This window comes from Aestuariimicrobium sp. p3-SID1156 (genome assembly GCF_025144225.1).
Taxonomy (GTDB): domain Bacteria; phylum Actinomycetota; class Actinomycetes; order Propionibacteriales; family Propionibacteriaceae; genus Aestuariimicrobium.
The window spans coordinates 170,035-226,526 of the sequence record NZ_JALXXB010000004.1 but is presented as its reverse complement, the minus strand read 5'-3'; the positions used below and the strand labels follow the sequence as shown (position 1 = coordinate 226,526).

Genomic DNA, 56,492 nt, shown 5'->3' with positions numbered 1-56,492 from the left:
GATCGTGCGCGCCCTGGACCCGGGCATGGTCACCCTCGCCCTGGAAGGCGCGGCGTCCTACCGCGACAAGCACGAGCTGGTGCTGCGCCGGCAGGCGGAGTGGCCCAACGCGATGTGGCAGTCCGATCACACGTTGCTCGACATCCTGGTAGTCGGCACCGATGGCAAGCCTGCACGGCCATGGCTGACGACCATCCTCGATGACTGCTCCCGAGCGATCTGCGGCTATACCGTCTTCCTGGGCGCACCGTCGGCGATGAACACCGCCCTGGCGCTGCGCCAAGCGATCTGGCACAAGACCGACCCGGCCTGGCCGATGTGCGGCCTACCGGACGTGCTCTACGTCGACCACGGCAGCGACTTCACCAGCCACCAGCTCGCCGGCACCGCCGTCGACCTCCACATCCGACTGATCCACTCCACCGTCGCCCGACCCCAGGGCCGGGGCAAGATCGAGCGGTTCTTCGGCACCGTCAACACCGAGCTGCTGGCCGACCTGCCCGGATACATCGGCGAAGGCCAGCCCTGGCCAACACCGACACTGTCCCTGGCCGAGCTCGACACCGCCGTCGAAAGGTTCGTGGCCACCTACAACGACCGCACGCACAGTGAGATCGGCACCTCCCCGCGCAGCGCGTGGATCGCCGAGGGCTGGCTGCCCCGCATGCCCGAGAGCCTGGAAGCTCTCGACGGACTGTTGCTGACCGTGGCCAAGACCCGCGTCGTGCGCCGCGATGGCATCCGATTCCAGGGCCTGCGCTACGTCTCCCCGACCCTGGCCGGCTACGTCGGACAGTCGGTCGTGATCCGTTACGACCCTCGCGACATCACCGAGATCCGCGTCTTCGACCACGACGAGTTCCTCTGCAAGGCCGTCAACCAGGAGCACCACGACCAGAAGGTCAGCCTCAAAGAGATCCAGGCCGCTCGCAACGCGAGACGCCGGGCACTACGGGCCGGCATCAACGAACGCATCGCTGTCGTGGCCGCACACACCACCGAGACACCACCTCCCGCGGAGGAACCAGCGGCGGCGCAGACGCCGAAACGGAAGTTGAAGGTCTACAAGGAGGACCTGAGGTGAGCCAGCGCTTCATCGTCACCAAAGAACACCGCCGCTTCACCGAGTTCGCCGACGCCGTGCGCCGCGGCCACACCATCGGCCTGTGTTTCGGGCCGGCCGGAGTGGGCAAGACGCTCTCGGCGCGCCGCTACGCGCACTGGGACAAGGCCCACGATCTGCTGACCTACTGGGGGCCGCGCTCCGACGATGACGCCAAGATCTACGCCGCCCTGAACCGGAGCCGCACCGTGCTCTACACCCCCAGCGTGCTGACCACCCCGCGGACCCTGAAGGATGAGCTCAATCAGGCCATCACCCGCACCAACATCTGCATCGAACAGCACCTCGCGCCGCACGGCGACGTCACGCCCGAGACCTGGGGATGGCGCCGCAGCAGGAACTACGTCGAGCTGATCATCGTCGACGAGGCCGAACGGCTTCGCCCCGCCGCCCTGGAACTGCTGCGCGACCGCTACGACCGAGACGACATCGCACTGATCCTGATCGGCATGCCCGGACTGGAGAAGCAGTTCAGCCACTACCCCCAGTTCTACAGCCGGGTCGGGTTCGCCCATCAATACCGACCCCTGGGTCAGGACGAACTGTTGTTCGTCCTGCAACGACACTGGCGCTCCCTCGGCAAGACCCTCGACCCCGAAGACTTCACCGACGCCCAAGCCATCGCCGCCATCGCGCGGGTCACCCGCGGCAACTTCCGGCTGCTCGAACGCCTCATCCCCCAGATCCAGCGCGTGCTGAAGATCAACGAACTCGACACCATCACCAACGACGTCATCGAAGCCGCCCAAAGCACCCTGGTCATCGGCGTCACCTGACCCCGGCCCGCCACGGAACGTCTGAAGAACCCCGCCATTTAAACTCAAAAGTCACAGGAATGCCGGGGGGTCGGCCCCCGGTGAGACTGTCTCAGCAGACGATCGTCACCGAGACGGTCCAAACGCCTCCCAAGAAAGGAACCGAGGAAGGCGAGGTTCTCCGGGCACCGCGACGTCCGACCTCGCGAGGTTCTCAGGCGGGCCGCATTGGTCATGCTACTCATCGTCCTGGAGGAAGCGCGTGGAAAGACCGCATCTCAGTGGTGGAGCATGCAGACCTTTTGAAGAGCGGTTCTTCGATCAGCAGGGATGTTCGAGCCCGCGGCACACGCGAACTCAAGGCTCGAGGACTTCTTCACGTCGCGTCCATGGCGGTTGCCCGCGCCCCAGGGGCATCCATCCTTGACGGCCCGGGCAAAGACCTTCTAGCTGGCCGGTCTTCGCGTCCGGCCTTCTCAGTCCGCCTGGATCTGGCAATAATTAGGTAAACGGTTGCCCGCGAGATGCCGTAGACCTCGGGCCAGATCCAACCCCGCCCGCGTGCGGGCCGGATCAGGTTGCAGGACAGTCAGCACGCGGCGGTCCCAACCTCACGGGGTGCAGGCACCGGGCCTTGGAAGGTGCATCGGGATGCGTAAAGACGCAGATGGCCCGCAACCACGACCGTGTAGCCTGAAGGGCAGCAGCGCAACCATCAGGCAGAGAGGCTCTTCCATGGTCCGAAGTATTGCCCAAGCCCTAGTTGCCCTTGCAGGCGGCCTGGCACTTGTCTGGCTTATCGCCGTCGCCCTTTTCACTCCCAACTCAGACGCCCAGCTGCATCGCTGCCTTCGCACGTGCCCATTGGGGTCGAACGTCGCCATCGAACAGCACCCCTTCCGTGGAGAGCTTGTCTGCCACTGTGGCAGGGGCGCTGATTCCACCAAGATCATACTCCCCATCGAGAGATAGGCAGGCACGCAGAATGAAGTTAGGTCGGCACGAGAGCAGCTTCGCTGCTGCAGCGATGGGGAAGTAGCATTCCCGCCAGTGCGACTACCACAACCCAGCCACAACCTGCAGGCGTGAGGAGTAGCCAGATGAAAGCCGCTGGATACTCTTATTCCGACCCCAACTCATACGGGGTTCGAGGAGCGAAGGCAGGGGATGGCTCCTACTGGACTGGAATGAAGCTAGTTGTCAGCGGCGTGTTCTGTTCGAAGGAATGCGTGGAGACCGATCGGATCGAGACTCTTGTCACCGTGAACCCTGGCACCGAGACCTCCAAAATCGTCTTCACGCGCGAAACCTACCTACCAAACGCAGGCAACTTCAAGAATATCCAGTACGGGACCATTGCGCTTTGTCGCGGACAGGTGTGCGGTTCCCAGAAAACCATGGTCTCTTCCGGCAGTACGAGATACATGACTTTGAAGACGTCATCATCCCGCTCAGGAAATGTCCTCACTGTCGCAGTGAATATGCGGGTCAGTGCCCCCAACCGAACAGTAGATGACGGGGCTAAGACCGCCGACTGCACCGGTCGCACCGGATCCGACAAGCGATGTTTCTACTGAACGGATTCCCAAGATGAAGTCAAGTGGAGCACCCCGTTTTCTGGAAGCATTTTACGCTGATGCGGCGGTTCACGAACACGGCCTTCTCCACGTGGATGTCGATGAGAAGCCGGGAATTCCAATCCTTCGCATCTATATGGTGCAGCTCGACAAGGAGTTCATGGGGCATTGGGAACATCGTGCGCTGACTGAGTTTGAAATCCGGATTCGCTGGTCCTGGGCCCCCATTTCGCTGCACGATCTTACTGATTTAGCAGACCGTATTCTGGCCGAGATCCAGTCTCAGAATAAGCAGCTTGAGTCGCTGAGAGCGTATATAACTTTGGGGCCCACCCCGTATCAGGATGTCACGTTCGAGTTCACAGGTGGCGACGGGGAGCTCCATCTAGAACCCATAGAATCGGAGATATCGATAAGTGTGTGCTGGTCTCTGTACCCCGGCGAACCCGATGAGGATCACTTAACCTTTCACGTTTATGGCGAAAACAGCAACCCTCTAGCAATTCCACTATCGGGGTACCAGCAACGGATCGCCCCTAGATAGCGGACGATGGCGCTGCCCATAGGCGAGCTAGGCCAACCGACGCGAAGATCGCGCTCGTTCTCGGCGCAAGCAGCTTGGCAGCTGATCGGTAGGATCCTGACAACGTTCATAGCTTGGGGCCTGAAGGGGAGACATGTCGTGGGAAATCGCTGAATGGTACGGGCAGGATCTGCGCTCCATGACCCCCCAGGAACGCCACGACGCCGCGCTACTGGCACTCGCCACCAAAGAGAAGGGCATGAGCGAGGTCGAGCAGCCAATCTGTCCGTTCCTGGCGACTGTGCGCCCTGACGCCCGCTGCAACAAGGTGGGTGGGGTCTGCTCCATCCGTGACTACGGGCCAAACAAGAAGTCGAGGATCCCTGACCTCCAGCCCGCAGCGGTGTGTCCGAACCGTTTCCTGGAGGTGTATGGAGATGAGTCGATCTTCGCCTACATCGCCCGCGAGTTCTTCGGGGTCAACTCGGGCGCGAAGGTCATCAAGGAGGTCCCATTCCTCAACACCACTGATGCCCAGGGCGTGCAGCGCTCGGCCAAGCTGGACGCATTGACTGGCTGGTGGTACCCAGGCCGCCAGCAGCCGGCGACAACAGCCGGATGGATTGGATTGCGGTGGAAACCCAAGCCGTCTACTTCAGCGGCACCAACATCTGGGATGACATCCGCCCCTACCTCGACACACCCGACAAACTTCACTACCCCGCCGGCAACCGCCGGCCCGACTACCGGTCCTCGGGGGCAAAGCGCTTGGCACCTCAGCTCAGCGCCAAGTCCCCGGTCATGCGCACCTGGGGCCGCAAAGTCGTAGTGGTGGTCGACGAGTCCTTCTTCGATTCGCTCACCAAGCTCGACAAGACAGCCGATGACTTCGACAACGCAGAAGTCATCTGGCTCATCATGCGGTTCAACGACCAGATGAACCTGGTCGTTGATCGCGTCGTGCTGGCCGAACTGGGCCCCTCCATCGACGTCCTGCAATCAACCGAGCGGATGAACCGCGCCGACTTCGAGGCAGGCCTACGACAGAGCCTGTGGGACAAGAAGTCGACCAAGGTCCATGACGCCTAGTCCTTGAAGATGGTCAGTTCCCGCATCACCGCGTGATGTGTGGACTTCATCGCCACGTTGCCGACCAAGAAGCCATGCTTGTCGGCCAGTTCCCTGACCTCGGGGGCATCGTCGTAGGTCAGCAGCGCGGCGCCGGCATACTCAGCGACCAACTCGAAGAGGTGGGCGTGGTCGATCTCGTTGTGCAGGTAGAGCCGAGACCCCGCTCGTTTCCCTCCGGCTGTATAGGGGGGGTCCACGAACATTGCGGCCCCCTCATACTTCTTGATGGCCTCGAATCCATCTCCTTGGACGAAGCTCACCCGATCCTTGAACCCACGGGTCGCCTCAATCCGCTTGGCCAGCGTGGCCGGGTACCACCGGCTCGCCAAGCCACGCCCGTTCTCACCAGTTTTGACCAATCCCGCACCCGGGGCGAGAATCCCCCCTCGTTGGCAACGGTTCTTGACGATCGTTCGAAAGGCCTTCGCCACGGAGTTCGGTGGCGAAGCGTCGATGACCGCTCGCACGTTGTCCAAGGTCACCTCGAAGTCGGTGATCAGGTCGCACAGCTCCGCCGCGTCACGATCGCTTCCCTCCAGGACGACATGCCACACGGCGGCCACGTCCTCATCCAGCTCAACCATCACCACATGATCAGCCAAGCCCTCGGCGGCAGCAGTGAGCCCGATCACTCCCCCGCCAGCGAAGGGCTCAAGCAGAATGCTGGGCCGGCCGGCTAGTGTGAGCCACTCGCGCGCAACCGGCACCAACCACGTCTTGCCCCCTGGGTAGCGGAAGGGCGAAATCTGGCGGACCTGCGCCACATTGATCGCCTCGACTTCTCCAACGAAGCCGCCAACTGCTCCAAGACGGGGGCGGCTGACCCATCAGCTAGGTGCGGACGCAACCGGTCCAGGGCAGGGCGGTTGTCCTCATGCACGAGGACGTTCGCCTGATGAATGCCCTGCTCAACCAGCCTTTCAAGGCGGCGCTGCTGCCGATTCTGTGTAGCGCTCATAGCTCCCTCAGCCGGAGGCGGATTCAAACTCGTAAATATTTACGGGATTTAGGATGGCCTAGCGGGGCGTCGGGTTGTCATGTTCACCCCCAACTTGCGCTGACGCGTTCGGGCGGGACTGTTCATGCGCCGCCTGCAAACGAGCCGCAGTGACCCACGTCATGGCAGGGCCGAACTCTCCAATACCCATCACGAGGTCTTCCCAAGCGCCATGATCTCCGCGTCGCCAGTGGGCAACCAGCACGGGTGTGTGCCCATCCAGCCAAGCGTGGCGCACCGTTGTCGCAGCAGGACTCCGGTGAGCCGACTCAACTCGATCAGCCAATGACCCGAACTGCCACACTTTGCCGCTCATCCCCAGCCCCCTTTACTCTCGCGAGACCGCAAAGTCCGCGACGTCTCCGACAACTACGGTTCGGCGCGCCCTGCGGATGGACAGACGCCCTCGCCGCCGCCGCGCCGGTCCCGTCTAGGGGGCCGGCGCGGCCCGCTACCTTCAGGCCGCCGTGACGGCTCCTTCCTCGCCGGCATCGGGCTGGGTGACCTCGAGGATTTGGTGAGCTGCCTTGATAACCCGGCTTCCGGTCTCAGCCACCACCTCGGCCCAGGTCTTTCCGGTCCGGCTGACCTCCGAGCGCCCCCACCCGGCAACGTAGCTGAACGTGTACTGCCCGCTGTCCAGTCCGTGAGCATGGGTGACCAGATAGGCCACCGATTCAGCCTCCACCTCGAACCGGCCCCGACAGAACATTCGGGCTTCGTCCTGGGCGCCGGGTTCGTGCAGCAGGACATGACCAAGCTCATGTGCGAGTGTCTTGACTGCCTGGGCGTCGTCCACGTCCGCGCGAACTCGCACAGTGCGGGTGTCGTAGATGGTCACGCCGTTAGCGCCGCCGCAATCGCCGCGCTCCAGGGTGTAGCCGCGAGCAGTCACCAGCTCGGCCAGCCTGTCCCACAGACCTTCAGGAGCTTCCCCCTCGAGCAGCACGGGGCTCGGCGGCTCCGCAATGGGTTCACCGCTGGTCTGGCTGACATCGAACACTGAAACAAGCTTGGTGGCCACAATCTGCGCCTGCTTCACGGGCTCCCCCGCCTTGTCCAAGATGGGGGTCCCGGCCTTGTCCAGAACTGGAACGCGCTTGGTCACGGGGGCGAGGATCCTGATCCCCTTCTCACCCCTGTTCAACTGATGCTTGAACTTGTCCTGCCCACGAAGGTTGCGCGAATGCGCAGCCTGGTCGACCCACCAGAGTGAGGCTCACTCGACGCGCAGCAGCTCCCCCACGCTGCAGTCGAGTGCTTCACAGATCGCGGTGAGGGTGGAGAACCTGATCGCCTTGGCGCGATTGTTCTTCAGGACGCTCAGGTTCACCACCGAGACGCCGACCTGCTCGGCCAGTGCCGCCAGGGTCATTCCTCGGGATGCCAGCAGGTCGTCCAGGTGGCAGGTCACTCGATGGGGTTCTTCGACGGGCATCAGACGAGTCCTTCCACGTCCTCGCGGAGCTCGATGCCCCTCGAGAAGACCTGGGACAGCGCCAGAAGGAGCAGTGCCCCGATACCGGTGCGCCGATGACCGTGGGCGGACCGACGAGCAGCATCTGGCCAAAGCTGGGGTGCTCGATCGTCCAGGGGAATCAGCGTGAAGACAGCCAGCACCAAGGCACCAGCTGACGTGAGCACGAGGGTGGCCTTCAGGATGAGTTCATCCGTGCGGCTGAGTGGCGCATGGAAAGCACGAGAAGCGAGGTTGGACACCGGAATGTTCCTCTCGGACGATGGGTCAGGACGTGGGCCCCACCATCATATCGTTTCTCGATATTAGCGTCGATCGTTACGTTCGAGGAGGACTCGCTCCGCGCCGGCGTAGATGTTCATCCGATCCCCGCGGACGAAACCAGCCAGGGTCATGCCGGTCTCCTCGGCGACCTCGACCGCCAACGACGAGGGCGCCGAAACACCGACCAACATCGGGATGCCGGCCATCACGGCCTTCTGCGCCAGCTCGAAGCTGGTGCGCCCCGAGACGACCAGGACGCAGCCGCGCGCGGGGCGCAGACCGTTCAGCATGGCCCAGCCGATGACCTTGTCGGTGGCGTTGTGCCGGCCGACATCCTCCCGTGCGACGAGTAGTTCGCCCCTCGCGTCGAAGAGTCCAACGCCGTGGAGGCCGCCGGTGGAGTCGAAGACCTTCTGCGCGTCGCGCAGCCGGTCCGGCAACTCGAGGACGAGTTCGGCCGGCATCCGGAGGTCGTCGGCGCCGAGGTCGAACTGGGCGTCCTGCCGCAACAGGTGAATGGACGCCGTGCCGCAGACCCCGCAGGAGGAGTTCGTCACGGCCCGTCGCAGCCGCGCCTCAGGGACCTTGATGCCGGGGGCGAGCTGGATGTCGAGGACGTTGTAGGTGTTCTGCGGCTGGCCGAATTCATCGTCCATCACCGACCCGGCGCAGTAGCGGCCGGTGACGACGTCCTCGGGGCCGGCGATGATGCCCTCGGCCGACAGCAGCCCGTGGGCGAGCTCGATGTCATGCCCGGGGGTGCGCATGGTGACGGTGTAGGGCTCGCCGTTGAGGCGGATCTCCAGTGGTTCCTCGACAGCGAGCACGTCGGCCTGCTTGCGGGAGCTGGTACCGGTACTGCGGGCGGTGACCTTGATGACCGGACGGCGCCGCGTAACCCTGCTCATCGGCTCTTCCCTCCTTGGACCACTTCGCGGGTGGAGTCGGGCAGACGGCGGGTCCAGCCCTTGCGATCAAGGAACTCCAGCAACGGGATCGCGACCCTTCGAGTGCTACCCAACGCCTGGCGGGCCTGGCTGGTGGTGAACGGCTGCTCCAGCTGGGACAGGATACGCATGGCCTGCGCGGGCCCTAGCGGTGCCAGCAGGACGCGGTCGCCCAGGTCGATCAGCCGCCCCATCCGCACGGCGGCAGCAACCTGCTTGGAGCCGAGACCGAGGGCGTCCAGTTCGTGGCGCTCGGGAGCCGCGAAGGGGTCGACGGCCAGACGTCTCTCGAGAACAGCCAGGCCTGCCTCCGCTTCCCCCAGATGGGCCCCCGTCCCGGGGCGTTCCAGGTGGCCGTCCTTGATCACCAACCCCGCCTCGTCAGCCAGCAGGGGAAGAAGGGCGCGGTCAGGGAGCCGCAGGGCATCGAACGCCTGGGCGAGCGGGAGTCGCGCCTGCAGCGGATTCGCGGCAATCGCCCGATCCACTGCGGCCCCCAGCTCGTCGCCCCACGCCTTCCACTGCCCCGGCGCCACCAGGAGGTCGCCGACCACCCTCACCGCCTTCCCCTCCTTGCCTGCGCAAGTAGCGGTTGCCCGTTCCAGGTCCGCTGCAGATGCTCCCAACGCGTGCAAGGAGGAGGCGCGCATCCAGCCCCGCCGGATCACCTCAGCCATGACGTCCAACTCAGTGCCTGCCTCGGCCAGCGAGGCCGCCCGGCGCCGCGCGTCCCCGCGGCGGGTGAGGTCCGGCGGATCGGCGTCGAGCACCTGCGCCCCGCACAGCACCAGCTGACGCCCCGGGTCGCGGAGCACCAACCGGTCCCCCACCTGCAGTGCCACCGGACGCGGCCAGGTCAGCCGAGCGACTCCCTCCCCCAGCGGGCGCAGCCGTACCTGCACCGCCAGCGTCCCCACGTGGACCATGATCAACTCTGGCACGGTCTCGGGCGGAGCAAGGAGCCGCACATCGGTCGTCCTGGTGAGATGCCACGCACCCGGCGTCACCACGGCATCCCCGCGAGAGAGGTCATCGACCTCAACCCCGCGCAGGTTGACCGCCACGCGCGCCACTGCCGCGACCTTGCGGTGTGACTCCTCCAGGCTCTGCAGGCCACGCACGGTGGCCGACCTCCGACCGTGATCAGTGAGCAACTCCACCTCGTCGCCGACGCGGAGCGTCCCTGCCTCGAGGGTTCCGGTGACCACGGTCCCGGCGCCACGAACAGTGAAAACCCGATCGATCCACAGCCGGACGCGTCCCTCGAGCCGGGGCTCGGCGATCTGCGCACACAGCCTGGACAGCGCGTCGCGCAGGTCCTCCATCCCCTCCCCCGTCACGGGAGAACAGGCAATGACCTCGCTCCCCTCCAGCGGCGTCCCGGCGAGCCGCTCGGCCACCTGCCCAGCCGCCATCGAGGGGTCAGCCAGGTCGGCTCGAGTGATCGCGACCACGCCGCGCTCGATCCCCAGCGCCCGGATCGCGGCCAGGTGTTCGGTCGACTGCTGCCGCCAGCCCTCATCGGCCGCGATGACCAGCAGCACCGCAGGGCTCGGGCCGATGCCGGCGAGCATGTTCGCGATGAAGCGCTGGTGCCCGGGGACGTCGACGAAGGCGACCTGCTGCCCCTGCGGCAGCACCGTCCAGGCGAAGCCGAGGTCGATGGTGAGCCCGCGGCGGTGCTCCTCGGCCCACCGGTCGGGGTCGGTTCCGGTCAGCGCCCGCACCAGCGTCGACTTGCCGTGGTCGACGTGCCCGGCGGTCGCGATCACTCTCATCGGGCAGTCTCCGCAGCGCTATCACCCTCTGCTGCCTCAGCGGCAGCACTTCGGGGTAGGGCCTGTACAGCACTGTCGCCAAGTGCTGCCTGTACGGCAGCACACAGCGATAGGTCGTGGTCAGGCTCGATACAGCGCAGGTCAACCAGGCACTGGCCGTCCTCCACACGGGCGAGCACGGCGGGGTCACCGGTGCGCAGCGCATGCGCCAATTGCTCAGGTTTGGACGCCCTGGCTTTCTGCCCGGTCGGCAATGCCACCGCCAGACCGGGGAGCTCGACCCCGGGAGCACCTCCCCCGCCCACGCGACCAGCCACCGCCACGACACGGCCACCGACGGCCTCGGCGAGCGCGTGGGTCCGCTCGGCATAGTCCTCGGCGCGCAGGTGCCGGAACCGGGTCACTGGCGGCTCGGGTCCGCGCAGGGTTGCCTCCAGCGCCGCCAGGGTGAGCTTGTCGACCCGCATGGCGCGCTGCATGGGGTGGCGACGCAGCTTTTCGATGATCTCGTGCTTCCCGAGCAGGATTCCGGCCTGGGGCCCACCGAGCAGCTTGTCCCCCGAGCAGGTGACGACAGCAGCGCCCTGCCGCAGGGCGGTGGCCGCGTCCGGCTCGCCTGGCAGCACGGCGTCGTGGGTGAGCAGCCCGCTGCCGATGTCAGCGATCACCGGTGGGCCAAGACCGGCGAGGTCCTCGATGCCCACCTCGCTGGTGAATCCCTCCACCCGGAAGTTGCTGGGATGCACTTTCAGGATCGCGCCGACGCCGGGCCCGGTGGCTTCCTGGTAGTCGCGCAGGTGGGTGCGGTTGGTGGTGCCGACCTCGCGCAGCCGCACTCCCGTGGATTCGATGAGCTCAGGCAGCCGGAAGCCGTCGCCGATCTCAACCATCTCCCCGCGCGACACGACGACCACCCCGGAGCCGCCAGCCCAAGCCCCCGCATCGCCAGCCCCAGCACTGGCCAATGCCGTGGTGGCCAGCAGCAATGCCGCCGCGCCGTTGTTCACCACCAGCGCTGCCTCGGCCTCGGGGACGCGTTCCAGCAGCGCGTCGAGGGCTCCCGCTCCACGCCGGGCACGCTGCCCGGTGGCCAGGTCCATCTCGACGTCCACATAACCTGACGCAGCCAGCAGCGCCTCACGCGCCGCGGCAGAGAGCGGGGCGCGCCCGATGTTGGTGTGCACGACCACGCCGGTCGCATTGAGCACCCGACGCAGGCTGCAGGCAAGACCCGGCAGGTCGGCGAGCACCGCGTCCATGATCATCTCTGGTGCGAGCTCACCGGAACGAACCCGGCTCTGCGCGCGTCTCACGGCATCCTTGATCATGGTCGGGCCCAGACGGTCGGAGGCGGCCTCCACCCGCGGGTCGCGCAGCAGCAGGTCCGTGCGCGGCACCCGGCGCCGCGGGTCCTCCTCCATCGAATGCTCCCCTCGAAGTCAGCAGCCGGTGGCGGAGGCGGACGGGAATCGAACCCGCCAGACCGAGGTACTCGGCCTCATCGGTGTTGAAGACCGTGGAGCCCACCAGGAACCCAGACGCCTCCCTCGCGCACCGTGCTGCCCCCGCAGCCTACCTATGATGCTGTCATGCCCGAGACCGCCGAGCGCATGATCCCCCGGCTCACCCAGTTCGCCCACGGTGGCGGTTGCGCATGCAAGATTCCGCCGGGTGAGCTGGAGCAGATGGTGTCGGGGCTGGTCGGCCGACCGCACCCCCAGCTGGTGGTGGGCCTCGAGGACGGCGACGACGCTGCCGCTGTCCGGCTCGACGACAAGCACGGCGATGAGGTGGTCGTGTCGACGACCGATTTCTTCACCCCGGTGGTCGACAACCCCTACACCTGGGGACGCATCGCCGCCGCCAACGCCCTCAGCGACATCTACGCGATGGGCGCCCGGCCGGTGCTGGCGATCAACCTGTTGGGATGGCCCCGGGATCGGCTCCCGGCCGCGCTGGCCAGCGAAGTGCTGCGCGGCGGGCTGGCCGTCTGCGACCAGGCCGGCATCCCGCTGGCAGGTGGGCACTCCATCGACTCCCCCGAACCGATCTACGGGCTCGCGGTCACCGGCATGGGACGCGCGGAGCAGCTGCTGCGCAACGATGCTGCCCGACCTGGCGACGCGATCACCCTGACCAAGCCTCTCGGGGTCGGGGTGCTGAACAACCGCCACAAGGTCACCGGGGAGGACTTCCCCCAGGCGATCGACTCGATGACCCAGCTCAACGAGGTGGCCTCACGGGCCGCCGTCGCCGCCGGGATCAGGGTCGCCACCGACGTCACCGGATTCGGCCTGCTCGGGCACCTGTTCAAGATGGCGCGCGCCTCCGGAGTGACGGCCGTCGTCAACGCCGAGGCCGTCCCCTACCTCGCCGGGGTCCGGGAGAGTTTCGCCGAGGGGTTCGTCCCGGGCGGGAGCCGGCGCAACCTGGACTGGGTGCGTCCGCACCTGTCGGCAGAGGGCATCGACGAGGACGAGCTGGTGCTACTGGCCGATGCGCAGACCTCCGGTGGCCTGCTGCTCGCCGGAACCCTGCCCGACGTCGGCATCAACGCGCCCGTGATCGGTGAGTTCGTGCCCCGCGGAGAGCACATCCTCGTCGTCAGGTGATTCAGCGGCCCGAATGGCCAGGCCACTCCCCGCCCGGCTGGTCGACGCCCAGGCCCTTGGCCCGCTTGGCCTCGGCGCGGCGGCGCTGCGGGCGGATCGTGTAGATCGGATCCTCCGCCGACGCATTGCCCGCCTTCCAGAAGGCATAGCGGATGCACGCGGATCCAGCGAGCAGGGCGACGCCCGCCACCGCATTGGCGGCCCGGCTCCGGCCGGCCACGATCGCACCGGCCATTCCCACCATGGTCAGCGCCTTCGCGGCGGTGTGGAGTTTGCCGGCCGCACCCTCGTGCAGGGGTTGGCCCTCTTCACCGAGGCGCCTCTCCAGCAGCTTGTCGGCGACCAGGTCAGCGGCGCCCGCGACCACGGCCAGCTGCCTGACCGGGCCGGTCTCGCTGGTCGGGGTGGTGATCATCGCCAACCCCGCCCCGGCCGCCGTGCCCGAGGAGACGAAGATGAAGGGCAGCTCGCGGTAGCTCTGGTGCCACAGCGGGGTGGCGGTGTCGGCCAGCAGCACCGCGGTGTAGGCGGCCAGCGGAGGCGAGAAGAAGGCCGAGCCGCCAGTCATCAACCCATCGGCGTACTTCAGCAGTTCTGAGCTCACGGGCCCCTCGAGGTGCAGCTTCTCGCGCAGCTCATTGGTGAACGCGAGGTCATCGCGCAGAATGCCGAGCGCCGTCGCCGCGCCGGTGGTCACCGAGAACCCGGCCAGGATCCACGACCCGACGCTCATCGGCGAGGTCAGCTTCACCGTGCGCATCATGTTCAGGAACCGCTCGGGACGCCCCAGGTCGGCGATCAGCGCGTTCCCACCCAGGCCCACGGCCACCAGCGAGGAGAGCCGGGCCCGACGCCGCAGCCGCTTGCGTCCGGTGATCGAGGCGCCGGCACCGATCAGTGCCGACCCGGCCGCCAGGCCACCCAGGAAGAGGTAGTCGGCGATCTCGTGGGTCCAGGGGGCAGGCTTGACCACATTGCGGCCGTAGTAGCTGGTGAACTCCACATCGGGGACGGTCGCGTTCGGGTCGCCCCGGCGGCCACCGTCGCGGCGACGCTTCCGCCCACCACCCGAACGCTCGCTGCCCGCACGGTCAGCACGGTCAGCACGCGGCATTCCGCGGTCGTTGTCGAAGGGGCTCGTGCTCACTGCATCCTCCCGTGGCCCACGAACATCGACAGCACCACGCCGAGCATGGCGGTTCCGGCGATGCCGGCCATGGTGAACATCTTCGGCAGGTCGTGGGTGGTCACCACCGGGTCCGGCGGGAGGCCGTACACCTCCGGATCGTCCATCAGCAGGAAGACCGAGCCGGTGCCACCAACGCCATCATCGGGGTTGGCGCCATACAGGCGCGCCTCGGTATGACCCTGGGCGTGCAACTCGGCCAGCCGCTCGCGCGCCTTCGCCACCATGTCGGAATGGTCGCCGAACTTGATCGAGGTGGTCGGGCAGGTCTGCGCGCAGGCGGGGGTCATGCCGTCGACCAGCCGGTCGTAGCAGAGCGTGCACTTCTGCGCGACGCCGCCATTGAGGACCTTGGCGGTCACCGCCTCCTTGCCGTCGTGGGCGGGGGCGAGCTCGACGATGCCATCCTCCCGCCTCCCGATCACCCCGAAGGGGCAGGACGCCACGCAGTAACCGCAGCCATTGCAGACATCGGCCTGCACCACGACGGTGCCGAACTCGGTACGGAACAGGGCACCCGTCGGGCACACGTCCAGGCAGCCGGCATGCGTGCAGTGCTTGCAGACGTCCGAACTCATCAGCCAGCGCACCGCCGGCAGGCCGACCGGTTCGGTCGCCAGCATCGATGCGTGGGGGACGCCACCAGCCGGCGGGCTGGGTGCGTCCTGTTCGTCGGCCCGGCGGCGCGTGGGCATGCCCAGGCTGACCGGCTTGCTCAATGCCGCGCCGGACTCACGGGCCCTGACGAGCTGGTCGGGAGCCTGCTCGATGAAGGCGACGTGCCGCCAGGTGTCGGCCCCCAGGTGGCCGGTGTTGTCATAGGAGCTGCCCAGCATCTGGCCGCCGTGCTCAGAAGCCGTACGAGCCGGGACGCGGTTCCACTCCTTGCACGCCACCTCGCAGGCCTTGCAGCCGATGCAGATGGAGGTGTCGGTGAAGAACCCCTTGCGAACGTGGCCCTCACCCCAACCGGCGTCGGTGATCGGGTCGGTGGCGCCGCTGAGCTGGTTCTGCCACCAGGTTCGCGAGCCCGGCCCCCACTGACGGATCGCCTCGAGGACGTTGATCATGCCTCCTCCTCCACCTGCTCAGCGGGCTGTGGACCCCTGGCAGGCTCCAGCCGCTCCGGGGCCTCCTGGCTGGTCTCGACCGTCAGGCCAGCGCGGCCCTGGTACTCGGCCAGCATCTCCAACCTCGCTGCCCCCTGGGGTCGGCGCCCGGGCCGGATGTCGCAGGCAGCTGCCTTGGCTTCCTGGATGTTGACGTTGGGGTCGAGCACGACGCCGAGCAGGTCGTTCGCGGAGTCTCCGGTGACGATGGCGCGGCCACCGACGGCCCAGTGATAGGGCAGGCCGATCTGGTGCACCGTGCGTCCGTCGGCGACCAGCGGACGCATGCGCGGGGTGACCAGCACCCTCGCCTCGATCACCGCGCGTGGCGACACCAGCGTGGCCCAGCCGCCGTTCTCCAGACCGCGGAGGTTGGCGAGCTCCGGGGAGACCTCGCAGAACATCTCGGGCTGCAGCTCGGACAGGTAGGGCAACCACCGGCTCATGCCACCGGCGGTGTGGTGCTCGGTGAGGCGGTAGGTGGTGAACACGAACGGGAAGACTTCGGCCCCCGGTTCGTTGCCGGAGGCTGCGAACAGGTTGTCCTGGCGCCGGAAGGTCTTGCGCGTCGGGCTCGCCTGCACGCCGTACACCGGGTTCACCACGGGTGATTCGGCAGGCTCGTAGTGGGTGGGCATCGGGCCGTCCACCATGCCGCGGGGCGCGTAGAGCCAGCCCAGGCCATCGGCCTGCATGATGAAGGGGTCTGTGCCGCTGAGCGCCTCGGGACCACCGGCGGTGTCGGGTGCAACATAGTCCGGACGCGTCCCGACCGGGAAGTCAGGGACGTCGTCGCCGGTCCAGCGCTTGGCGTCCTCATCCCACCAGACCAGCTTCTTGCGCTCGCTCCAGGGCTTGCCGTCGGGGTCAGCCGACGCGCGGTTGTAGAGGATGCGCCGGTCAGCGGGCCAGGCCCAGCCCCACTCGTGCTCCAGCGGCTGGTCTCCGCCGTGCGGGGTGCGACGGGCCGACATGTTGATGCCGTCGGCGTAGACGCCGGTGTAGATCCAGCAGCCCCCAGAGGTGGAGCCGTCAGCCTTCATCTCGGTGTAGGAGGACAGCAGGCGTCCGGCCTTCGGGCCGGTCAACTGGTACCCGTTGATCTCCTTCAGGACGGCTTCGGGGTCGACCTCCCCCTCCTCGTCCAGCGGGTAGTCCCAGGTCAGGTCGAGCAGGCCCTGGTCACGCTCGAGGGGTGAACCGGCCAACCGCTCGCGGATCTTCTGACCCAGGAGGTAGAAGAACTGCAGCTCGCTCATGCAGTCACCCGGCGGGGACACCGCCTTGTGGCGCCACTGCAGCAGCCGCTGGGTCTGGGTGAAGGTGCCCGATTTCTCGGCATGGTTGGCGGCCGGCAGGAAGAAGACCTCGGTGGCGATGTCCTCGGTGCGCAGCTCGCCGGTCTCGATCTCGGGGCTGTCCTTCCAGAAGCTTGCCGTCTCGATCATCTGCAGGTCACGGACGACAAGCCACTTCAGGTGCGCCAGGCCCCTCCGCTGCATGCGGGAATGGGCCGAACCGACGGCCGGGTTCTGGCCCAGCACGAAGTAGCCGGCGACCTTGTCCTCCAGCATGGCCATCACGGTCTGGTAGGTGCCATGGGCGCCGGTGAGGCGTGGGATGTAGGCGAAACCCCAGTCGTTCTCGGCCGTGGCCTTCTCACCCCACCAGGCCTTCAGCAGGCTGACGGCGTAGGTGTCCGCATTGGCCCAATAGCCCTTCTGCTTCGTGGATGCGATGTTGTCCACGTACTGGGCCAGGGTGTCGCTGGAGCCAGCCAACGGCATCGGGAGGTAGCCCGGCAGCAGGTTGTAGAGCGTTGGGATGTCAGTGGAGCCCTGAATCGACGCGTGGCCGCGAAGTGCCATGACACCGCTGCCCGGGCGTCCAATGTTGCCCATGAGCAGCTGCAGGATCGTCGAAGTGCGAATCATCTGGGCGCCGTCACTGTGCTGCGTCCAGCCCACCGCGTAGCAGAAGGCGGTGGTGCGATCACGCCCGGAGTTCTGGACGATCGAGTCGGCCAGGTAGGCGAAGTCCTCCTGACTGATGCCGCAGACGCGCTCGACCATCTCCGGGGTGTACCGCGCGTAGTGACGTCGCAGGATGTTGAGGACACAGCGTGGGTTCTGCAGGGTCGGATCCTTCTTGATCCGCGCGTGCTCCAGCGGCGGGCCACCCGAGCCCTGGGTGTCTGCGCGAGAGGTCTCCGACATCAGGTGACCGGACTCGTCGACCGGATCGGGTGCATCGACCTCGTCGTCGCCGGAGTCGCCGTCGACTGCCTCCTCGGGCAGGTCGTCGCGCTCGGCGTAGGCCCAGCTGCTCATGTCGTAGGAGCGGGTCTCGTCGTTCCAGCCGCTGAACAGGCCGTCCAACTCTTCGGTGTCGACGAAGTCGTCGCTGACGACCGTGGTCGCGTTGGTGTAGTGGAGGACGTAGTCCTTGAACCACAGCTCATTGCTCAGCACGTGGTTGATCAGCGCACCCAGCAAGGCAATGTCGCTGCCCACCCGGATCGGGATATGTCGATCCGCCTGGGCGGTGGTGCGGGTGAAGCGGGGATCGACGTGGATGACGCGTGCGCCACGCAGCTTCGCCTCGGTCACCCACTGGAAGCCCACCGGATGGCACTCGGCCATGTTGGAACCCTGGATGATGATGCAGTCAGCGTTGGCCAGGTCCTGCAGGGGTTGAGTGGCGCCCCCTCGCCCAAGGGAGGTTCCCAGACCGGGAACCGTGGCGGAGTGTCATATTCGGGCCTGGTTCTCGATCTGTACTGCCCCGGCTGCGGTGAACAGCTTCTTGATGAGGTAGTTCTCCTCATTGTCCAGGGTGGCCCCACCGAGTGCGGCGATGCCCATGGTCCGGCGCAGGTTCTTGTTGCCCTTCTCGTCCTCTTCCTGCCAGTAGTCGTGGCGGGCCTGGACGAAGCGGTCGGCGATCATGTCGATCGCGGTGTCGAGGTCGAGGTCCTCCCACTCGGTGCCGTGCGGGCGACGGTAGCGGACCGTGGTCACCCGACGGGGGGAGTTGACCAACTGTTCGGAGGCCGCCCCCTTCGGGCAGAGGCGCCCGCGGCTGATCGGGGAATCCGGATCGCCCTCGATCTGGATAACCTTCTCATCCTTGACGAAGATACGCTGGCCGCACCCGACGGCGCAGTAGGGGCAAACGCTCTGCGCGACGCGGTCGGCATCGGCGATGCGGGGGCGCATCTCGCGTGTCCTGGCGGAGGTGACTCCGGGACCGCGCCCCAGGGTGTCACCGCTGGTGATCTGACGAATGACCGGCCATTCGAGGAACACTGTGGGGTTCAGCTTGACCACGCCACACCTCCTGTCGACGGTTCCGCTGGTCGAGCCTCAGCATACGGCGCCGGCGGGGCCTGCGCGGGTCGTGTGGGGCAGAGGTTTGGGACAGTCATCACCTGGACTCCGCGGTCAGTTCCTCGACCAGAGCAGCCACGGTGACTGCGAAGCAACTCTCACCACCGGGCAGTCGCTTGCCCGACAGGTAGGAGCCTCGCCCCACGTGCTTGAAGGGACCAATGAAGCGCTGGGTGGCCCGGCCTTCGGCCAGGGCCCGGTTCCACGATGAACGCTTCACCCACCTGCGACGCCCGGGGAAGACCAACGGCGCGAACCACCGGGCCTGCCAGTCGCGGGTGCCGACCAGGTGGATGATCCGCTCACAGCGCTCCAGGCCAGGGTCTGCGTGGAAGATCCCACCCATCGACAGGAAGGTGACATGCGCGCCGGCAGCGCCCAGGTACCAGGCCGCTCCGGCGCCGATCTGGGCACCACCGCTCCAGCCCAACAGGACGATGCGATCCTGCGGGGCGTAGCCGGCGTCGCGCACCTGGCGCCAGATCGTCTGGGCGATACCCGCGGAGAAGACCGGTCCGTAGCGAGGGTCCACCGAGACCATCACCTGGTAGACGTTGCGGATGTTCACCACGAGGTTGAACAGCGCAGCAAAGCGCTTGTGCCCTTGCCAGCCGGCGAACCAGCGCCAGAACCGTCCGCTGCGACGGTCATCAATGAGCCCGCGATTGTCCACCGCGTACGGATAGATCTCGTGCAGGATGGTCAACTCGGGAACGCCCTCCTGCAAACGTCTGAGCAGCAGGCTCTCTGCCCGCGCGATCAGGTTGTCGTCGAAGGCGGCAATCCCGGACAGGTAGACCAGGAATGTCCGTGGGGTTCGGGACGCGTCCCCGGGTTCGTCCATCGCGGCCAGGTACTCCTGGGCCGCGGCCTCCATCTCCCGAGCACCGCGACGCTCCCACCAGACCAGGGACTCCACAGGAGACACCAGCCAGGCCAGGGCCGCGGTGCCCAGCACGACCAGGACCAAGCCCTCGATCATCGCGCCACCCTGTGACCCAGGTCCCGACCGGGTGGGGCAAGCTTCTGCGCGACCGCGACCGGCGCCTCCCGCACGAGCTGCTCGTCGATGCTGAGCACCATCGGTGCACCCATCACCGATCGCCAGACCCGACGCCTCACCCACTGCACGGGCGGGTCGACCAGAGCGGCTGCGAGTCGGGCGGCGAGCCAGGCCACTGCGACCACGAGCACGATCTGCCACCGGCGTTCCCAGGGCAGCAGGACGCCCAGCTGACCGACCAGTGCGATGAGCGTCCAGGCCCACAGCACGCGCCCCACGAGTGGGCCGACATAGGGCGCGATGGCGATGGCACCCCACCACAGCGGAGCCGTGGACAGCAGCACCACGCGAACGATGGTTCCCACCGGCATCACCTCACCCAGCGGCAGGAGGCAGAGCCAGAGCACCACCCCCTGGAAGGCCAGCGCGACCAGGAGTTGGGCGAAAGCCAGCACCGCCGCCGCGACCAGGCGGCGTCCCTGGACCCTGTTGATGGCCAGGAACCCGGCGTGGGCGACCATGCCGGACACCGCCGACACGAAGGCGATCGCGAGCGCGACCAGCCAGGATTCGGTGTCGCCGTCGACCATCCCGGGGTCAGGACGACCGCGCGCCACCGACGAGGCGGTCTCGACCACGCGCAGGAGGAAGCGGCTCCAGTCCACGGTGACACCCTAGGCGCAATCAGGGCGAGGACGATCCCTCCTGCCCACTGGTCCGCGCAGTCTTGCAGGAAACGGGTCTCAACCATCGGCGTGAGCGCCGTCCTGCTGGTGGTGGCCCTCGTCACCTCCGAAGGCCCCGGCATCGAAGTCGGACGCCACCACCGGCGCACCCTGGTGCTGACCATCGACGACGCCGAGGCCGCCGCCCGCAGCCTCAACTCCCTGGTCGCTGCCCACACGGTGAGCACGCCCGAGGCTGCCTCCGGGAGCGCGAACTAGACTCGACCCCATGCCTGCTCTGCGTTCCCGCACCACCACCCATGGCCGCAACATGGCCGGAGCCCGTGCCCTGTGGCGCGCTACCGGCACCGAGGAGTCAGACTTCGGCAAGCCGATCATCGCGGTGGCCAACTCCTTCACCCAGTTCGTGCCGGGCCACGTCCACCTCAAGGACATGGGCCAGCTGGTCGCCGGCGCCGTCAAGCAGGCCGGGGGCGTCGCCAAGGAGTTCAACACCATCGCCGTCGACGACGGCATCGCCATGGGCCACTCCGGAATGCTCTACTCCCTGCCGAGCCGCGAGATCATCGCCGACTCCATCGAGTACATGGTCAACGCCCACCAGGCCGATGCCCTGGTCTGCATCAGCAACTGCGACAAGATCACCCCGGGCATGCTGCTGGCGTCCCTGCGGTTGAACATCCCCACGGTCTTCGTCTCCGGCGGTCCGATGGAAGCCGGCAATGCGGTCATCAACCCCGAGACCAACACCGCCAGCACCCGTCTGGACCTCATCGACGCCATGATCAAGGCAGTCGACGACAACGTCTCGGACGCGGAGATCCAGACGATCGAGCAGTCCGCCTGCCCGACCTGCGGCTCCTGCTCGGGCATGTTCACCGCCAACTCGATGAACTGCCTCACCGAGGTGCTCGGGCTCTCGCTGCCGGGCAATGGCTCGACCCTGGCCACCGCCTCCAAGCGCCGTGACCTGTTCCTGCGCGCCGGGGAGCTCGCGGTGAAGCTGGCCCACCGCTACTACGACGGCGACGAGGAGTCAGTGCTGCCGCGTTCGATCGCCACCAAGGCCGCCTTCGAGAACGCCATGCGCGTCGACATCGCCATGGGCGGCTCGACCAACACCGTCCTGCACCTGCTCGCCGCCGCCCACGAGGCCGGGGTGGACTTCACCCAGGACGACATCGACCGGCTCTCCCGCGTCACCCCCTGTGTGTGCAAGGTCGCGCCGAACACCACCAACTACTACATGGAAGATGTCCACCGCGCCGGCGGCATCCCCGCCATCATGGGCGAGCTGCATCGCGCCGGGATGCTCGACGACTCCGTCCACGCGGTCCACTCCGATTCCCTCTCCGAGTGGTTGGACGCCTGGGACCTGCGCGGGGGCAAGTCCTCCGCGGAGGCACAGGACCTGTGGTACGCCGCCCCTGGTGGCGTCCGGACGACCGAGGCGTTCAGCTCGACCAACCGCTGGGCCTCGCTGGACACCGATGCCGAGAACGGCTGCATCCGCTCGGTCGAGCACGCCTACACCGCTGACGGCGGGCTGGCGGTGCTGACCGGCAACCTCGCACCCGACGGCTGCATCGTCAAGACCGCCGGCGTCCCCGAGCACCAGTGGGCCTTCCGCGGCCCCGCGAAGGTCGCCGAATCCCAGGACGAGGCCGTGGAGATGATCCTCACCGGAAAGATCGTCGAAGGCGACGTGGTGGTCGTGCGCTACGAGGGCCCCAAGGGCGGCCCCGGGATGCAGGAGATGCTCTACCCCACCAGCTACCTCAAGGGCGTCGGCCTGGGCCCGAAGTGCGCCCTCATCACCGACGGCCGCTTCTCCGGCGGCTCCTCGGGACTGTCCCTGGGCCACATCTCCCCCGAGGCGGCCTCCGGTGGCACCATCGGCCTGGTCGAGGACGGCGACATCATCGAGATCTCCATCCCTGAGCGCCGCATCCACCTTGACGTCGACGAGCAGACCCTCATCACCCGACGCGCCGCCGCCGACCAGCGCGGGTGGACGCCGAAGTCGCGCGAACGCCACGTCTCCGCGGCGCTGAAGATCTTCGCCACGTTCGCCCTCTCGGCCGACAAGGGCGCCGCGCGCCAAGTGGACTGAGGGATGAGCGCTGACATGCAGCTGCCCGCAGAACTTGCCGGCGTCGACACGATGGTCTTCGACGTCGACGGGACGCTGACAAATGCCGACCATCAGGTCCCCCCACGCGTCATCGAGTCCCTGCGCCGTCTGGATGCCGCTGGCGTCCGGCTGGTGATCGCCTCGGGGCGGGCACCGAAGTCGTGTGAACACACCTTCACCCAGGCCGGTCTGCACGGCTGGATCAGTGCCTGCAATGGCGCCCATGTTGCCGACATCGCCACCGGTGAGGTGCTGCGAACCCGCACCGTGCCGGCCGAGATGCTGGCAGCGACCCTGGATGTGATCGAGGAGGCGGACGTTCCGTGCTCGATCATGACCGCCGAGGACGTCCTGGTGAACAAGGACTCCTTCCTCACCGGATTTCTCGAGGCCGCCAACCCCGGGGTGGAGGTGGAGGTCGCCGACCTGCGCGCCGTGGATCCGGACACCATCTTGAAACTGATGCCGGCTGCCGACAAGGACACCATGGCCGAGCTGTTCCCACGGTTCAAGGAGATCGCGCCCAATGCCAGCCTCTCGCTGGACGAGACCTGCGAGGTGATCGGCCCGGGAGCGGAGAAGGCGGACGGCGTCGGCTTCCTCATCGAGCACCTCGGGTTCGATGCGCAGCACATCGCCGGCGTCGGGGATGGCGGCAATGACGTCGAGTGGCTCAAGCTCGTGGGCTGGCCGATCGCCATGGCCAATGCCCGCGAGGAGGTCAAGGAGATCGCCCGTCTCCAGATCGGTCACCACCTCGACGAAGGCGTCGTCGAGTTCGTGGACGCCTTCCTCGGCCTACGATGAGAACCATGACCGAGACAAGCGACAGTCGCACGGCAACAGGGACCTTCGAGGTCCACCTCAGCCCGCAGACCAGCGAGGCCGACGGCGCCATCTACCGCTTCGGCCTGACAAAGACCTGGTCCGGCGACATCACCGCCGAGGGTCGCGGGGTCATGATGAGCGGCGGGGACCCGGCCACCGGAAACGCCGGGTACGTCGCGATCGAGCTGGTGGTCGGCACCCTCGAGGGCCGCGAGGGCACCTTCCTGCTCCAGCAGTTCGGTGACCTCGACCGGGGCGCGGAGACGCTGCACTACCAAGTCGTCAACGGCTCCGGGACCGGAGCGCTGGCCGACCTGCGGGGGCGAATGGACCTGACCATTGACGATTCCGGCGTCCACCGCTACACCCTTCAGTACCACCTGCCCGACGACCCCACCCACTGACCACGCCGCCCCCTGACCACGCCGCCGACCGACCGAGGAGTACCCATGCCCTACGACGCCGTCCTGGCCGACCGCATCCGCGAGCTGCTGCTCGAGGAGGACGAGGTCACCGTGCAGCCCATGTTCGGCGGACTCGCCTTCCTGGTCGCCGGGAACATGGCGGTGGCGGCCGATTCCCGCGGTGGGTTGATGGTGAGGGTCGCTCCCCAGCGTGGCAACGAGCTCGCGGCCGCAGGAACCGCCGAGCAAATGGAGATGCACGGGCGTCCGATGAAGGGATGGCTACGCCTGAACGCTGACGACGTGGCGACCGAGCGAGAATTGTCCCGATGGGTGGGTTATGCCCTCGACTTCGTGCACACCCTTCCCGCGAAGCAGTGAACACCGCCGGGCAGTGACAGAGTGGCTGCATGACTGACAGTTCCACCAAGCCCGTTCTGGGCGTGATCATCGCGTCCACTCGGCCCGGTCGCATCGGCAAGCCCATCGGCGACTGGTTCACCAGCGCAGCCCGGGGCGAGGGCAGCTTCGAGATCCGCGTCCTCGACCTGGCCGAGATCAACCTGCCCTTCCTGGACGAGCCGAACCACCCACGGATGCAGAAGTACACCCAGCCGCACACGATTGCCTGGTCAGAGCAGGTGGCTGCCTGTGACGCGTTCGTTTTCGTGCACCCGGAGTACAACTACAGCCCTCCGGCGACGCTGATCAATGCGCTGGACTACCTGAACAAGGAGTGGGCGAACAAGCCGGTCGGCCTGGTCAGCTACGGCGGGGTGTCGGCCGGCCTGCGGGCGGCCTCGCACCTGAAGGAGATCATGCAGTCGCTCATGCTGCTGTGCGTGCAGCCGGCCGTGTCGATCCCCTTCGCCCAGAAGCACATCGATGACAACAAGGTCTTCACCCCGCCGGCCGAGAACGCAGCAGCCGTGGAGCCGATGCTCAAGGCGATCCTTGAACGGCACGAGGTGCTCTCGCAGCTGCGCTGAGCGTCGACTGCAGGACGGCGCCCAGCTCGAAGGCCGCACAGAGGCCCGGGAGGCGCGGGAATAAACCGGCGTCCACCCGGCTTATATAGTTGACGGTTCAACACCACGGAAGGGTGGTCATGCAGATGCAGTTCGGGCTCATGTCGGTGGGCGACGTGACCACCGATCCCACCACCGGTCGTACGCCCAGCGAGCACGAGCGCATCAAGGCCCAGATCGAGATCGCGAGGCTTGCTGACGAGGTCGGCCTGGACGTGTTCGCCACCGGAGAGCACCACAACCCGCCGTTCATCGCGCCGGCCAACCCGCCGATCCAGCTGGCCCACTTGGCAGCGCAGACCACGAACCTGATCCTGTCGACCTCGACGACGCTGATCACCACCAATGACCCGGCGCGCCTGGCCGAGGACTATGCCTACCTGCAGCATCTGACCGAAGGTCGCATGGACCTGATGCTGGGTCGCGGCAACACCGGCCCGGTCTACCCCTGGTTCGGCAAGGACATCCGTGAGGGCATCGCGCTGGCGGTGGAGAACTACGCCCTGCTGCACCGGCTGTGGCGTGAGGAGAATGTGGACTGGGAGGGACGCTTCCGCACCCCGCTGCACCAGTTCACCTCGACCCCGCGTCCGCTGGACGGCGTGCCGCCGTTCGTGTGGCACGGTTCGATCCGATCCCCCGAGATCGCCGAGCAGGCGGCCTACTACGGTGACGGGTTCTTCCACAACCACATCTTCTGGCCCGCAGAGCACACCCGCCGGATGGTCGACCTGTACCGTCGCCGCTACGAGCACTACGGCCACGGCACCTACGACCAGGCGATCGTCGGCCTGGGCGGGCAGGTCTTCATGCGCGAGAACTCCCAGGACGCCATCCGCGATTTCCGTCCCTACTTCGACAACGCCCCGGTCTACGGCGGCGGTCCCTCGCTGGAGGACTTCTCCAGCCAGACCCCGCTGACCGTCGGGACACCGGACCAGGTGATCGAGCGTACGCTCGCCGCCCGGGACTACGTCGGTGACTACCAGCGCCAGCTGTTCCTGATGGACCACGCCGGCCTGCCGCTGAAGGAAGTGCTGTACCAGGTGGAGCTGCTCGGTACCCGCGTGGTGCCGGTGCTGCGTGAAGAGTTCGCCAAGCTGCGCAAGCCCGGCGTCCCTGATGCCCCCACGCATGCTGCCCGCGTGGCAGCAGCCGGTGGAGCCAGGGAGGACGAGCGCGGCGCGCAGCGTGACGAGTGGACCGGAACGCGCGCGGAGGAGCTCAACGCCGCGCGCACCATCGAGGAGGGTCGATGAACATCGTGATCCTGCAGGCCGGCCTGCGCGTGCCTTCCACCACGCGCATGCTCGCTGATGAGTTGGGCCGCGCCCTCACCGGCGCGGCTGCCTCGGCGGACACGGACCTGGACGTGCAGATCGTTGACCTGCGCGACCATGCCCACGCGATCATGGACGCGATGCTGTCCGGCTTCGCCGCCGGGGAGCTGCAGGCGGTGCTCGATGCGGTGCTGGCCGCTGACGGGCTCGTGGTGGTGACGCCCACCTTCCAGGGGTCCTATTCCGGGTTGTTCAAGTCCTTCGCTGACCTGATCGAGCCGGGGGCGCTGACCGACACGCCGGTCGTGCTGGCTGCCACGGGTGGGACCGCGCGCCATTCACTGATGCTCGAGTTCGCGCTGCGTCCGCTGATGGTGTACCTGGGGGCTGATCCGCTGCGCACTGCGGTGTTTGCGGCAACCGGTGACTTCGGGTCCTCCGAACTGAGTGGACGCGCGACGCGGGTAGCCGGCGAGTTGCTCGCCCGGGCGTCCGGCTCGGGGGCGTCCCGGGTGCAGGGCGCCGGTGCTGCGGCTGGAGGCGCCGCGGCTGGTGGTGCTGACCGTGGTGCCCTGGCGGAGAAGCCCAGCACCGAGCCCGAGGTCGTGGACTTCGAATCGCTGATGGACAGTCTGGGGGTCGGACGATGAGCCGCAAGAAGATCGGGTTCCTGAGCTTCGGGCACTACCGCGATGTGCCCGGGGCGAGGGTCCCCGATGCCCGCACCAGCCTGCTCAACCACGTGGAGATCGCCGTCGGCGCGGAGGAAGCGGGCATCGACGGGGCCTGGCTCCGTGTCCACCACTTCGACCAGTCACTGTCGGCGCCGATCCCGCTGCTCACCGCGATGGCGATGCGGACGAGCCGACTTGAGGTGGGCACCGGTGTGGTCGACATGAGGTAGCGCATGTCGGGCTTGTGGCGTTGGTGCGACCGGCTCTGCCGTTTACAGGTACCGGCAGACCTGGTCCGCGCTGCACGAGTCGGGGTCGGGCTGCGCGGCGTCGCGTCTGAGCTCGGTGATGGTGTCGCGCAGCGCGGCGAGCTGGGCGATCTGCTGCTCGATCTCGGCGAGGCGTGCGTCGAGGAGGTCGCGCACGTGCTCGCAGGGAGCAGCGCCGTCGTCGCGGATGTCGAGGATCTGGCGGATCTGGGCGAGGGTGAGGCCCGCGGCCTGGCCGCGGTGGACGAAGTCGATCCGGGCGGCCGTCTCGGGCGCGTAGTCGCGGTATCCGGACGGCGTGCGCTCGGCCGGCGGCAGCAGGCCCTGCTCCTCGTAGAACCGCAGCGTCTTCGCCGTCGTTCCCGCCCGCTCGGCGAGTTCCCCGATGCGCATCGCAGGCCCCCTCTTCTTTCGGCAGAAGTCCTCTTGACCTTCCCCTGCACTGGAAGGTCCAGTATGGCTGAGACAGACCGGAAGACCAAGTGTTGACAGGAGCTGCGATGCCCACGAAGTACGACCTCGCCATCATCGGATCGGGCGGTGGTGCGTTCGCCGCCGCGATCCGCGCGACCACGCTCGGCAAGTCGGTGGTGATGATCGAGCGCGGGACGCTGGGCGGCACCTGCGTGAACACCGGCTGCGTGCCGTCGAAGGCCCTGATCGCCGCGGCCGACGCACGGCACTCCGCGGCCGACGCCGCCGACCGGTTCCCGGGGATCGCGACGACGGCGGGGCCGGTGGACATGCCCGCCCTGATCGCCGGGAAGCAGGCGCTGGTCGAGTCGCTGCGGGGCGAGAAGTACGCCGACGTCGCCGACTCCTACGGGTGGGCCGTCCGCCGCGGCGACGCCGCGTTCGCCGGCACCCCCGACGCTCCGGTCCTCCAGGTCGCCGGGGACGACGGCAGCACCGAGACGATCGAGGCCGGGCACTTCCTGGTGGCGACCGGCTCTCGGCCGTGGGCCCCGCCGATCGACGGCCTGGACGAGACCGGGTACCTGACCTCGACCACGGCGATGGAGCTGACCGAACTCCCTGAGTCCCTGCTCGTGCTCGGCGGCGGCTACGTCGCCCTGGAGCAGGCGCAGCTGTTCGCCCGGCTCGGCTCCCAGGTCACCGTGCTGGTCCGGTCCCGGCTCGCGTCGAAGGAGGAGCCGGAGGTGTCCAGGACGCTGGAGGAGGTGTTCGCCGACGAGGGCATCCGGGTGGTCCGCCGCGCGCTGCCGACGCGGGTGTCCCGCGACGCCGCGACCGGGCAGGCCGTCGTCACCGCGGACGTCGCCGGGGGGCGGGAGGAGTTCCGCGCCGACCAGGTGCTCGTCGCCCTCGGACGACGACCGGTCACCGACGGGCTCGGCCTCGACAGGGTCGGGGTCGAGACCGGGGACCTCGGCGAGGTGGTCGTCTCCGACCGGATGCAGTCCTCCCACCCGCGGATCTGGGCCGCGGGCGACGTGACCGGCCACCCCGAGTTCGTCTACGTCGCCGCCCACCACGGCACCCTCGTCGCCGAGAACGCGTTCGCCGACGCCGACCGGGCCGTGGACTACGCCCGACTGCCGAGGGTGACGTTCACCGGCCCGGCGATCGGCGCGGTCGGGATGACCGAGAAGGACGTCGTCGCCGCCGGGATCCGCTGCGACTGCCGCGTCCTGCCGCTGCACCACGTGCCCCGCGCACTGGTCAACCGCGACACCCGCGGCTTCGTCAAGATCGTCGTGGACGCCGACACCGGGAAGATTCTCGGCATCACCGCCGTCGCCAAGGACGCCGGCGAGCTCGCCGCCGCCGGGGTCCACGTGCTCGGCAAGACGGTCGCCGAGGTCGCCGACGCCTGGGCCCCCTACCTGACCATGGCCGAGGGCATCCGGATCGCCGCCAAGGCCTTCACCACCGATCCGTCGCTCCTGTCGTGCTGCGCGTGAACGCGCACGCAGACAATCGGGGGGAACGCTCAGCTGGGAGAGGAACAGACGATGAGCGGCGATAAGGACCACGACTCGCATCGCGCGGGCGTGCTTGTCGGTGCTGGGACGGGCTTGCTCCTGTTGGCATGCTGCGCGCTTCCGCTGCTGATCTGCTGCGGCCTGCCTCTCCTCGCCGCGGGCGGAGCCCTCGCAGGTATCGGAGGTTTCCTCGGCAACCCTTGGCTCATCGGTGCCGGGATCGCAGTCGGGGTGGCCGTCACAGCGGCGATCGTCCTCCGGCGACTGCGGCGGCACCGACGTCGCTCGACCGGCTGCTGCGGCAATCGTTCGACTACTGACCGGGGTCAGTAGTTCGAGTGGCTCCAGTCATCGTCGCCAGTTCGGCCACGTCGGCATCCCGCGACCCTTCCAGGTCTCCACGAGGCCAGCAACCCAGCGGACGGACGCGAAGACCCCGTAGCCGGCCGCCGCGAGGCCCGCGGCGATCACGAGCCAGCGCCCGATCCCGAGCCACACGCTACCGTCCACGTCCAGCGCCCACTGAGCGCCTGTGATGAGCCCAGCGATGCCCATCCAGAGCCCGGCGACGACCACCACCACCGGCAGGAGTGCGAGGCACATCGCGGCGGCGGCCGACCAGAGCTGACGGGCCTCCAGCTTCGCCGTGGCAGCGATGATCCGCTCGGCGCGCTCGTTCGATGCGTCGAGGTTTGCCGCGATCGTGGCAGACGCCTCCCCGGCGACCTGTTCGACGGCCTTCACGACTCGCTCCTCGGTGCGCTTTTCGATCCGCTGCACCGCGCCGCCGACCTGGCTGACGAGCTTCTGGTTCGCCGCGGCCTGCGCCTTGAGCCCCTCAATCGCCGATGCCGTAGCCGCGTGATTCCTCTGCGCCTCCGCGACCAAGCTCTGCGACGCGGCGTTCAAGCTCTCGCCGTTGAGACTCTGCGCGAACTCGCCGAGCGTGCTCGCGATCTCGTTCAGCCTGCTCTCGATACTCGCGATCCTCGCGGACGCGTCGCTGGAGGGCGAGGAGGTCGACGCCGAGGCCGTGATCCGCTCCAGCCGCCTCGTCGTCTCCTCGTCCATGACCTTCACGAACCCTGCGAGCTTCTTCTGCTGCTCGGCCAGCCGGTCGAGCCTCGCGTTCTGCGCCTCGACGGCGGCGAGGATCGAGGTCAACGCCTCCATCGTCTCCGGACTGTCGAGCTGCTGCTGCGATCCGCTCTGCGCGTTCTGCTGCTTCAGCCTGTCGAGCGCTGCGCTCATGTTCCTGCTCCTCCTGCTGCTGGTGATAGTCGAAGAACGCCTGCGCGCCCTCCGGGGTGAAGTCCGCCGAGAGTGCGCTCGCGCGCTTGCGGCGCTCGGCGCGTCCGGACTCGCCGCGGCGGTCCTCGATGTAGAGCGTCCAGGTCTCCTGCCCGGCGCGCTTGCCCTTCTTGCTGACGGGGCTGTGCAACCGCATCCGCGGCACCCGCTCCCCGTCATCGCCGAGCTGCTGGTTCTGCTCCTCGATCACCGCTTCGAGACCGGCCTTGTCCACCGCACGGGGATCAGCCAGGGCGGCGCTCATCCGGTCGCCCATCTCGCGGTCGAGCCCGCCCTCGGCGAAGTCCTCGCGGCGCAGCTCCCAGTCCTTCGGCGCGTGCTCCAGACGCTTCACGACCGAGAGACCGTGCTCGCGCATGAGCTCGTCGTTCGCTGACTGAACGCCCCGCTGGTTCCCGGCCTTGCGGTCGTGGAACGTGCGATAGTCCGAGAGCGCCTTCCCCGTCCGATTGCTGTGGTTGATGACCAAGATGTGGTTGTGCGGCTTCTTCCCGCGTCCGTCCACATGGCTCACCACGAGGCAGTCCGCGTTGGGGTGCATCTTCTTCGCGAGCTGGTAACCCAGATCGTTCACCCGCTGCACGTCCTCAGGATTCTTTGGGTCGAACTCGTCGTCGCTGAACGACTGCCTGTAGTGCAGCGCCTCGACGTCACGCTTCGTGTTCTGGGTGAGCGCGCGGGCGCGCGCCGAGAACGCGCCGGGGCCTCCCGGCACGTCGCCCGTGATCGCGACGCCGCGCTCGTCCTCCTTGCCCCGGATGTAGCGCTCGGTGTCGGCGGCGTTGGCGCTCGGACTGTAATGCGTCGTGCTCATGAGGCCGCCCGATCCCCGAGCAGCGCGCGGACCTCGTGCAGCAGCTCGATCAGCTCGGGCACCTCCGCCGACAGCGCCACCGGCTCACCCGCGCGAGCACGGCGGTCCAGGTCGTTGACGTTGATCGCGAGCGGGCGCACCTGGGCGGCCAGCTCCCGAGCATCAGCAGACGCCTGCACGCGCTCCTCGACCCCGAGCAGCTGCGCGGCCACGGCGGCATCCAGCTCCTCGCTCCGAGAGGCGTGCAGGGCATCGCGCACGACGGTCCGCACCCACGTGCTCGGAGCCAGCCCGAGCCGCTTCGCACGAGTGCGAAGCGCCGCGAGCGTGGCGTCATCGAAGCGGGTGTCGAGCCTCCCGCCGCCCCCACGACGACGCTTCGCGCCGCCGTGACTCTGGCGCACAGCCTCCGCATCAGCCCGACCGGTGTTCACCTGGGAGTCGGTCTGCTGCTCCACCTGTACGCCAGAGTGGCAAGCAGTAGCCGTGTCGGACGTTTCGCTGGCGCTCATGTCCTCCCCGGCTGCTTGCGAGGGGCCTCCGGCCCCCTCGACCCCCTGGAAGAGCGCATCGCGTTCGGTGCTCATGCGGCACCTCCGATCAGCGCCAGCGGCACGTCAGGGCTCCGCACCGCGAGCCCACCCAGCAGCTCAGCAACCGCGCCCTCCGCATCATGTTCGGCCGAGGTCTCCGGGCCGTAGGTCAGTTCCCGCGACCCGACGTTCTGGTGGTACGCGTTGCCGTACATACCGGGCGTGTGCGCGGCGGTCGGAACGCTGCACTGGTGCCACTCGTAGGGCTCGATCTTCCCGATGTGCTGCACGAGGTAACGATTGATGTCGTCGGCACGATAGACCTTCACGACCGAGGCCAGCCGGCGGATGAACTGGTCCAGCGCCTCGTCCACGTTGCCCTTCTGGCGGGCGTAGTAGAAGAACTCGACGGGCTCGATCGTCGCCGTGATGACGATGAGGCGCGGGGCGACCTCGCCCTTGTTCTTGTAGCGGGCCTTCGCAGGCGAGGCGTTGTACGGATCGAGCAGCAGCAGCCAGTCGTTCGCATCCATCGCCGAGGCCCGCAGATCGTCCAGCAGCAGCACTTCCTCGCCCCGCCAGTCATCAAGCGGGTTCCCCGTCGCGGCCCGGTAGACCTGCCACCGCTCGCCGTGCGCGTTCGCCGCGTTGATCGCCTCGGTAATGAAGTCCGTGGCGAACCGGGTCTTGCCGATCCCGGCATCCCCATGGACGAACACCACGTGCGTCGAGAACTCACCGGCGCGCAGCTTCGCCGCCGCCCGGTATGCGCGACGCTGGCCGTAGGCCGACAGCGCGTCGTCGATCTCCCGCTGATGCCGCGAGTAGATATCGAACAGCTCGTCCGTGAGCATGATCTGATCCCGCGTGATCTCACCTTGGAGAACGCGCTCCCGCATGTCCTCGAAGTTCTCGGCGACGATCTTCTTCTTCACGTGGGCGCGGCCCTTCAGCCACGTCTCCCGGCGCTGGGCGTCGATCCCGAGGTAGTCAGGCCCACGCACCGTGGCGACCTCCGAAGGCGCGTACTGGTGCTTGTCCGCGTACTTCACGTGCGTCAGATACGACAGCATGTTGTCGAAGGCGTACCGCCCGCGGCCAGGCTTCTCGACGTACTGGGGCTCGACGCCGATGCCGAACGCGAGCCGATCCAGCGGCGCACTCTTCGCACGGCTGGCGAACTTGATCACGGCGTGCAGGTGCTCGGGCTTCGGTTCGACCACCAGGGCCTTCTCCGTGTCACTCCAGACCTCGCGCTCGTCCTTGTCGTGCACGATGCCGTAGGCCTCGACGACCTGGCAGCCGTTTGCCTCGAGCCGCTGCACCACGTAGGCGAGGATCGCCTCGGCACCCTGCTGGAGCAGCGCGGCCCCGTTCGGGTCCTCGGCAGCCCAGGCCCAGTACGACGGATCGAGGTACTGCGTGAGCCCGATGCTCGTCGGGTTGTTCTCCTGCTTAGCCACGGCGACCACCCCCGCCGCGGGCGGCGCGGAGGGCCTCAGAGGGAGTGCGGCGCCTAAATGACCCCCTATTGACCCCCAAATGAGACCCCATATGATCCCGCGGGACCACGCGACGGAGCGAGGGCGGAACAGGCCGCTGACCAGGCATGTTGTTGCAAGGCGCGGCAATCGACAAGCCCTTGCCGCGCCCGTAGGAACGAATGAGGGTCTCGTAACTCTTGGAGTGCGAAGCACGGCTACGGGCAGCCATCACGACGACGGGCAGCCCGCCTTCGGCGGGTGCCAGGCCAGGCCCTCCGGGCGGGGTCAGGTTGGTGGGAGCGGTGCTGAGGTTGCGTGCGTCGGCGTACATCAGCGACCACCGCCCCGGCCGTAGCGCTTGATGACAGCCTGATGCGTGACGCCGAGGGCGTCGCCGATCCTGGCCCAGGTCACCCCATCGGCTCGGGCGTCGGCGACGGCGATCTCGACGGCCTCCTCCAGCACAGAGCGGAGCACGCCGAGGTCGTAGAGCTGGGCCTCGGCGTCGGCGAGGGACGGGTCGCCCTGACGCCAGCGGAAGCCGGTCAAGTGATCGAAGGCGGCGGAGTTCGCGCTCATCAGCGACCACCGCCCATCACAGAGGCAACGGCGGCGCGCTGGCGCGGGGTCAGCGGAGTGAGTGCCAGGCGCTCACCGGCTCGGCGGCCAGCGGCGCGGGCGGCGGCGATGACGGGATCGTGGCCGTCTGCCTGCGGAGAAGGAGCGGAGCCCTGATCGAGGCCAGGGCGGACGAGCGCGGATGCGCGGGGAACGTCGATAACGACAGACATCGGAAGTCCTCAGACATGAGTATCTTCCGGTTCCCCGCCACGGTAATTGGGCTGTTTGACCGGCTACTCATCCGGGAGCAGAACCCCGCGCTTGTAAGTCGCGGCCCCGGTGGGATCTTCTTGTCTGCAACCATTCTTCCATGACTCGACTCACCAGTGCAATGACGAGTCGAGTCATGAGTCAGTCGCGTCTCGGCTCGATCCGCACGAGATCGGGGTCGAACTTCACGTGACCCGGCATGATGGGCTCGATGGTCACCGTCACCAGCTCGTCCACGAGCATCCGGCGACGGTCCATGTCCAACGCCTTCCACTTCGACTCGACAACCTCGCGGCGCTCCGCGGTGCCGACCGGCTCATCGACCTCCGCCAGCAGCTTCGCCGCCACCGACACCGAGCGGTCGAGCAGCTCCGCGTCGATCTCGTCGATGCGAGCCTTCACGTCGTTGATCGCCGCCGTGATCTCCAGGACCGGCTGATGGATGTCGCGCAGCAGCGGGCTCAGCTCCTTCACCCGCTCGACCAGGGCGTTCCGTTCGGTCAGCAGTTCCTCGCGATCCGGCCCGGCGGCTTCCTGCGGCATCACGAGGTCGTGCACGTCCACGGACGACAGGCGCGTGAGCACCGCCTCGGTGACCATCGCATCGACGGGCTCGCGCTGGCGGGTGAGATGGAACTGCTCGCCACAACGGTACGTCGGCTGCTTGCGGCTGTTCGTCCCCGAGACGAGCGTCGCGCCGCACTTCCCACAGAGGCCGATCGTGGACAGGAGGTACTTCGGCTGATTGCCCTGCCTCGCCGACCTCCGCACGTTGTCCTCCAGCTTCGCCACCGCGGCCCGCCACGTCTGCTCGCCGACGATGGGCGGGAACGCCTCGCCCTGCACCGGGTACAGCTCGCCGGTCTTGTAGTGGCGGATGAAGCCAGCGTAGAGCGAGTTCGCCAGCAGATACCGCACAGCATCGACGGAGAACTCCGACCCGCGGGCGGTGAGGTGGCCAGCGCTGTTCAAGTCCTCCCGGATGCGACGGATCGACAGCGACGGCTCACCGAGGAACGCATCGAAGGCCCGCCGAACTGCGGCGGCCTCCTCCTCGATCAGCTCGCCCTCCCTCGTCCAACCGAACGCCTTCCAGGTGGACGCCGGGATGCCTTCGGCGCGGCGGCGCTCGTTCGACCTGATCTGCCGCTCCGCCTTGCGTCGAGCCTCGAACCGGGCGAGAGCGGCGAGCATCGTCGCTCGGAACTCTCCGTCGGCCGTCGAGAGGTCGATCTCGCCGTCCACTGTGACGACGCGCAGGCCGAGGTCGATCAGCGTGTTGAGGTCCTTCGTGCTCCGCAGCAGTCGGTCCATGTCCACGGCGACGACCATCGAGAATCGACCTGCTCGGGCGTCGTCCAACATCTCGGCCCAGCGGGTGCCAGCTCGACGCTTCTTCGTCGCCGACACCGCGTTGTCCTCGTAGACCTCGACCACGTTCCAGTCCTTGGCCTCGGCCAATGCCCTGATCTTCCTCAGTTGTGTATCGACCGTCCAGCGGTCGCCTTTGCGGTCCATGGAGGCGCGGACGTAGGCCGCCACCTCGTTCGTCTTCCTCAGCGCTACCAGTTCGACCATGCAACCAAGCTTACGTGGACGAGTGTTGCAACCCCGACATGCGCTATGAGAACCCGCTGTATCTGGCCTCAGAGGCGTCCGCGCTCGACCTGTTGAGTGGTGGACGCCTGCAGTTGGGCGTCAGCCGCGGATCGCCCGAACCGGCGGCTGACGGCCAGGCCGCCTTCGGCTACACGCTGGAGGACGGCGAGTCCTGGAACTCGGTGACCCGGGAGCGGACTGCCCTGATCCGCCGAGCGATCGCCGGAGAGCCGGTGGCCCATTCCCAGCGGGCCATGGACTGGGGACGCGAGCCGGACCTGCCGATCGAGCCGCACTCCCCGGCGCTGGGTGAGCGGCTGTGGTGGGGAGCCGGGTCGACCCCGACCGGTGTCTGGGCTGGTCAGCAGGGGATGAACCTGTTGTCGTCGACCCTCCTGCTGCAGGATGATGGGCGTCCGTTCCACGTCCAGCAGGCCGACCAGATCGCGCAGTACCGCGCGGCTCGGGCCGAGGCCGGTTTCGAGGACGGCTCGGGTGCCGGCCTGGCTGCGGTGACCCGGAGCGCCTTCCCGCTGGTGAACGAGGATGACCACCGCTACTTCCTGCGCGAGCAGGGCAGCTCGGACGGCGTCGGGTTCCTGGATGGATCAGCTGCCCGCAGCGGGCCGTCGTATGTCGGGGAGCCGGAGGAGGTGGCCGAGATGTTCACCGCCGACGAGGCGATCATGGCCGCCGACTACGTGCTGTTCGCGCTCCCGTCCCAGCTCGGCGTGGACTACAACGTCCACCTGCTGTCGAACCTGGCCGCGATCTGGCGCGATTTGGGCTGGACAGCGGAGAGCTGACCGGATCTGGCCGGAACCTTTCGCCCCAGCGCGAAAGGTTCCGGCCCTCGCCTCCCCGGCCCCACCTCACCCCAAAGGTGACGTCGGCACAGAACTCCAGCGGGCTGGCGCTGGGCGTCCTAACGTAAGGACATGGCTACGACGAAGAGCACCCAGAAGAGCACCCCGGCGAAGGAATCGACCCCGGCGCGCAAGTCGTTCACCGTCCCAGGCGTCCCGCTCAAGGAGGGCCAGGGCCTGGCGGAGAAGCTGCAGATGCGGCTCTACGCACTCAATGACCTCCACCTCACGCTGAAGCACGCGCACTGGAACATCCTCGGCCCGAAGTTCATCGGCGTCCACGAGATGCTCGACCCGCAGGTTGAGGCTGTGCGCGCCATGGTCGACGTCATCGCCGAGCGGATGGCCACCATGGGCGTTGCCCCCAATGGCTGCCCCGGCGCCCTGGTCGAGAACCGCACCTGGGACGACTACCCCATCGGACAGGCCCAGGCCGCCGAGCATCTCGGTGCCCTCGACATCGTCTACAGCGGCATCATCGAGGATCATCGCGCCCTCATCGAGGAGTCCGAGGACATCGACCTGATCACCCAGGACATGCTGATCGCCCAGGTCGCCGAGTTGGAGAAGTTTCAGTGGTTCATCCGCGCCCACATGGAGGACGACGCCGGCAAGCTCGCCACCCAGGGCGAAACCAGCGCCGAGGCCGCGGCCAAGGCTGCCCTGGACGCCGACAAGAAGGTCGACTGACCTTCGGCCCGTCCACCCGGTCGGTGCTCGTCTGAGCACCCGCCGCTCGCCTGAACTCATCGCCTCCCGGCGCGTCCGCATGGACGCTCGGGAGGTAATTGATTGCGCTACGAAACAAAGGAATACTTCGGGGGGATGCCTCCTTCTGCTCCCCCACGCGACGCCCGCCGCGCCCGTCTGGCCGTCTCGCTGATCTTCTTCCTCAACGGCGCCTCGTTCTGCGCGATCCTGCCGCGCTACCCCGAGATGGTGCACTCCATCGGGCTGTCCAAGACCGCCTTCGGTCTGGCGGTCGGGCTCGGGCCGATCGGGGGTCTGCTCGCCGGTCTGGCGGCGGCACCGCTGATGCGCAAGTTCGGGTCCGCATCGGTCTCGGTCCTCGCGCAGGTGCTGGCGTCCACCGTTCACCTGCTGATCTACCTCTCGAACTCGTGGCTGTGGCTGGCCGGTTCGTTGATGTTTGCCTCCGCTGCGGACGCCATCACCGACATCGCCATGAACGCCCACGGCATGCGCGTCGAGCGTCGCTACGGCCGATCGATCATGAACAGCTACCACGGCTGGTGGTCCCTGGGAGCGGTGACCGGCGGACTCTTTGGCGCCGCCGCCGCGCAGATTGGGCTGCCGCTGTGGGCCCAGGGTGCGCTCGGTGTGCTGATCTTCGGCTCCGCCGCTTTGATGGGACGCCGGTTCATGCTGCCCTGCCATGACTCCACCGAACGCACCGAAGTCGCGGGGGCCACTCCCGGGTCGGCTGGCGACATCCCCGTTGACACGAGGTTTACCGGCAGGCGGGTCGCCGGGATGAGCATCCGTGCCCTGTTCCTGGTGCTTGCCCTTGGCATGGTGCTGGTCTTTGCCGGGTCCACCGAGGACGCCGGCAACACCTGGGGTGCGCTCTACATGACCACCGCCTTTGGTGCCGCTCCCTTCGTCGCCGGGCTCGCCTTCGTCGCGTTGCAAGGCGCCCAGACCATCGGACGCTTCACCGGTGACGCGGTGGTCAACCGTCTCGGCGACCGCCTGACTGCGCGGCTTGGGGCGCTGATTTCGGGGGTGGGGATGAGCTTCGCGCTGCTGTTCCCCTCTTCGGTGACCACCATGATCGGCTTCGCGATGGCCGGCTGGGGGGTGGCCACGCTGTTCCCCGCCGCTTTCCGCGCCGCCGATGACATGCCCGGATTGCCCCATGGCGTCGGGATCACCCTGGTCGGCTGGCTCGCCCGCATCGGCTTCTTCGTCAGCCCGCCCATCGTGGGCGCCCTGGCCGACGCCTTGACGCTGCAGCGGGCCCTGTGGCTGGTTCCGGTCTACGCGGTCGGGATCCTGGTCTTCTCCGGCTCGCTGTCAGGCCGCGGGGCACAGACCGCGCAGTAGTACAGCTCGCGCTGGGTCGGCGCCTTTCCGATGGACGCCTTGCGGATCGGCGCCGCGCACCTCGGGCATGGGCGTCCGGGTTTGCCGTAGATGTAGAGCGGGTCACGCCAGTTTCCGGTCGACACCGACCCCTTGAACTTCAGCGTCCCGTTGAGCAGCCGATGGGCCCGTGCCACGACCCTTGCCAGCGCGGCATCGTCGAGGGCCCCGGTGGGCGTCCAGGGGTTCACCTTCTCCAAAAAGCAGATCTCGGCCGCCCACATGGTGCCGATCCCGGCCAGGTTGGTCTGGTCCAACAGTGCCGCGCCCAACTCAGCATCGGGATGGGAGCGCAACCGACGCAGGGCCTCCTCGGCGTCCCAGTCGGACCCGAGCAGGTCGGGGCCGAGGTGCCCGACCAGGGCCTCCTCGCGGTCGGTGCGGACCAGGTTGAGCATGCCCAGTTGCCTGCCCAGCGCCACCGATTCAGCCGTGCCGACCAGCGCCCGGATCCAGGGGTCGCGCCGGTTGCGCGCGGTGACTTTCGGGCGTTCGACCACCGACCAGCGGCCCTCCATGCGCAGGTGGCTGTGCAGGGTCCAGCCGTCGTCGAGTCGATGGAGGATGTGCTTGCCGTGTGGGACGACCTCGATGGTGGTGCCTCCGCGCTTGTCAGAGGCCCCCAGTTCGCCCCAGCGCAGTTCCCATTCGGTGATCGGACGCCCGGCCAGCGCCTCGTTCAGCCTTGCCGCGGTCCGCCAGACGGCGTCGCCCTCAGGCACTCGGCCTCTGGTCGTCCGCGTCACGGGACTGGAGCACCAGTGCCTGACGCTCGTCGAGCTCGGACAGTTCCAATCGACCGGCGGCATGGGCCTCCTGCAGCGCCGTCAGGGTTACTTCTCGTTCGGCATCCCCCACGCGGATGCGCCGCTGCTCAGCCATGCCCCCACCCTACGCGGAGGGGGCTCCCACCGGGTCTGAGGCGGGCCGTGTTCACAGGTCGAGGATGTCGGCCAGGTCGTAGCTGACTGGTTCCTCGAGTTGCTCGTAGGTGCAGGACTCCGGGTCGCGGTCCGGACGCCAGCCGACCCACTGCGCGGTGTGCCGGAAACGGTTGCCCTCCATATGGTCATAGCGCACCTCGACCACGCGCTCGGGACGCAGCGGCACGAAGGAGAGGTCCTTGGTCGCGTTCCACCGGCTGTGCTGGCTGGAGGTCGGCGTTCGCTGGGCTTCCTCCCCCGCCCACGACCACGGATGGTCCTCGAAGCCGGTGACCAGCGGCTGCAATTCCTCGAAGAGCTCACGGCGTCGTTCCATCGGGAAGGCGCCGATCACCCCGACCGAATGCAGTACCCCCTCCTCGTCATACAGCCCGAGCAGCAGGGAGCCGATGGCGTCCTCGGTTTCCTTGTAGAGCCGGTAGCCGGCGACCACGCAGTCGGCGGTGCGCTCGTGCTTGAGCTTGTACATCACCCGCTTGTCCTCCTCGTAGAGCAGGTCGAGCGGTTTGGCGATCACCCCGTCCAGCCCGGCGCCCTCGAACTGGGTGAACCAGTCCTTGGCGAGTTCCTCGTCGCGGGTCGCGGGGGTCAGGTAGACCGGCGGTTGCGCGTCCTTGAGCGCGTCCTCGAGTGCCTGGCGGCGTTCCTCGAAGGGCCGCACGGTGTAGTTCTCCATCCCGATCGCCAGCACGTCGAAGGCCACGAAGCTGGCCGGAGCCTCCGTGGAGAGCTTGGTGATGCGGCTGGCCGCTGGGTGGATCCGCTGCTGGAGCAGGTCGAAGTTGAGGCGGTCACCGGACTCGGGGTCGATCATGATGATCTCCCCGTCAATGCAGCAGTGCTCGGGGAGATGTTGCTGGATCGCCTCGACCAGCTCGGGGAAGTACCGGGTCATCGGACGCGAATTGCGCGAACCCAGCTCGACCATGTCACCCGAGCGCCAGATCAGCGTGCGGAAGCCGTCCCACTTCGGTTCGAAGAGGCAGGGCTGCTTGGGGAACTTCTTCACCGGCTTGGCCAGCATCGGGCCGAACGGCGGGGTGATCGCGGTCCCCCAGGCCGCATTGCGCTCGGCCTTGGGGGCGAGGTACTCCTCCTCGTCGCGGTCCTTGCGGCGCTTGCTGGGCTGGACGCGCGGGGGTTCGCCGGGCATCTTCGGATAGTCGGGTGGGAAGTTCAGTTCGCCCAGGCCGCGTTCCAGGTCGGCCTCCCAGAGGGCGAGGGCCTTGGTGATGTCACCGGGGTGCTGGTCCATGTCCTGCCAGGCGTTGCCGTGCTCTGCCAGCCACGCAGGAACGCTGCGCACCGTGAAATCACTGGGGACCACCTCGCCCAGGGCGTCCCAGTGGATGGGCATGGAGACCGGCGCCCCCGGCAGCGGACGCGGGCTGTAGGCGGCGGCGATGGTGCGGTCGCGGTTGGCCTGGTTGAAGTCGACGAAGACCTTCTCGCCGCGTTCCTCCTTCCACCAGCTGGTGGTGACCAGCTCGGGCATGCGGCGCTCGAGTTCGCGGGCAATGCCGATGACGCCGTGCCGGACGTCCTGGAACTCATGCGTGGGCGTGATGCGTGCGAAGACGTGCACGCCGCGGTTGCCGGAGGTCTTCACGAACGGCGTGTAGCCCAGTTCGGTCATCACCTCGCGTAGCCCGAAGGCAGCTTTGACTGCGTCGTGGAAGTCGCGCCCGGGCTGGGGGTCGAGGTCGATGCGGAGCTCGTCGGGGTTGTCGACGTTGGCGGTCCGGACCGGCCAGGGGTGGAAGGTGATCGTGCTCATCTGCCCGGTCCAGGCGAGGGCGGCGGGTTCGTGGAGCACGAGTTGGGTGTGACGGCGCCCGGAGGGGTAGGTGCACATCACCGTGCGGATGAAGTCCGGCTTGCCCTGGGGCGGGCGCTTGCTGAAGAACTCCTCCCCCTCGATACCCTCGGGGAAGCGCTGCAGCGTGATCGGCCGGTCGCCGTTGGCCAGCAGGAAGGGCTCGGCGACCGCGAGCAGGTACTCGACGAGCTCGCGCTTGGTCACCGGACGCCCATCAGCCATGCCCTCGGCCGGCCAGAGCACCTTGTCCGGGCTGGAGAGCTTGACCGCGCGCGTGCTGCCGTCCGTCTCCCTGCCACCGGGCGCGGGAATCTGGAGCATCTCGTCTGCCATGCCCCGAGCCTAGGGTGGTTGCTGCCACGATGGGCCCATGAGGATCGACATCGCCGCTGGCCTGACCGAGATGCGCAGTCACTGGGACTCCTCCGACCCGCAATGGCGCCCGGGGATGCGCAAGTATGCCTTCCACCTGACCATGCAGCAGGCACCGGCCGTGCAGCAGATCTCCGAGGACGCCCACCGCGCGCTGGCCGGCTTCGAGGGTCTCGACCCGGTCGAGACGCCCTGGCTGCACCTGACGATGAGCGGGCTCGGCGCCACCGAGCAGGTCACCCCTCCCCAACTGGACGCCATCGGCGGGCTGGTGTTCGAGCACTTCGCGGCGCTCAAGACCCCGCGGGTCGAGTTCGACCACCTGCGGGTCGAGGAGGAAGGGGTGCTGCTGGCCGCCGAGCGTTCGGACTGGCTGATGCAGCTCAACCAGGTGCAGCGTGATGCCATCGACGAGGTGCTCGGAGCCCGCGAGTGGCGTGACTTCTGGCCGCACGTGAGCCTTGCCTACTGCAGTGCCCCCACCGAGGCGACCGCCGTGAAGGACGCGCTGGGGGCGGTGGCTTCGGGCGTCCCGGAGAAGGTGGAGGCGGTGCCCACGCTCACCCTGATGCAGCTGCGGCGCGAGAACCACACCTACCAGTGGGACGTCATCCGGGAGCAGGCTGCCGGCTGACCGCCCCGAGCGGCAGCCCCTCGACCCCCCCCGCGCGACGCAAACCACCCCATCTTTGTCACACCTGCCTGTCATTGCAGGCAGGGCTGACAAAGATGGGGTGGTTTGCGTGAGAGGTGGCTCGCGGGGGTGACCGCGAGCCGAGAACTCAGGCGGTGGCGGGAACCGCGTCCACCCGCAGCTCCTCGGTGGCGTCCGAGGGCTCAGTACCCAGGATCTTGTTGCGCGCCGACACCAGCACCGGGACCAGGATCTGGCCAGCCACATTGGTGGCCGTGCGGGCCATGTCGATGATCGGGTCGACGGCGAGCAGCAGACCGACACCCTCCAGCGGGAGGCCGAGGGTCGACAGGGTCAGCGTCAGCATCACGATCGCCCCGGTCAGGCCCGCAGTCGCGGCCGAGCCCACCACCGAGACGAAGGCGATCAGCAGGTAGTCGGTGATACCGAGCTGGACGCCGAAGAGCTGGGCGACGGTGATGGCCGCCAACGCGGGGTAGATCGCGGCGCAACCGTCCATCTTGGTGGTGGCACCCAGCGGAGCGGCAAACGAGGCGTACTCACTGGGCACGCCCAGGCGGATGGTGGCCGCGCGGGTCAGCGGAAGGGTGCCGACCGAGGAGCGTGAGACGAAGGCCAGGGTGATGGCGTCCCAGGCGCCGGCGAAGAACTGACGAACGCTGAGTCCGTGCAGCTTCAGCAAGATCGGGTAGAGCCCGAACATCACCAGGGCGCAACCGAGGTAGACGTCCAGGGTGAAGACGCCCAGCGGGGCGATCAGGTCCCAGCCGTAGGTGGCGACGGCCTTGCCGATCAGGGCCGCCGAACCGATGGGGGCGAGCAGGATGATCCACCAGACCAGCTTTTGCAGCACCTCCAGCACCGACTCGCTGAACTCGATGAAGGGGTCAGCCTTGGCGCCCACAGCCAGCGCGGCAGCACCCAGCGCGATGCCGAGCACCACGATCTGCAGCACGTTGAAGCTCAGGGTGCTGGTGATCTGCACGGCCTGGTCGGTGACCTCGCCCTTCGACGAGACCGCTGCGCCCAGGAAGTTGCTGGGGACGATCGAGGTGAGGAAGTCCAGCCAGCCGCCCTGGGTGGAGACGGCCTTGGCGCCCTCGGTGCTGATGGACGCGCGGCGTCCGGGGTTGGTGAGCAGGCCCACCGCGATGCCGATGACGACGCTCAAGAGCGAGGTGATTGCGAACCAGACCAGGGTCTGAACGGCGAGGCGGGCGGCATTGGTGACCTGGCGCAGTCGGGTGATGCTCACGACGAGTGCGAACAGGACCAGGGGCACCACGACGACCTTGAGCAGCTGGACGAAGCTGCTGCCGACGATGGTCAGGGTCTCGGTGAGCCAGTCGAGGGAGAACTGGCGGGCGATGAAGCCGAGGAGGGCTCCGACGACCAGACCGAGAATGACCTGCGCCCAGAAGGGGAATCGCTGCTTCTTCGCGGGGGTGGCGTCGCTTGCCGGTGCGGAACCGTCCGCGGGCAGGGTGGATTCAACAGAAGTGGACATGGAGCGACAACTTTCAGAAGAAAAGGGGGGACGAGCAGGGGGGTTGAGGCACGGCCTCACGAACACCGGCAGCTGTCATGCATGGCGAAGTCCACGAAGAGTCGGCGCCACAGACGCATCCCTTTTCCCCCTTCGCCAGTGGTTGTCCTTGGCTACAACCGTCCCCTGGGGCGATCTATTCCGCGAATCCGGGAAGAATCCGGCAAGCGCCGTTAGCGTGTGCGCATGGCACGCCTGCGAAGGGTCTCACCCTCCATGCCCGGCTGGACGCGCAAGGGCGCCGGCAGGGGGTTCAGTTATCGCGACGAGCGCGGCCATGCCCTCGCCACGGAGCACGTCGAGCGGGTCCAGTCACTCGCGATCCCGCCGGCCTGGAAAGATGTGTGGATCTGCCCGCTGCCCAACGGCCACCTGCAGGCCACCGGCACCGACGCTGCCGGACGTCGCCAGTACCTCTACCACCCGGACTGGCGCACCAAGCGGGATCGCTCCAAGTTCGACCGGGTGACCGAGGCCGCCACCCTGCTGCCGACTGCCCGCAAGCAGATTCAGAAGGACCTCACCGGAGAGGGCATGCCGCTGGAGCGGGCCTGCGCCACCGCCGTACGCCTCCTGGACGTCGGCTACTTCCGCATCGGCAACGACGCCTACACCGACGCCAACGGTTCCTTCGGGCTCACCACCCTCGAACGCCAGCACGTCCGCGCCCGGGGGAACGCGCTGGTGTTCAGTTTCGTGGGCAAGTCCGGCATTGCGCACTCGATCGAGGTCGACGACCCGGACGCCGTCGCCGCGCTGAACACCATGCGCCAGCGCAGTGACGAGGACCAGCACCTGCTGGCCCACAGGGAGGGACGCACGTGGCGCCGCATCCAGGCGTCCGATGTGAATACCTACCTCTCGGAGCTGTTCGGTGGCAGCATCACCGCCAAGGACTTCCGCACCTGGCATGCGACCGTGATCGCGGCCGAGGCGCTGTCGCTGAGCGAGGAGAAGGGCGACAGCCAGGCGTCCCGGAAACGTGCGATCAAGCAGGCGGTGCTGGAGGTCTCGAGCTATTTGGGCAATACGCCGACCGTCGCCCGGTCCTCCTACATCGACCCGCGCATCATCGACCACTACGAATCAGGGGAGACGATCGCCGAGGCTGCCCGCAAGCACCATCGCAGCGCGAAGGCGCGTCAGGACGCCCTGGAGAAGGCAGTCCTCGAATTGCTCACGGAGTGAGGGTCAGCGGGCCCCACGTCGCAGGACCGCGCGCGGAACCAGCGGCAACAGGCCCATCAGGGCGCGGTAGGGGCGCCCCGGGTAGACGATGGCCTGACGACGCGCGAAACCGGCCAGGGCATCCTCCGCACAGCGTTCGGCGCTGACCTCGAAAACCGGTGGGAGCCCCTTCAACCCATCGGCAGCGCCTGCTGCCACGTCGAACTCGGTGGGCACCGGTCCGGGGCAGACCTGGGTGGCGACGGCCCCGGTCCCGACCAGCTCCATCCGCAGGGATTCCATCAGACCATCGATGAAGTGCTTGCTGGCCGAGTAGGTCGCTGCCTCCTTGATGGCGACGTGACCGGCGCCTGAACCCATCGTCAGGACTCCGCCGCGACCGCGGGCCACCATCGACCCGAGGAACTCATGCGTGAGGTGCAGCGGGGCCAGGACGTTCACGTCCACAACGCGCTCGAGTCGGTCCCACTGGGCGTCGGTGAAGGCGGCCTGGTCGCCGACACCGGCGTTGTTGACCAGCACGTCCAACTCCCCCACCGCCTCGCGGACCTCGGCGACCACGCGCGACCGCTCCTCCTGGCGGGAGAGGTCGGCGGGCACGAGGTGCACGGCCAGTTCCGGGTGGGCGCTGCGCAACTCCTGCGCGAGTTCCTCCAGCCTGTCCATGCGGCGTGCGACCAGCACGAGAGCGGACGCGTCGCGGGCGAATCCGCGTGCCAGCTCCCGCCCGATCCCGCTGGAAGCGCCGGTGACGAGAATCGATTGCCCCGCCCACCATGGTGTCATTGCGGCTCCAATGTAGTCACTGTCTACTTGCTTGCACCCAGTCTGCGGCGCGAAGGTAGACGCTGTCAACATGAGGAGTCAGATGCCCTACCATCACGGCGACCTTCGCACCGCACTGATCGAGGCTGGACGCGACCACCTGCGCACCGAGCCGCGCGACACCCTGAGCCTGCGCACTCTGGCGCAACACCTGGGGGTGAGCCACGGGGCACCGCGCCGCCACTTCGCCACCCGCGAGGAGCTGCTGGTTGCGGTGGCGGCGGAGTGCCTGTCAGAGCTGGTCGAGGCCCAGCGGACGGCCGTTGACCCCCAGGACCCCCCGCACCGTCGGCTCATCGCGGTCGGCATGGCCTATGTGACCTGGGCCGAGCAGCACCCCCATGCCTTCGCGCTGGCCTTCGACCCGGCCATCAACAGCTCCGGCAATGCGCCCGCCGCCCTGGCGGAGGTGGTCGCCGTCCATGCGGAATGGTTCACCGGCCTCGTGGCGGCGACCATCGAGGAGGGGGTGCTCAGCCCCGGCATCCCCGCTCCGGTCCACTTCGCGCACCTGTGGGGGGTCGTCCAGGGCCTGGCCGTGCTCCGACAGGACGCCCGCCTTCCGCGGGAACTCGTCCTTGCTGCCCTGCATGCTGCTCTCGGACTGCCGGAGCCGGCCTGACGCCTGGAGCTCAGCGGGAGGCCGTAGTCGCCCCGTCGAGTTGCTCCTCCACCACAGTGGTGATCTGGCGCTCCAGTTCGGCGGCGATGACACGCTCCTGGGCCGCCACTCGCCGGCGGTGCTCCTGGTGGAGGGCCTTGATGGTGGCGATGCTGGTCAGCACCATCACCACCGAGAAGGGCGCGGCGACCAGGATCGCCATCGTCTGCAGGGCGCTCAGGCCATCGGTCAGCGCACCCTGACGCGAACCGACCCACAGCAGGGCTGCCGCGATGGTTCCCTGGGCCACGGCCCAGAAGACGCGCGAGCGCAGCGGCGGGTTGGGGTTGCCGCCGTGGGCAATCATGTCGACCACGAAGGAGGCAGAGTCCGAGGAGGTCACGAAGAAGACCACGATCAGCAGCATGAACAGGCCGATGAGCACCGTCGAGCCGGGCAGCGTCGCCAGCAAGTCGAAGAGGGCACTCGTGGTGTCGACCTCCCCATCCTTGCCCACAAGACCGCCGCCACCGCCGACCTCTCGCCACAGGGCAGTGCCACCCAGCACCGAGAACCAGAGGAAGGTCAGCAGTGTGGGAACGAGCATGACGCCGAGGATGAATTCGCGCACGGTGCGACCGCGGGAGATGCGGGCGATGAAGACGCCGACGAAGGGCGACCAGCTCATCCACCAACCCCAGTAGTAGGTGGTCCAGCCGCCCAACCAGGCCTCACCCTCCTCACCGCGATAGGGCATGGTGCGGAAGGAGAGGTGGATGAAGTTCTGGATGTACTCGCCCAGCGACTGGACGAACTCGCGCAGCACAAAGAGGGGCTCGCCCAGCAGCAGCACGGCGATCATCAGGATGCCGGCCAGCACGAGGTTGCTGTTGGACAGCCACTTGATGCCGCGGTCCAGGCCGGAACTCACCGAGAGGGTGACCATCGCCGTGATGACGGCGACCAGGATTACCAGCAGGCCGATCGACTGCTTGACGACGCCCAGGTGCTCGAGGCCGGCAGCGAACTGGGTCACGCCGAAACCGAGCGACGTGGCCACACCGAAGAGCGTGCCCACCACCGCGGTGATGTCAATGACGTCGCCGAGGACGCCCTTGACCCGATCTCCGAAGAGGGGCTCCAGCATCCAGCGCATCGACATGGGCCGACCCTTGCGATGAGAGGCGAAGGCCACGGCCAGGCCGATCACGATGTAAATCGCCCACGCATGGACCCCCCAGTGCAGGAAGGTGGTCGTCATCGCCTCCTGGGCGCGACCGGGCGCGTCCTGGGCCCGGCTGCCGGGAGGGGGGGAGGCGAAGTGCACGAGCGGCTCGGCGACACCCCAGAAAACCAGGCCGATGCCCATGCCAGCGGCAAAGAGCATGGAGAACCACGTGAACAAGGAGTAGCGGGGTGCATCCTCCTCCCGCCCGAGTTTGATCTCGCCGTAGCGGGAGAAGGCGGCATACAGCGCCACCGCCACGAATCCGACCACGATGAGCACGTAATACCAGCCCAGCCCATTGACGACCGAGCCGTTCACGGTTGTCAGCAGCCGCTTCAGGGAGCCGGGGATGATCAGCGCCGCGGCAACGAAGATCGCGATGATCCCGGCGCTGGGCCAGAAAACTCGAGGGGAAACCTTGTTCAGTTGGTGGTTCATGAAGTCCTAGGTGGGTTTCGGGCAGGAACAGCCGCTGATTAGCGACCAGGACGGGCGGGGCACGCTGCACCGCCGCTCCACCCCATCACGGCTCCCCCACCGGAATCAAAAAGACCGCCTCCTACGGCCGCCGGCACGAAGGTCGGGCCTGCGGGGTTCCCCACACACCGGAGCACCGGTTCAGGTGGCAGAAGGTCTCAACGCATGGAAAACTGGGCGGTACCGGGACGGGCGGCGGTGCCACCGGAGCGCGCACCGTGCTCCAGGACCTTCGCCCCGCCGATTCGATGCGAAGGAAAGCCCACTGTGACCATCTACTCCAAGCAGGACCAGGCCCCAGCCGACGAGTCTCCAGTCCGCAAGGTTGGTGATCTCGGGCCCGGGGGTGATGTCTCCCACCCGATGGCCAAGGGACCGGTGGTGTCCCCGCTCCACACCGTTGACGGCTTCGTCAAGGAGTTCCTCCGCGAGCTCAACTACGGCCAGGGCGTCGCCCTGAGCCGCTCGAACGTCAACGACCAGTACCTGGCCCTGGCGCGTACCGTGCGCCACTACATGATGGCCTCCTGGCTGCAGTCGGGTGCCCGCTACCGCGAGGCCGGCGCCAAGACCGTTAGCTACCTGTCCGCCGAGTACCTGCTCGGCCGCCAGCTCAACAACGCCCTGCTCGCCACCGGTCTCAGCGAAATCGCCGAGGAGGCCATGGCCCAGTGTGGTCTGGATCTGGCCACCCTGCGCGCCCAGGAGGTTGAGCCGGGCCTGGGCAACGGCGGTCTGGGACGGCTGGCGGCCTGCTTCATCGACTCCCTCGCCACCCTCAGCATCCCGAGCATCGGCTACGGCATCCGCTACGAGTACGGCATCTTCCGCCAGACCTTCGTTGATGGACGCCAGGTCGAGCAGCCTGACAACTGGCTCTCCCTGGGCGCTCCCTGGGAGTTCCCGCACCCGGAGGCCTCGGTCACCGTCAACTTCGGCGGCACCACCGAGAAGTATGACGACAACGGCGTGGAGCGCTCCCGTTGGCTCCCGAGCTGGGACGTCCTGGCGGTGCCCTACAACTACATGGTTCCCGGCTACCAGAACGACAGGGTGAACACCCTGCGCCTGTGGTCGGCGACGGCGACCCGCGCCTTCGACCTGCAGATCTTCAACTCCGGCGACTACGCCGACGCCGTGCGCGCCCAGACCTTCGCCGAGAACATCACCAAGGTGCTCTACCCCGAGGACTCCACCCCCCAGGGCAAGGAGCTGCGCCTGCAGCAGCAGTACTTCTTCGTGGCGGCCTCGCTGCGCGACTTCATCGACTCACTCGGCCCCGACTTCGACCTGCGCAAGCTGCCCGAGCGCATCATCTTCCAGCTCAACGACACCCACCCGGTGATCGGCATTCCCGAGCTGATGCGCATCCTGGTCGATGAGGAGAAGATGGACTGGGACGAGGCCTGGGAGGTCACCCGCAACTGCTTCGCCTACACCTGTCACACTCTGCTGCCCGAGGCCCTCGAGGTCTGGTCCACCGAGCTGATGGGACGCCTGCTGCCGCGCCACCTGGAGATCATCTACCGCATCAATGATGAGTTCCTGGCCGAGGTCCGCGCCGCCTACCCCGGTGACGAGCTGCGCGCACGTCGCATGTCGATCATCGCCGAACACCCCGAGCGTGCGGTCCGCATGGCCTACCTGGCCACCATCGCCGGTTCCAAGGTCAACGGTGTGGCTGCCCTGCACAGCCAGCTGCTGCGCGACAAGGTCCTGCCGGACTTCAGCGAGATGTGGCCGGAGAAGTTCACCAATGTGACCAACGGTGTCACCCCGCGTCGCTTCGTACGCATCTCGAACCCGGCGCTCTCGCAGCTGATCACGACCACCATCGGCAAGGGCTGGGTGGCCAACCTCAGCCGTCTGGCCGAGCTGGAGTCCTACGCCGGTGACGAGGACTTCCGCCAGGAGTTCTCCGCCGCCAAGGCTGCGAACAAGACCCGCCTGATCCGCCTGCTCGCCAAGCGTGACGGCATCATCCTGCCCGAGGGCCACCTGCTCGACGTCATGGTCAAGCGCCTGCACGAATACAAGCGGCAGTCGCTGAAGCTCCTGCACGTCGTGACCCTCTACGACCAGATCATCTCCGGGGACAAGTCGCCGGCCGACATCACCCCGCGCACCGTGATCTTCGGCGCCAAGGCCGCCCCCGGCTACCGGATGGCCAAGGAGACGATCTTCCTGATCAACAAGGTCGCCGAGACCATCAATGCCGACAAGCGCGTCGAGGACGTGCTCAAGATCGCCTTCCCGGCGAACTACAACGTCACTCTGGCCGAGAAGCTCATCCCGGCCGCGGACCTTTCGGAGCAGATCTCGCTGGCGGGCAAGGAGGCGTCCGGTACCGGCAACATGAAGTTCGCCCTCAACGGTGCGCTCACCATCGGCACCGATGACGGCGCGAACGTCGAGATCCGTGAGCTCGTCGGCGATGAGAACTTCTTCCTCTTTGGCATGTCCGAACCGGAGGTCTCGGAGCTGCAGACCAAGGGCTACGTGCCCTCCAAGGTCTACGAGGAGAACGAGTCGCTGAAGCGGGCCATCGACCTGCTCGCCAGCGGTCACTTCACCGGTGGCGACAAGGAGGCGGCTGCTCCCCTGGTGTCCGACCTGCTCTACAACGACCGGTTCATGGCGCTTGCCGACTACCAGTCCTACATGGACGTCCAGTCCGAGGTGGAGAAGGCCTTCGCCGACAAGGACGGCTGGACCGAGAAGGCCATCCTCAACGTGGCCCGCTGCGGTTTCTTCTCCTCCGACCGCTCGATCGAGGACTACCTGGATCGCATCTGGCACGCCAAGCCTGTTCGCTGAGGAGAACGTCCCCTCCCCGGGTCCCGCTGATCGGCTCGGTCCGGACGACTCCCGCCGTGGCCCCGTCACCTTCCAGGGTGCGGGGCCACAGCCTCAGGGAGAAGCTTCCCCACCATGTATGGGGCAGTACTCCCCTCGTCAGGTCCTCGACGCGAGGGCCGCCCCAGGTGCAGGTGCTTGGCTCCAGCAGCTAGCGTTGACCCATGGGCCAGATGAATGTCGAGAGCTTCAACCTCGATCACCGCACCGTTCTCGCGCCGTACGTGAGGGTCGCTGACACCAAATCGCTGCCGGGCGGGGACGTCATCACCAAGTATGACGTCCGCTTCTGCCAGCCGAACCGTGACCACCTGCCGATGCCGACGGTGCACTCCCTGGAGCACACCATGGCCGAGAAGATCCGCGACCACGTCGACAATGTCATCGACGTCGGCCCGATGGGTTGCCAGACCGGCTTCTACGTCACCGTCGTGAACCAGGACGCCCTGGGCGGTATGCCTGCCTTCCTCGACACCCTGGCCACCACCCTGCAGGACGTCGCTGACGCCACCGAGGTCCCGGCTGCCAACGAAACCCAGTGCGGTTGGGCTGCCAGCCATGACCTGGCCGGAGCCCAGGCCGCGGCCCGCGCCATGCTCGAGCGTCGCAGCGAGTGGGAGCAGGACCAGGCGTGAACCTCGACCCTGAGCTCGACCACTCCCCCCTCGGTACGGATGCCGAACCCGACGACCCACGCATCCCGGTCCAGGCGGTCATCATCGCTGCGATGGCCCCGGAGATCGAGCCCTTCGTCGAGCGCTCCGAGGAGCAGGGCGAGGCCTTCCAGGTCGGCGGCGCCCTCATGCGCACCGCCGCCCTGCGCGACCATGACGTGGTGCTGGTCCACAGCGGCATCGGCACGGTGAACGCCGCCTCGGCTGCCGTCGCGGCCCTGCACCGCTACCTGCCCGATTGGGTCATTTCGGTCGGCTCGGCGGGCGGCATTCGCGGCAAGGTCGGCATCGGCGACGTCGCCGTGTCCACCTCGCTCCGCTACTCCACCGCGGACGCCGTGGGCTTCGGCTACGACATGGGCCAGATTCCCGGCATGCCGGCCAGCTTCAGCTCCGATGCTGCCGCTCGCAGTGCGGTGCAGGGCGCAGAAGGCGTGGTCGCCGGCCCCTTCGCGTCCGGTGATGTCTTCGTGCAGGGGCCTCTGCTGGACGCTGTGCTGGCCAACTTCCCCGACGTGATCGCTGTGGACATGGAGTCGACCGCGATCGCCCAGGTGTGCCACAGCTACGGCGTCGGTTTCGTCTCCGTGCGCGGGATCAGCGACCTCTGCGGTCCGGCGGCCGCCGAGGAGCACGAGCAGCGGGTGGGCAATGTCTCCGAGCGCGCCGCCGACATCGTGGTGGCGCTACTGGATGGCTGAGGACGCGCGCAACGCCGAGCTCCTGGACTGGGTCGCGCAGCCCAGCGTGAGACGCTATGTGATCCCCATCACCGATCATGATTTGGTGTTCGGCATCTAGCCAGGAAGGGGTCTAATCCTTTGTGCCGTTGGGTGAAGCTCGGTGGCGCGGCGGACTCGCTCGCCACCACGCCGAACCCGGGCAAACACCCAAACGGAAGTGGCCGCCACGCAGTACCGCCCAGTCATTGACTCAAGCGCAACGCGCGCGTAAGAACGCCTCCGCCCAGACCACCTGATGGGTAGCGGTCACGTCACGATGTCGCTTCCAACGGCCCGGATCATGGGTTCTCCGCCGCTGGTCTAGACATGCCGAGGCGGTCTCGGAGGTTGTCGAAGTGCATCTGCATGGCGGCCCGAGCGCCGCGCGGGTCGCTGGCTTCGACGGCGAGCAGGATGGAGTGGTGACGATCTGCGACGGCTTCTGCTGCGCGACGGTTGGCTTGCACCGGGGGCATGAGTTCGCTGATTGTGTCCCACAACGCGCTGAGTACTGCCATCACCACAGGGTTCTCGAGTGGCTCATAAAGGGCCAAATGGAAGGCGCGGTCGGTATCCAGATTGATATGTCCGCTCCGGGCCTCAGCATCCATCTGTTGCAAGAGCTCGATCAGCTTCACCCGTCCTGGCCTGCATCCGTTGCCCGCCAGTGCCGTGACGAGTCCGAGCTCCAGCGCTTCACGCACCTCCACGATTCGGCGGAGACCATCTTCGGGGTCCTCAGCCAGACGGGCATGGAAGAGCAGCTCGGTGTGCAGTGACCGGAGGGTCAAATGTCCCACCGAGGCCCCACTCCCGTGGCGCACCTCGACGATGCTGGTCGCCTCCAGCTCGCGCATCGCCTCACGCAGGCTCGTGCGTCCCGCGCGAAGCAGGTCAAGCAACTCCGCCTCGGACGGAAGAGGATCTCCCGGGCGTAGGCGTTCGTCCAGTATGTAGCGAATTAGAGAAGCCGCCGCATCATCACGTTTTGACTTATGAGTGAGCGTCACCCTCCCAGACTACCAAGACATAGTATGACTTCTACCCCTTGACGACGGTGATCATATCTGTTGTACTCAAGGTGAGCTTCAGCGCCGCTGCTCCCTGATTGAACGAGGCCATCAGCGCTGAATGGTCCAAGGAATCAACGCCGATCCCTCTCAGGAGTTTCCATGCAGTTCTCCCGCCGCACTTGTGTCTCCGCCCTCATGGGGCTATCTCTTGTATCCGTCGGCTGCAGCGCTCAGCCTGACTCCCAGACCACCGGCTCAACCGGCGCCAACGGTGGGCAGTCGGGTGGGGACAACTCGACCATCAATGTCGTCGAGAGCCTCGGCCAAGGTGCCACACTCGACCAGATCGGCACCCCATGGTTCAATTCGGGCGCCCTGTCCCAAGCTGTCATGTTCCGTGGTCTCTTCCGCGCCGAACCCAACCTCACTGATGTCAAGGACGATCTAGCTGCTAGCTCCGAGCTCGCCGAAGACGGCAAGACCTTCACAGTCACGCTCAAGGATGGCCTCAAATGGTCGGATGGCAAACCCATCACGGGTGACGACGTGGCCTGGTCCCTATCGACGATCTTGCGCGCCGCGAAGGCCAACGCGATCTATGTCACGGCGTTCAAGCAGATCGAGGGGGCCCAAGAGGTCATCGGGGGTAAGACGAGCGATCTGAGCGGAGTCAAGGTCGACGGACAGAAGGTGACGATCGCTCTAAGCAACCCCGTTGGCGACCTGAAGCCGGTGCTGGCGCAATTCATGATTCTCCCAAGGCACGCACTTGAAAAGTCCGACCCGTTGAAGATGGACACCGACGCGTATTGGAGGAAGCCGATCACATCTGGCCCCTTCGAGGTGGGACAACTGAGCCAGGGTAACTTCATCACCTTGGTCCCCAACCAGAACTACGAGGGCGCCAAGCCGAGCATCCAAAAAATCAACGTAGTTCGCAGCACGGACCCGGCATCCGATGCAAAATCCGGGAAGCTCGATTACTTCGCGACGAACGATCCAGAGATCATCAAGGCGATGGCCGAAGTCGACACGTTCACCGATAACCCCGTCGACGTACTGTTCTACCGATATTTCGTGTTCAACCTCTCTGACAACTCCAACCCTATGACAAACGTCAAGGCACGCGAGGCCCTCCGGTACGGCATTGATTGGAAGAGTTTGGTAGGTGGCCTTTACCCGAATGTTGGCAAGATAATCGCCTCTGGTGTTCCCGAGGGGATGGAAGGGCATGACACTACAATCGAGCAGTACACGTTCGACCAAAACAGGGCCAAGGAACTCCTTAAGGAGGCCGGTGTCGACATGAATCGGACACTGCGCCTGCGTTACTATTACGATGACCAGACCTCCATCAATTTCATGACGGCTGTCGCGCAGCAATTGATGGAGCTCGGCATGAAGGTTGAGGTGCTCAAGTTCCAGGGTGATGCAACCTCGGAGCTCTACTCCACGCGCAAATATGACATTGCTTTCAAGGGACTATCGGCCTTTAGTGTCGGCGAGTGGTACTCCGAGTACTCCAACAATCCGACCTTCGGGCAAATTATAGGTGCGCAACCAGAATTTGACGCACTTAACGCCAAGTTGAACCAGACGGTAGATCAGGGTGAACGCCAGAAGATCCTAGGCGAGTTGCAAAAACTCGAGCAGGACAAGCAGCTCAAAATGCCACTTTATCGCTTGCAGCAACACGTGTTCGTCAGCAAGCGCATCAACGGTACCGCCAAGTTTGGAAATCCGCTGTATATCTACGACAACAACTTCGCAAAATGGAAGTTGTCCTGACCTCGGGGCGCGGGTCGGCTCGTTGATCCGCGCCGGCGATGTGAGCCTGCTATCTGATGCAGATCGGAGTGAGCGGTGATCACCTTCCTCATTAGACGGATTTTGATTCTCGTGCCCATGGCCCTATTAATCAGCATGCTGATTTTCTTTGCGATCCGCCTTTCCCCCGTGGATCCCATCCTGTACATGGTGCCTCCGGATGCGGCCAACGATCCGGCCAACCTGGAACGACTGCGTGAATCACTGGGCCTCAACGCCCCCTTGCCCATCCAGTACTTACGTTGGCTGGGCAACATGGTCACCGGTGACTTTGGATACAGCATTTCCTCGGGCCAGAGAATCTCGGACATACTTGCGTTACGGTTGCCCGCGACCCTTGAGCTGGTGGGGCTGGCCATGCTACTCTCCACCACTATCGCTCTGAGTCTAGGACTCTTCGCCGGCGCAAAGCCCGGCGGAATCGCTGACAAGCTCGCGCGAACGATCGCGGTGATCGGCATTGCTGTGCCGGACTTCTTCTTTGGCATAGCCTTGTTGCAAATTTTCTCGTACCGCCTCGGCTGGCTGCCCGCGGGTGGCCGAATGCTTCCTGGCCAGATCACTTTCCTGGATCGTCTGCCACAGTTAGTTCTACCCGTAGCCGCCCTTACCTTCGGCATGCTTGCCGTACTAATCCGTTACACCCGAAACTCGGTCCTCGACACCATGGGCAAGGAATTCGTGAAAACAGCGCGCAGCAAGGGCGTCCCAGAATGGAAGGTGTTGTATGGCCACGTCTTCCGGAACTCCTTGGGACCTGTGATGGTGATTCTGGCCTTCCGTTTGCCTCTGCTGGTCGGCGGATCGGTGCTCATCGAAACGATCTTTCGTTGGCCCGGCATTGGACACACCGTGGTCTCGGCGGTATCGAGTTCGGACTATCCGGTAATTATGGTGACCAGCATGCTTATTGCGCTCATGATCTTGTTCGCCAGCTTCCTGATCGACGTCGTCAAGTCCATTCTCGATCCCCGCGTGCGACTGAGCTAAGGAACTAGCATGAGCTCCCACACCCACAACGCCGCTTCTTCCCTACAGCCTGTTCCGACTCCCCGGCAGGCAGGGCGACAAGCCCTCCGCA

Annotated in this window: 53 protein-coding genes, 1 tRNA gene and 1 pseudogene (1 of these 55 running past the window's edge); 27 read left to right on the top strand and 28 right to left on the bottom strand. The window is 66.9% G+C overall.

Features of this window, described 5'->3' with window-relative positions:
• The 4 genes and pseudogenes from M3G03_RS07445 to M3G03_RS07435 form a co-directional block, all read left to right on the top strand.
• The coding region (locus M3G03_RS07445; RefSeq protein ID WP_259809044.1) for a Mu transposase C-terminal domain-containing protein at positions 1–1,084 on the top strand (1,084 nt) is incomplete at its 5' end.
• The gene (locus M3G03_RS07440; protein WP_101652518.1) at positions 1,081–1,899 is read left to right on the top strand and encodes an AAA family ATPase; all 819 of its coding nucleotides are present in this window, start codon (positions 1,081–1,083) and stop codon (positions 1,897–1,899) included. The genes M3G03_RS07445 and M3G03_RS07440, both read left to right, overlap by 4 nt.
• Before the next feature lie 2,233 nt (positions 1,900–4,132).
• A pseudogene (locus M3G03_RS12940) lies at positions 4,133–4,462 on the top strand (NotI family restriction endonuclease); the annotation flags it as partial.
• A gap of 83 nt (positions 4,463–4,545) precedes the next feature.
• On the top strand, positions 4,546–5,067 hold the full coding sequence (locus tag M3G03_RS07435) for a NotI family restriction endonuclease (RefSeq protein WP_259809057.1): 522 nt from the start codon (positions 4,546–4,548) through the stop codon (positions 5,065–5,067).
• Here M3G03_RS07435 and M3G03_RS07430 read toward each other — a convergent pair.
• The 8 genes from M3G03_RS07430 to M3G03_RS07395 all read right to left on the bottom strand — a co-directional run bounded on the left by M3G03_RS07430 (position 5,064) and on the right by M3G03_RS07395 (position 12,118).
• Complete coding sequence (locus M3G03_RS07430) at positions 5,064–5,693, bottom strand: DNA adenine methylase (RefSeq protein WP_259809043.1); 630 nt, start codon at positions 5,691–5,693, stop codon at positions 5,064–5,066. The genes M3G03_RS07435 and M3G03_RS07430 overlap by 4 nt on opposite strands.
• An 870-nt stretch (positions 5,694–6,563) precedes the next feature.
• A complete protein-coding gene (locus tag M3G03_RS07425; protein ID WP_259809042.1) occupies positions 6,564–7,214 on the bottom strand; it encodes an ImmA/IrrE family metallo-endopeptidase in 651 nt (216 codons plus the stop codon).
• Between the two features lie 111 nt (positions 7,215–7,325).
• Entirely contained in the window at positions 7,326–7,544 is a 219-nt protein-coding gene (locus M3G03_RS07420) for a helix-turn-helix transcriptional regulator (protein ID WP_259809041.1), read from the bottom strand.
• A complete protein-coding gene (locus M3G03_RS07415; RefSeq protein ID WP_259809040.1) occupies positions 7,544–7,825 on the bottom strand; it encodes a hypothetical protein in 282 nt (93 codons plus the stop codon). The genes M3G03_RS07420 and M3G03_RS07415 overlap by 1 nt, the downstream gene beginning before the upstream one ends.
• Before the next feature lie 63 nt (positions 7,826–7,888).
• A complete protein-coding gene (gene fdhD, locus M3G03_RS07410) occupies positions 7,889–8,755 on the bottom strand; it encodes a formate dehydrogenase accessory sulfurtransferase FdhD (RefSeq protein ID WP_259809039.1) in 867 nt (288 codons plus the stop codon).
• The gene (gene selB / locus M3G03_RS07405; protein ID WP_259809038.1) at positions 8,752–10,572 is read right to left on the bottom strand and encodes a selenocysteine-specific translation elongation factor; all 1,821 of its coding nucleotides are present in this window, start codon (positions 10,570–10,572) and stop codon (positions 8,752–8,754) included. Before selB ends, fdhD begins: the two co-directional genes overlap by 4 nt.
• Positions 10,569–11,993, bottom strand: a complete 1,425-nt coding sequence (selA, locus tag M3G03_RS07400) for an L-seryl-tRNA(Sec) selenium transferase (RefSeq protein ID WP_259809037.1) — start codon at positions 11,991–11,993, stop codon at positions 10,569–10,571. Before selA ends, selB begins: the two co-directional genes overlap by 4 nt.
• Before the next feature lie 29 nt (positions 11,994–12,022).
• Positions 12,023–12,118: transfer RNA gene (locus tag M3G03_RS07395), tRNA-Sec, on the bottom strand.
• Positions 12,119–12,182: 64 nt separating this feature from the next.
• Between M3G03_RS07395 and selD the strand changes: the two genes are divergently transcribed.
• Entirely contained in the window at positions 12,183–13,184 is a 1,002-nt protein-coding gene (gene selD, locus M3G03_RS07390) for a selenide, water dikinase SelD (RefSeq protein WP_396121914.1), read from the top strand.
• A gap of 1 nt (position 13,185) precedes the next feature.
• On the opposite strand, the gene nrfD is transcribed toward selD, so the two are convergent.
• The 5 genes from nrfD to M3G03_RS07365 form a co-directional block, all read right to left on the bottom strand.
• Positions 13,186–14,331, bottom strand: a complete 1,146-nt coding sequence (gene nrfD, locus M3G03_RS07385; RefSeq protein WP_259809035.1) for an NrfD/PsrC family molybdoenzyme membrane anchor subunit — start codon at positions 14,329–14,331, stop codon at positions 13,186–13,188.
• Positions 14,328–15,440, bottom strand: coding sequence for a 4Fe-4S dicluster domain-containing protein (locus tag M3G03_RS07380; RefSeq protein WP_259809034.1), 1,113 nt, complete (start codon positions 15,438–15,440; stop codon positions 14,328–14,330). The genes nrfD and M3G03_RS07380 overlap by 4 nt, the downstream gene beginning before the upstream one ends.
• Entirely contained in the window at positions 15,437–18,799 is a 3,363-nt protein-coding gene (gene fdh / locus M3G03_RS07375; RefSeq protein WP_259809056.1) for a formate dehydrogenase, read from the bottom strand. The genes M3G03_RS07380 and fdh overlap by 4 nt, the downstream gene beginning before the upstream one ends.
• Before the next feature lie 106 nt (positions 18,800–18,905).
• Positions 18,906–19,850, bottom strand: a complete 945-nt coding sequence (locus M3G03_RS07370) for a hypothetical protein (RefSeq protein ID WP_259809033.1) — start codon at positions 19,848–19,850, stop codon at positions 18,906–18,908.
• Positions 19,847–20,536, bottom strand: a complete 690-nt coding sequence (locus M3G03_RS07365; RefSeq protein ID WP_259809032.1) for a hypothetical protein — start codon at positions 20,534–20,536, stop codon at positions 19,847–19,849. The genes M3G03_RS07370 and M3G03_RS07365 overlap by 4 nt, the downstream gene beginning before the upstream one ends.
• A gap of 90 nt (positions 20,537–20,626) precedes the next feature.
• Here M3G03_RS07365 and M3G03_RS07360 point away from each other — a divergent pair, with 90 nt between their 5' ends.
• The 9 genes from M3G03_RS07360 (at position 20,627) to M3G03_RS07320 (ending at position 27,135) form a co-directional block, all read left to right on the top strand.
• On the top strand, positions 20,627–20,815 hold the full coding sequence (locus M3G03_RS07360) for a hypothetical protein (RefSeq protein ID WP_259809031.1): 189 nt from the start codon (positions 20,627–20,629) through the stop codon (positions 20,813–20,815).
• A 10-nt stretch (positions 20,816–20,825) separates the two neighbouring features.
• Positions 20,826–22,670 carry a dihydroxy-acid dehydratase gene (ilvD, locus tag M3G03_RS07355; protein ID WP_259809030.1) on the top strand — a complete coding sequence of 615 codons (1,845 nt, stop codon included), beginning with the start codon at positions 20,826–20,828 and terminating at the stop codon, positions 22,668–22,670.
• Between the two features lie 3 nt (positions 22,671–22,673).
• Complete coding sequence (locus tag M3G03_RS07350; RefSeq protein ID WP_259809029.1) at positions 22,674–23,498, top strand: HAD family hydrolase; 825 nt, start codon at positions 22,674–22,676, stop codon at positions 23,496–23,498.
• A gap of 5 nt (positions 23,499–23,503) precedes the next feature.
• Positions 23,504–23,923, top strand: coding sequence for a DUF3224 domain-containing protein (locus M3G03_RS07345; protein WP_259809028.1), 420 nt, complete (start codon positions 23,504–23,506; stop codon positions 23,921–23,923).
• Positions 23,924–23,968: 45 nt separating this feature from the next.
• On the top strand, positions 23,969–24,304 hold the full coding sequence (locus M3G03_RS07340; RefSeq protein WP_259809027.1) for a TfoX/Sxy family protein: 336 nt from the start codon (positions 23,969–23,971) through the stop codon (positions 24,302–24,304).
• Positions 24,305–24,333: 29 nt separating this feature from the next.
• The gene (locus tag M3G03_RS07335; RefSeq protein WP_259809026.1) at positions 24,334–24,912 is read left to right on the top strand and encodes an NADPH-dependent FMN reductase; all 579 of its coding nucleotides are present in this window, start codon (positions 24,334–24,336) and stop codon (positions 24,910–24,912) included.
• Between the two features lie 125 nt (positions 24,913–25,037).
• On the top strand, positions 25,038–26,210 hold the full coding sequence (locus M3G03_RS07330) for an LLM class flavin-dependent oxidoreductase (RefSeq protein ID WP_259809055.1): 1,173 nt from the start codon (positions 25,038–25,040) through the stop codon (positions 26,208–26,210).
• Positions 26,207–26,881, top strand: a complete 675-nt coding sequence (locus M3G03_RS07325) for a CE1759 family FMN reductase (RefSeq protein ID WP_259809025.1) — start codon at positions 26,207–26,209, stop codon at positions 26,879–26,881. Before M3G03_RS07330 ends, M3G03_RS07325 begins: the two co-directional genes overlap by 4 nt.
• Positions 26,878–27,135 carry an LLM class flavin-dependent oxidoreductase gene (locus M3G03_RS07320; protein ID WP_259809024.1) on the top strand — a complete coding sequence of 86 codons (258 nt, stop codon included), beginning with the start codon at positions 26,878–26,880 and terminating at the stop codon, positions 27,133–27,135. Before M3G03_RS07325 ends, M3G03_RS07320 begins: the two co-directional genes overlap by 4 nt.
• A gap of 42 nt (positions 27,136–27,177) precedes the next feature.
• Here the strand turns inward: M3G03_RS07320 and M3G03_RS07315 are convergent, their stop codons facing one another.
• On the bottom strand, positions 27,178–27,567 hold the full coding sequence (locus M3G03_RS07315; protein WP_010079214.1) for a heavy metal-responsive transcriptional regulator: 390 nt from the start codon (positions 27,565–27,567) through the stop codon (positions 27,178–27,180).
• Between the two features lie 107 nt (positions 27,568–27,674).
• Between M3G03_RS07315 and merA the strand changes: the two genes are divergently transcribed.
• Positions 27,675–29,099, top strand: a complete 1,425-nt coding sequence (merA, locus tag M3G03_RS07310) for a mercury(II) reductase (protein ID WP_010079213.1) — start codon at positions 27,675–27,677, stop codon at positions 29,097–29,099.
• Between the two features lie 369 nt (positions 29,100–29,468).
• Here merA and M3G03_RS07305 read toward each other — a convergent pair whose 3' ends face one another.
• From M3G03_RS07305 to M3G03_RS07275, 7 genes are all read right to left on the bottom strand, one after another.
• Entirely contained in the window at positions 29,469–30,029 is a 561-nt protein-coding gene (locus M3G03_RS07305; RefSeq protein ID WP_225348370.1) for a hypothetical protein, read from the bottom strand.
• Positions 29,959–31,245, bottom strand: a complete 1,287-nt coding sequence (locus tag M3G03_RS07300; protein ID WP_024034594.1) for a relaxase/mobilization nuclease domain-containing protein — start codon at positions 31,243–31,245, stop codon at positions 29,959–29,961. Before M3G03_RS07300 ends, M3G03_RS07305 begins: the two co-directional genes overlap by 71 nt.
• Positions 31,242–31,832 carry a hypothetical protein gene (locus M3G03_RS07295; protein ID WP_010079211.1) on the bottom strand — a complete coding sequence of 197 codons (591 nt, stop codon included), beginning with the start codon at positions 31,830–31,832 and terminating at the stop codon, positions 31,242–31,244. The genes M3G03_RS07300 and M3G03_RS07295 overlap by 4 nt, the downstream gene beginning before the upstream one ends.
• The gene (locus M3G03_RS07290; RefSeq protein ID WP_311197508.1) at positions 31,829–33,250 is read right to left on the bottom strand and encodes a Rep family protein; all 1,422 of its coding nucleotides are present in this window, start codon (positions 33,248–33,250) and stop codon (positions 31,829–31,831) included. Before M3G03_RS07290 ends, M3G03_RS07295 begins: the two co-directional genes overlap by 4 nt.
• A 342-nt stretch (positions 33,251–33,592) precedes the next feature.
• Positions 33,593–33,841, bottom strand: a complete 249-nt coding sequence (locus tag M3G03_RS07285; RefSeq protein WP_007321353.1) for a hypothetical protein — start codon at positions 33,839–33,841, stop codon at positions 33,593–33,595.
• Positions 33,841–34,053: a hypothetical protein gene (locus M3G03_RS07280; RefSeq protein WP_080555871.1), complete on the bottom strand. Its 213-nt coding sequence runs from the start codon at positions 34,051–34,053 to the stop codon at positions 33,841–33,843. Before M3G03_RS07280 ends, M3G03_RS07285 begins: the two co-directional genes overlap by 1 nt.
• A gap of 181 nt (positions 34,054–34,234) precedes the next feature.
• On the bottom strand, positions 34,235–35,671 hold the full coding sequence (locus tag M3G03_RS07275) for a recombinase family protein (RefSeq protein WP_070708917.1): 1,437 nt from the start codon (positions 35,669–35,671) through the stop codon (positions 34,235–34,237).
• A gap of 14 nt (positions 35,672–35,685) precedes the next feature.
• Here M3G03_RS07275 and M3G03_RS07270 point away from each other — a divergent pair, with 14 nt between their 5' ends.
• From M3G03_RS07270 to M3G03_RS07260, 3 genes are all read left to right on the top strand, one after another.
• A complete protein-coding gene (locus M3G03_RS07270; protein WP_259809022.1) occupies positions 35,686–36,498 on the top strand; it encodes an LLM class flavin-dependent oxidoreductase in 813 nt (270 codons plus the stop codon).
• A 132-nt stretch (positions 36,499–36,630) separates the two neighbouring features.
• Complete coding sequence (locus tag M3G03_RS07265; protein ID WP_259809021.1) at positions 36,631–37,248, top strand: Dps family protein; 618 nt, start codon at positions 36,631–36,633, stop codon at positions 37,246–37,248.
• Between the two features lie 135 nt (positions 37,249–37,383).
• Positions 37,384–38,625, top strand: coding sequence for an MFS transporter (locus tag M3G03_RS07260; RefSeq protein ID WP_259809020.1), 1,242 nt, complete (start codon positions 37,384–37,386; stop codon positions 38,623–38,625).
• Here the strand turns inward: M3G03_RS07260 and M3G03_RS07255 are convergent.
• The 3 genes from M3G03_RS07255 to M3G03_RS12855 are packed head-to-tail and all read right to left on the bottom strand — an operon-like array spanning position 38,559 to position 41,760.
• Positions 38,559–39,386 carry a DNA-formamidopyrimidine glycosylase family protein gene (locus tag M3G03_RS07255; RefSeq protein WP_259809019.1) on the bottom strand — a complete coding sequence of 276 codons (828 nt, stop codon included), beginning with the start codon at positions 39,384–39,386 and terminating at the stop codon, positions 38,559–38,561. The two genes, M3G03_RS07260 and M3G03_RS07255, sit on opposite strands and share 67 nt — an antisense overlap.
• Complete coding sequence (locus tag M3G03_RS07250) at positions 39,379–39,546, bottom strand: DUF1707 domain-containing protein (protein ID WP_259809018.1); 168 nt, start codon at positions 39,544–39,546, stop codon at positions 39,379–39,381. The genes M3G03_RS07255 and M3G03_RS07250 overlap by 8 nt, the downstream gene beginning before the upstream one ends.
• Positions 39,547–39,597: 51 nt before the next feature.
• Positions 39,598–41,760, bottom strand: a complete 2,163-nt coding sequence (locus M3G03_RS12855; RefSeq protein WP_311197505.1) for an ATP-dependent DNA ligase — start codon at positions 41,758–41,760, stop codon at positions 39,598–39,600.
• Positions 41,761–41,797: 37 nt separating this feature from the next.
• Here M3G03_RS12855 and M3G03_RS07235 point away from each other — a divergent pair, with 37 nt between their 5' ends.
• Positions 41,798–42,433, top strand: a complete 636-nt coding sequence (locus M3G03_RS07235) for a 2'-5' RNA ligase family protein (RefSeq protein ID WP_259809017.1) — start codon at positions 41,798–41,800, stop codon at positions 42,431–42,433.
• 148 nt (positions 42,434–42,581) lie between these two features.
• Here M3G03_RS07235 and M3G03_RS07230 read toward each other — a convergent pair whose 3' ends face one another.
• A complete protein-coding gene (locus M3G03_RS07230) occupies positions 42,582–43,961 on the bottom strand; it encodes a dicarboxylate/amino acid:cation symporter (protein ID WP_259809016.1) in 1,380 nt (459 codons plus the stop codon).
• A gap of 225 nt (positions 43,962–44,186) precedes the next feature.
• On the opposite strand from M3G03_RS07230, the gene M3G03_RS07225 reads away from it, so the two are divergent.
• On the top strand, positions 44,187–45,188 hold the full coding sequence (locus tag M3G03_RS07225) for a DNA topoisomerase IB (protein WP_259809014.1): 1,002 nt from the start codon (positions 44,187–44,189) through the stop codon (positions 45,186–45,188).
• 3 nt (positions 45,189–45,191) lie between these two features.
• Here the strand turns inward: M3G03_RS07225 and M3G03_RS07220 are convergent, their stop codons facing one another.
• Positions 45,192–45,974 carry an SDR family oxidoreductase gene (locus tag M3G03_RS07220; protein WP_259809013.1) on the bottom strand — a complete coding sequence of 261 codons (783 nt, stop codon included), beginning with the start codon at positions 45,972–45,974 and terminating at the stop codon, positions 45,192–45,194.
• Between the two features lie 82 nt (positions 45,975–46,056).
• Here M3G03_RS07220 and M3G03_RS07215 point away from each other — a divergent pair, with 82 nt between their 5' ends.
• Complete coding sequence (locus M3G03_RS07215) at positions 46,057–46,635, top strand: TetR/AcrR family transcriptional regulator (RefSeq protein ID WP_259809012.1); 579 nt, start codon at positions 46,057–46,059, stop codon at positions 46,633–46,635.
• 10 nt (positions 46,636–46,645) lie between these two features.
• Here M3G03_RS07215 and M3G03_RS07210 read toward each other — a convergent pair whose 3' ends face one another.
• Entirely contained in the window at positions 46,646–48,280 is a 1,635-nt protein-coding gene (locus tag M3G03_RS07210) for a BCCT family transporter (RefSeq protein ID WP_259809011.1), read from the bottom strand.
• 306 nt (positions 48,281–48,586) lie between these two features.
• Between M3G03_RS07210 and M3G03_RS07205 the strand changes: the two genes are divergently transcribed.
• The 3 genes from M3G03_RS07205 (at position 48,587) to mtnN (ending at position 52,550) form a co-directional block, all read left to right on the top strand.
• Positions 48,587–51,136: a glycogen/starch/alpha-glucan phosphorylase gene (locus M3G03_RS07205; protein WP_259809010.1), complete on the top strand. Its 2,550-nt coding sequence runs from the start codon at positions 48,587–48,589 to the stop codon at positions 51,134–51,136.
• Between the two features lie 203 nt (positions 51,137–51,339).
• Positions 51,340–51,810: an S-ribosylhomocysteine lyase gene (locus M3G03_RS07200; protein ID WP_259809009.1), complete on the top strand. Its 471-nt coding sequence runs from the start codon at positions 51,340–51,342 to the stop codon at positions 51,808–51,810.
• Entirely contained in the window at positions 51,807–52,550 is a 744-nt protein-coding gene (gene mtnN, locus M3G03_RS07195) for a 5'-methylthioadenosine/S-adenosylhomocysteine nucleosidase (RefSeq protein ID WP_259809008.1), read from the top strand. The genes M3G03_RS07200 and mtnN overlap by 4 nt, the downstream gene beginning before the upstream one ends.
• Before the next feature lie 320 nt (positions 52,551–52,870).
• On the opposite strand, the gene M3G03_RS07190 is transcribed toward mtnN, so the two are convergent.
• Positions 52,871–53,581, bottom strand: a complete 711-nt coding sequence (locus M3G03_RS07190; RefSeq protein WP_259809007.1) for a FadR/GntR family transcriptional regulator — start codon at positions 53,579–53,581, stop codon at positions 52,871–52,873.
• Between the two features lie 162 nt (positions 53,582–53,743).
• On the opposite strand from M3G03_RS07190, the gene M3G03_RS07185 reads away from it, so the two are divergent.
• From M3G03_RS07185 to M3G03_RS07175, 3 genes are all read left to right on the top strand, one after another.
• Entirely contained in the window at positions 53,744–55,372 is a 1,629-nt protein-coding gene (locus M3G03_RS07185) for an ABC transporter substrate-binding protein (RefSeq protein ID WP_259809006.1), read from the top strand.
• A 75-nt stretch (positions 55,373–55,447) separates the two neighbouring features.
• Positions 55,448–56,401, top strand: coding sequence for an ABC transporter permease (locus M3G03_RS07180; RefSeq protein ID WP_259809005.1), 954 nt, complete (start codon positions 55,448–55,450; stop codon positions 56,399–56,401).
• A gap of 9 nt (positions 56,402–56,410) precedes the next feature.
• On the top strand, positions 56,411–56,492 hold the beginning of the coding sequence (locus tag M3G03_RS07175; protein WP_259809004.1) for an ABC transporter permease. It continues 905 nt past the right edge of the window; 82 of the gene's 987 nt are visible here — the first part of the coding sequence; the start codon lies at positions 56,411–56,413; the stop codon falls past the right edge of the window.

Coding starts and splice junctions, on each gene's coding strand:
- M3G03_RS07430 (WP_259809043.1), bottom strand. CDS start 5,693: ATGGTTGAGCTGGATGAGGACGTGGCCGCCGTGTGGCATGTCGTCCTG.
- M3G03_RS07420 (WP_259809041.1), bottom strand. CDS start 7,544: ATGCCCGTCGAAGAACCCCATCGAGTGACCTGCCACCTGGACGACCTG.
- fdhD (WP_259809039.1), bottom strand. CDS start 8,755: ATGAGCAGGGTTACGCGGCGCCGTCCGGTCATCAAGGTCACCGCCCGC.
- selB (WP_259809038.1), bottom strand. CDS start 10,572: ATGAGAGTGATCGCGACCGCCGGGCACGTCGACCACGGCAAGTCGACG.
- selA (WP_259809037.1), bottom strand. CDS start 11,993: ATGGAGGAGGACCCGCGGCGCCGGGTGCCGCGCACGGACCTGCTGCTG.
- selD (WP_396121914.1), top strand. CDS start 12,183: ATGATCCCCCGGCTCACCCAGTTCGCCCACGGTGGCGGTTGCGCATGC.
- M3G03_RS07380 (WP_259809034.1), bottom strand. CDS start 15,440: ATGATCAACGTCCTCGAGGCGATCCGTCAGTGGGGGCCGGGCTCGCGA.
- M3G03_RS07370 (WP_259809033.1), bottom strand. CDS start 19,850: ATGATCGAGGGCTTGGTCCTGGTCGTGCTGGGCACCGCGGCCCTGGCC.
- ilvD (WP_259809030.1), top strand. CDS start 20,826: ATGCCTGCTCTGCGTTCCCGCACCACCACCCATGGCCGCAACATGGCC.
- M3G03_RS07350 (WP_259809029.1), top strand. CDS start 22,674: ATGAGCGCTGACATGCAGCTGCCCGCAGAACTTGCCGGCGTCGACACG.
- M3G03_RS07345 (WP_259809028.1), top strand. CDS start 23,504: ATGACCGAGACAAGCGACAGTCGCACGGCAACAGGGACCTTCGAGGTC.
- M3G03_RS07340 (WP_259809027.1), top strand. CDS start 23,969: ATGCCCTACGACGCCGTCCTGGCCGACCGCATCCGCGAGCTGCTGCTC.
- M3G03_RS07335 (WP_259809026.1), top strand. CDS start 24,334: ATGACTGACAGTTCCACCAAGCCCGTTCTGGGCGTGATCATCGCGTCC.
- M3G03_RS07330 (WP_259809055.1), top strand. CDS start 25,038: ATGCAGTTCGGGCTCATGTCGGTGGGCGACGTGACCACCGATCCCACC.
- M3G03_RS07325 (WP_259809025.1), top strand. CDS start 26,207: ATGAACATCGTGATCCTGCAGGCCGGCCTGCGCGTGCCTTCCACCACG.
- M3G03_RS07320 (WP_259809024.1), top strand. CDS start 26,878: ATGAGCCGCAAGAAGATCGGGTTCCTGAGCTTCGGGCACTACCGCGAT.
- M3G03_RS07315 (WP_010079214.1), bottom strand. CDS start 27,567: ATGCGCATCGGGGAACTCGCCGAGCGGGCGGGAACGACGGCGAAGACG.
- merA (WP_010079213.1), top strand. CDS start 27,675: ATGCCCACGAAGTACGACCTCGCCATCATCGGATCGGGCGGTGGTGCG.
- M3G03_RS07300 (WP_024034594.1), bottom strand. CDS start 31,245: ATGAGCACGACGCATTACAGTCCGAGCGCCAACGCCGCCGACACCGAG.
- M3G03_RS07295 (WP_010079211.1), bottom strand. CDS start 31,832: ATGAGCACCGAACGCGATGCGCTCTTCCAGGGGGTCGAGGGGGCCGGA.
- M3G03_RS07285 (WP_007321353.1), bottom strand. CDS start 33,841: ATGAGCGCGAACTCCGCCGCCTTCGATCACTTGACCGGCTTCCGCTGG.
- M3G03_RS07280 (WP_080555871.1), bottom strand. CDS start 34,053: ATGTCTGTCGTTATCGACGTTCCCCGCGCATCCGCGCTCGTCCGCCCT.
- M3G03_RS07275 (WP_070708917.1), bottom strand. CDS start 35,671: ATGGTCGAACTGGTAGCGCTGAGGAAGACGAACGAGGTGGCGGCCTAC.
- M3G03_RS07265 (WP_259809021.1), top strand. CDS start 36,631: ATGGCTACGACGAAGAGCACCCAGAAGAGCACCCCGGCGAAGGAATCG.
- M3G03_RS07260 (WP_259809020.1), top strand. CDS start 37,384: ATGCCTCCTTCTGCTCCCCCACGCGACGCCCGCCGCGCCCGTCTGGCC.
- M3G03_RS07250 (WP_259809018.1), bottom strand. CDS start 39,546: ATGGCTGAGCAGCGGCGCATCCGCGTGGGGGATGCCGAACGAGAAGTA.
- M3G03_RS12855 (WP_311197505.1), bottom strand. CDS start 41,760: ATGGCAGACGAGATGCTCCAGATTCCCGCGCCCGGTGGCAGGGAGACG.
- M3G03_RS07235 (WP_259809017.1), top strand. CDS start 41,798: ATGAGGATCGACATCGCCGCTGGCCTGACCGAGATGCGCAGTCACTGG.
- M3G03_RS07230 (WP_259809016.1), bottom strand. CDS start 43,961: ATGTCCACTTCTGTTGAATCCACCCTGCCCGCGGACGGTTCCGCACCG.
- M3G03_RS07225 (WP_259809014.1), top strand. CDS start 44,187: ATGGCACGCCTGCGAAGGGTCTCACCCTCCATGCCCGGCTGGACGCGC.
- M3G03_RS07220 (WP_259809013.1), bottom strand. CDS start 45,974: ATGACACCATGGTGGGCGGGGCAATCGATTCTCGTCACCGGCGCTTCC.
- M3G03_RS07215 (WP_259809012.1), top strand. CDS start 46,057: ATGCCCTACCATCACGGCGACCTTCGCACCGCACTGATCGAGGCTGGA.
- M3G03_RS07210 (WP_259809011.1), bottom strand. CDS start 48,280: ATGAACCACCAACTGAACAAGGTTTCCCCTCGAGTTTTCTGGCCCAGC.
- M3G03_RS07200 (WP_259809009.1), top strand. CDS start 51,340: ATGGGCCAGATGAATGTCGAGAGCTTCAACCTCGATCACCGCACCGTT.
- M3G03_RS07185 (WP_259809006.1), top strand. CDS start 53,744: ATGCAGTTCTCCCGCCGCACTTGTGTCTCCGCCCTCATGGGGCTATCT.